The organism is Prolixibacter sp. NT017 (assembly GCF_009617875.1).
Taxonomy (GTDB): Bacteria; Bacteroidota; Bacteroidia; order Bacteroidales; family Prolixibacteraceae; genus Prolixibacter.
Genome location: NZ_BLAV01000001.1, coordinates 4,094,679 through 4,152,349, shown reverse-complemented (window position 1 = coordinate 4,152,349; position 57,671 = coordinate 4,094,679). Strand labels below are relative to the sequence as shown.

The 57,671-nt window shown below is 45.9% G+C and carries 42 protein-coding genes and 2 tRNA genes (2 of these 44 cut by a window edge); 22 read left to right on the top strand and 22 right to left on the bottom strand.

The features are described 5' to 3' along the window. The 4 genes from GJU87_RS17305 to GJU87_RS17290 form a co-directional block, all read right to left on the bottom strand. Positions 1 to 611, bottom strand: partial view of an ABC transporter permease gene (locus GJU87_RS17305; RefSeq protein ID WP_228492033.1) — the 5' portion only. It extends 469 nt beyond the left edge of the window; 611 of the gene's 1,080 nt are visible here — the first part of the coding sequence; the start codon lies at positions 609 to 611; its stop codon lies off the left edge, out of view. Next, a complete protein-coding gene (locus GJU87_RS17300; RefSeq protein ID WP_153640631.1) occupies positions 565 to 1,527 on the bottom strand; it encodes an ABC transporter ATP-binding protein in 963 nt (320 codons plus the stop codon). The genes GJU87_RS17305 and GJU87_RS17300 overlap by 47 nt, the downstream gene beginning before the upstream one ends. 3 nt (positions 1,528 to 1,530) lie before the next feature. Beyond that, positions 1,531 to 2,676, bottom strand: coding sequence for an NEW3 domain-containing protein (locus GJU87_RS17295; RefSeq protein WP_153640630.1), 1,146 nt, complete (start codon positions 2,674 to 2,676; stop codon positions 1,531 to 1,533). 256 nt (positions 2,677 to 2,932) lie between these two features. Then, entirely contained in the window at positions 2,933 to 3,655 is a 723-nt protein-coding gene (locus GJU87_RS17290) for a hypothetical protein (RefSeq protein ID WP_153640629.1), read from the bottom strand. A 406-nt stretch (positions 3,656 to 4,061) separates the two neighbouring features. Here GJU87_RS17290 and GJU87_RS21630 point away from each other — a divergent pair, with 406 nt between their 5' ends. From GJU87_RS21630 to GJU87_RS17270, 5 genes are all read left to right on the top strand, one after another. After that, positions 4,062 to 4,184, top strand: coding sequence for a hypothetical protein (locus tag GJU87_RS21630; RefSeq protein WP_255454224.1), 123 nt, complete (start codon positions 4,062 to 4,064; stop codon positions 4,182 to 4,184). 205 nt (positions 4,185 to 4,389) lie between these two features. Further along, positions 4,390 to 4,962 carry a hypothetical protein gene (locus tag GJU87_RS17285; protein ID WP_025865519.1) on the top strand — a complete coding sequence of 191 codons (573 nt, stop codon included), beginning with the start codon at positions 4,390 to 4,392 and terminating at the stop codon, positions 4,960 to 4,962. A gap of 17 nt (positions 4,963 to 4,979) precedes the next feature. Then, entirely contained in the window at positions 4,980 to 5,651 is a 672-nt protein-coding gene (locus GJU87_RS17280) for a hypothetical protein (RefSeq protein WP_153640628.1), read from the top strand. Between the two features lie 181 nt (positions 5,652 to 5,832). After that, the gene (locus tag GJU87_RS17275) at positions 5,833 to 6,615 is read left to right on the top strand and encodes a lipopolysaccharide assembly protein LapB (protein ID WP_153640627.1); all 783 of its coding nucleotides are present in this window, start codon (positions 5,833 to 5,835) and stop codon (positions 6,613 to 6,615) included. A 258-nt stretch (positions 6,616 to 6,873) separates the two neighbouring features. Further along, positions 6,874 to 8,490 (top strand): sulfatase, encoded by a 1,617-nt coding sequence (locus tag GJU87_RS17270; protein WP_153640626.1) that lies wholly within the window; start codon positions 6,874 to 6,876, stop codon positions 8,488 to 8,490. 67 nt (positions 8,491 to 8,557) lie between these two features. Here the strand turns inward: GJU87_RS17270 and GJU87_RS17265 are convergent, their stop codons facing one another. Continuing rightward, a complete protein-coding gene (locus GJU87_RS17265) occupies positions 8,558 to 9,547 on the bottom strand; it encodes an adenosine kinase (RefSeq protein ID WP_153640625.1) in 990 nt (329 codons plus the stop codon). A 192-nt stretch (positions 9,548 to 9,739) separates the two neighbouring features. Between GJU87_RS17265 and GJU87_RS17260 the strand changes: the two genes are divergently transcribed. Together GJU87_RS17260 and GJU87_RS17255 are read left to right on the top strand one after the other, a co-directional pair. Further along, positions 9,740 to 9,813, top strand: a tRNA-Asn gene (locus GJU87_RS17260). Between the two features lie 20 nt (positions 9,814 to 9,833). Then, positions 9,834 to 9,907 (top strand) — tRNA-Asn (locus GJU87_RS17255). Positions 9,908 to 9,950: 43 nt separating this feature from the next. Here the strand turns inward: GJU87_RS17255 and GJU87_RS17250 are convergent. The 3 genes from GJU87_RS17250 to GJU87_RS17240 form a co-directional block, all read right to left on the bottom strand. Further along, positions 9,951 to 11,522, bottom strand: coding sequence for a hypothetical protein (locus tag GJU87_RS17250; RefSeq protein WP_153640624.1), 1,572 nt, complete (start codon positions 11,520 to 11,522; stop codon positions 9,951 to 9,953). Positions 11,523 to 11,854: 332 nt separating this feature from the next. Then, positions 11,855 to 12,469 carry a deoxynucleoside kinase gene (locus GJU87_RS17245; RefSeq protein WP_153640623.1) on the bottom strand — a complete coding sequence of 205 codons (615 nt, stop codon included), beginning with the start codon at positions 12,467 to 12,469 and terminating at the stop codon, positions 11,855 to 11,857. A gap of 56 nt (positions 12,470 to 12,525) precedes the next feature. Next, the gene (locus tag GJU87_RS17240; RefSeq protein ID WP_153640622.1) at positions 12,526 to 14,049 is read right to left on the bottom strand and encodes a GH3 auxin-responsive promoter family protein; all 1,524 of its coding nucleotides are present in this window, start codon (positions 14,047 to 14,049) and stop codon (positions 12,526 to 12,528) included. A gap of 141 nt (positions 14,050 to 14,190) precedes the next feature. On the opposite strand from GJU87_RS17240, the gene GJU87_RS17235 reads away from it, so the two are divergent. Then, the gene (locus GJU87_RS17235) at positions 14,191 to 14,721 is read left to right on the top strand and encodes a CvpA family protein (RefSeq protein WP_153640621.1); all 531 of its coding nucleotides are present in this window, start codon (positions 14,191 to 14,193) and stop codon (positions 14,719 to 14,721) included. A gap of 8 nt (positions 14,722 to 14,729) precedes the next feature. On the opposite strand, the gene GJU87_RS17230 is transcribed toward GJU87_RS17235, so the two are convergent. Then, a complete protein-coding gene (locus GJU87_RS17230; RefSeq protein ID WP_153640620.1) occupies positions 14,730 to 15,842 on the bottom strand; it encodes a gamma-glutamyl-gamma-aminobutyrate hydrolase family protein in 1,113 nt (370 codons plus the stop codon). Positions 15,843 to 16,031: 189 nt separating this feature from the next. On the opposite strand from GJU87_RS17230, the gene tyrS reads away from it, so the two are divergent. From tyrS to GJU87_RS17215, 3 genes are all read left to right on the top strand, one after another. Next, positions 16,032 to 17,324, top strand: coding sequence for a tyrosine--tRNA ligase (gene tyrS, locus GJU87_RS17225; RefSeq protein WP_153640619.1), 1,293 nt, complete (start codon positions 16,032 to 16,034; stop codon positions 17,322 to 17,324). A gap of 103 nt (positions 17,325 to 17,427) precedes the next feature. Further along, positions 17,428 to 18,378 (top strand): hypothetical protein, encoded by a 951-nt coding sequence (locus GJU87_RS17220; protein WP_153640618.1) that lies wholly within the window; start codon positions 17,428 to 17,430, stop codon positions 18,376 to 18,378. A gap of 6 nt (positions 18,379 to 18,384) precedes the next feature. Continuing rightward, positions 18,385 to 19,860, top strand: coding sequence for an O-antigen ligase (locus tag GJU87_RS17215; protein WP_153640617.1), 1,476 nt, complete (start codon positions 18,385 to 18,387; stop codon positions 19,858 to 19,860). A 27-nt stretch (positions 19,861 to 19,887) separates the two neighbouring features. Here the strand turns inward: GJU87_RS17215 and efp are convergent, their stop codons facing one another. Further along, the gene (gene efp, locus GJU87_RS17210; RefSeq protein ID WP_153640616.1) at positions 19,888 to 20,457 is read right to left on the bottom strand and encodes an elongation factor P; all 570 of its coding nucleotides are present in this window, start codon (positions 20,455 to 20,457) and stop codon (positions 19,888 to 19,890) included. A gap of 353 nt (positions 20,458 to 20,810) precedes the next feature. Between efp and GJU87_RS17205 the strand changes: the two genes are divergently transcribed. Beyond that, positions 20,811 to 21,035, top strand: coding sequence for a hypothetical protein (locus GJU87_RS17205; RefSeq protein ID WP_153640615.1), 225 nt, complete (start codon positions 20,811 to 20,813; stop codon positions 21,033 to 21,035). A 578-nt stretch (positions 21,036 to 21,613) separates the two neighbouring features. On the opposite strand, the gene tsaB is transcribed toward GJU87_RS17205, so the two are convergent. Further along, positions 21,614 to 22,330 carry a tRNA (adenosine(37)-N6)-threonylcarbamoyltransferase complex dimerization subunit type 1 TsaB gene (tsaB, locus tag GJU87_RS17200; RefSeq protein WP_153640614.1) on the bottom strand — a complete coding sequence of 239 codons (717 nt, stop codon included), beginning with the start codon at positions 22,328 to 22,330 and terminating at the stop codon, positions 21,614 to 21,616. A gap of 723 nt (positions 22,331 to 23,053) precedes the next feature. On the opposite strand from tsaB, the gene GJU87_RS17195 reads away from it, so the two are divergent. The 7 genes from GJU87_RS17195 to GJU87_RS17165 all read left to right on the top strand — a co-directional run bounded on the left by GJU87_RS17195 (position 23,054) and on the right by GJU87_RS17165 (position 36,011). Then, positions 23,054 to 23,809: a LytTR family DNA-binding domain-containing protein gene (locus GJU87_RS17195; protein ID WP_153640613.1), complete on the top strand. Its 756-nt coding sequence runs from the start codon at positions 23,054 to 23,056 to the stop codon at positions 23,807 to 23,809. 1,226 nt (positions 23,810 to 25,035) lie between these two features. Continuing rightward, positions 25,036 to 29,418: an HYR domain-containing protein gene (locus tag GJU87_RS17190; RefSeq protein WP_153640612.1), complete on the top strand. Its 4,383-nt coding sequence runs from the start codon at positions 25,036 to 25,038 to the stop codon at positions 29,416 to 29,418. Positions 29,419 to 29,438: 20 nt separating this feature from the next. Then, a complete protein-coding gene (locus tag GJU87_RS17185; protein WP_153640611.1) occupies positions 29,439 to 30,128 on the top strand; it encodes a hypothetical protein in 690 nt (229 codons plus the stop codon). Between the two features lie 42 nt (positions 30,129 to 30,170). Then, positions 30,171 to 31,013 (top strand): hypothetical protein, encoded by an 843-nt coding sequence (locus GJU87_RS17180; RefSeq protein WP_153640610.1) that lies wholly within the window; start codon positions 30,171 to 30,173, stop codon positions 31,011 to 31,013. A gap of 15 nt (positions 31,014 to 31,028) precedes the next feature. Further along, positions 31,029 to 31,763 (top strand): hypothetical protein, encoded by a 735-nt coding sequence (locus GJU87_RS17175; protein ID WP_153640609.1) that lies wholly within the window; start codon positions 31,029 to 31,031, stop codon positions 31,761 to 31,763. Positions 31,764 to 31,767: 4 nt separating this feature from the next. Beyond that, positions 31,768 to 34,101, top strand: a complete 2,334-nt coding sequence (locus GJU87_RS17170; RefSeq protein ID WP_194831570.1) for an Ig-like domain-containing protein — start codon at positions 31,768 to 31,770, stop codon at positions 34,099 to 34,101. A 947-nt stretch (positions 34,102 to 35,048) separates the two neighbouring features. Continuing rightward, positions 35,049 to 36,011, top strand: a complete 963-nt coding sequence (locus tag GJU87_RS17165; protein ID WP_106540711.1) for a type IX secretion system membrane protein PorP/SprF — start codon at positions 35,049 to 35,051, stop codon at positions 36,009 to 36,011. A 354-nt stretch (positions 36,012 to 36,365) separates the two neighbouring features. Here the strand turns inward: GJU87_RS17165 and GJU87_RS17160 are convergent, their stop codons facing one another. The 3 genes from GJU87_RS17160 to GJU87_RS17150 form a co-directional block, all read right to left on the bottom strand. Continuing rightward, entirely contained in the window at positions 36,366 to 37,784 is a 1,419-nt protein-coding gene (locus GJU87_RS17160) for a SusD/RagB family nutrient-binding outer membrane lipoprotein (RefSeq protein ID WP_153640607.1), read from the bottom strand. A 12-nt stretch (positions 37,785 to 37,796) separates the two neighbouring features. Continuing rightward, on the bottom strand, positions 37,797 to 41,051 hold the full coding sequence (locus GJU87_RS17155; protein WP_153640606.1) for a SusC/RagA family TonB-linked outer membrane protein: 3,255 nt from the start codon (positions 41,049 to 41,051) through the stop codon (positions 37,797 to 37,799). Positions 41,052 to 41,912: 861 nt separating this feature from the next. Next, a complete protein-coding gene (locus GJU87_RS17150) occupies positions 41,913 to 43,241 on the bottom strand; it encodes an efflux RND transporter periplasmic adaptor subunit (RefSeq protein ID WP_153640605.1) in 1,329 nt (442 codons plus the stop codon). 290 nt (positions 43,242 to 43,531) lie between these two features. Between GJU87_RS17150 and GJU87_RS17145 the strand changes: the two genes are divergently transcribed. Further along, a complete protein-coding gene (locus GJU87_RS17145) occupies positions 43,532 to 45,736 on the top strand; it encodes an alpha-galactosidase (RefSeq protein WP_153640604.1) in 2,205 nt (734 codons plus the stop codon). 88 nt (positions 45,737 to 45,824) lie between these two features. Here the strand turns inward: GJU87_RS17145 and GJU87_RS17140 are convergent, their stop codons facing one another. From GJU87_RS17140 to GJU87_RS17120, 5 genes are all read right to left on the bottom strand, one after another. Next, positions 45,825 to 47,180, bottom strand: a complete 1,356-nt coding sequence (locus GJU87_RS17140) for a TolC family protein (RefSeq protein WP_153640603.1) — start codon at positions 47,178 to 47,180, stop codon at positions 45,825 to 45,827. 78 nt (positions 47,181 to 47,258) lie between these two features. Continuing rightward, positions 47,259 to 48,362 (bottom strand): efflux RND transporter periplasmic adaptor subunit, encoded by a 1,104-nt coding sequence (locus GJU87_RS17135; RefSeq protein WP_106540707.1) that lies wholly within the window; start codon positions 48,360 to 48,362, stop codon positions 47,259 to 47,261. Positions 48,363 to 48,419: 57 nt separating this feature from the next. Then, positions 48,420 to 49,688: an ABC transporter permease gene (locus tag GJU87_RS17130; RefSeq protein WP_153640602.1), complete on the bottom strand. Its 1,269-nt coding sequence runs from the start codon at positions 49,686 to 49,688 to the stop codon at positions 48,420 to 48,422. Positions 49,689 to 49,742: 54 nt separating this feature from the next. Continuing rightward, positions 49,743 to 50,999, bottom strand: a complete 1,257-nt coding sequence (locus GJU87_RS17125; protein ID WP_153640601.1) for an ABC transporter permease — start codon at positions 50,997 to 50,999, stop codon at positions 49,743 to 49,745. Further along, positions 50,992 to 51,729 carry an ABC transporter ATP-binding protein gene (locus GJU87_RS17120; RefSeq protein WP_153640600.1) on the bottom strand — a complete coding sequence of 246 codons (738 nt, stop codon included), beginning with the start codon at positions 51,727 to 51,729 and terminating at the stop codon, positions 50,992 to 50,994. The genes GJU87_RS17125 and GJU87_RS17120 overlap by 8 nt, the downstream gene beginning before the upstream one ends. Positions 51,730 to 52,234: 505 nt before the next feature. Here GJU87_RS17120 and GJU87_RS17115 point away from each other — a divergent pair. Beyond that, a complete protein-coding gene (locus tag GJU87_RS17115) occupies positions 52,235 to 52,987 on the top strand; it encodes a hypothetical protein (protein WP_153640599.1) in 753 nt (250 codons plus the stop codon). Further along, positions 52,977 to 53,756, top strand: a complete 780-nt coding sequence (locus GJU87_RS17110) for a peptidase MA family metallohydrolase (RefSeq protein ID WP_153640598.1) — start codon at positions 52,977 to 52,979, stop codon at positions 53,754 to 53,756. The genes GJU87_RS17115 and GJU87_RS17110 overlap by 11 nt, the downstream gene beginning before the upstream one ends. 3 nt (positions 53,757 to 53,759) lie before the next feature. On the opposite strand, the gene GJU87_RS17105 is transcribed toward GJU87_RS17110, so the two are convergent. The 3 genes in view from GJU87_RS17105 to purD are tightly spaced (at most 13 nt apart) and all read right to left on the bottom strand, a layout consistent with a single transcriptional unit that may run on beyond the window. Continuing rightward, positions 53,760 to 55,412, bottom strand: a complete 1,653-nt coding sequence (locus GJU87_RS17105) for a carbamoyltransferase C-terminal domain-containing protein (RefSeq protein WP_153640597.1) — start codon at positions 55,410 to 55,412, stop codon at positions 53,760 to 53,762. Positions 55,413 to 55,416: 4 nt separating this feature from the next. Next, the gene (locus GJU87_RS17100) at positions 55,417 to 56,403 is read right to left on the bottom strand and encodes a DUF6427 family protein (protein ID WP_153640596.1); all 987 of its coding nucleotides are present in this window, start codon (positions 56,401 to 56,403) and stop codon (positions 55,417 to 55,419) included. 13 nt (positions 56,404 to 56,416) lie between these two features. After that, positions 56,417 to 57,671, bottom strand: the 3' portion of a protein-coding gene (gene purD / locus GJU87_RS17095) for a phosphoribosylamine--glycine ligase (protein ID WP_153640595.1). The gene runs 14 nt beyond the window's last position; 1,255 of the gene's 1,269 nt are visible here — the last part of the coding sequence; its start codon lies off the right edge, out of view; its stop codon occupies positions 56,417 to 56,419.

The window sequence follows — 57,671 nt, the reverse complement described above, 5'->3', positions numbered from 1 at the left end:
AACACGATGCGCAGAAACTCTTCGGGCGTAGGCGGAATGCCGATGATGAGCAGTCCAAGTCCCATCACGAGGAAACCGAGTGCGAAAAACATCACGCTGATGACCGTTATCGAAGCCATGAACTTGGCGTTGATCAGGTAATCGCGATGAATGGGTTGCGCCATCACACGGCTGAGCGTTCCTCTGTTTTGCTCGGAATTGATGGCGTCGAAACCGAGGCTGATGCCCAGTAAGGGTCCCAGGAAGCTGATGAACACGAAGAACGACGGCAAGGTTCCGTCGGAAATGGTGAACAGCTTCAGAAAGAAAAACGCATTATCCGGGTCGCCGGGTTTCACCGCGTGACCGATGTTGGTCAAAGCCGTATAAAGCGAACCGAGGCACGTTAGCACGATGATGCCAATCAGAATTTTGAAACGCCAGCTACGCACCAGGTCCGATATCTCTTTGTCGACAATCACCCGGAAGGGATGCATGCCCACTTCCTTGCGGGATACGAATCCCAGCGAATGGGCGAGTTTGTCGAGCCACGACTCTTTGGGTTGTTGTATCTGTTTTGCTATATCACTCATGAACTTCACCTCCTTCGAAATAGCGGTTATAAATGTCATCGAGGCCATATTCCTTCTTGCGCAGGAACGCTAACCCGGAGCCCGATGAAACAATTTCCCGGGCAATGTCAGCCGTGGCATCGCGCGTACATCCCACGTAGAACGTATGATCTTTTTGCGAAACCGACGTAACCCCGTCGATGTTTTTCAGACTCTCAGCCAGGCCATTTCCGTTGTTTTCGTTTCCGGAAGTAGCAATACCGGCCTCCACGACGAACGATTCGGTGGAAAACAGCTTCTGCGAAAGCGATTCAATGTTTCCTTCGGCAATCAGCTTGCCGCTGACGAAGAGTCCCACGCGGTCGCAAACTTGCTGCACCTGGTGCAAATTGTGTGAAGAAAACAAGACCGTGATGCCTTCTTCCTTGCTGAGTTGAACAATCAATTCGAGGAACTCGCGGATTCCGGTCGGGTCGATACCCGAGGTCGGCTCATCGAGGATGATGACTTCGGGCGTTTTGATGAGCACTTCGGCCAAACCGAGCCGCTGGCGCATTCCGCGCGAATATTTCCCGGTTTTCTTTTCCGCCTGAGCGGCAAGTCCCACACGGGTCAGTAGCTCTTTGGCTTTCGGTTCGACATCTTTTTCCGGTATGCCGTTCAGCCGGGCGATGTATTTCAGGTTTTCCATTCCGGTAAGATCAGGATAGAAACCTACATCTTCCGGAAGGTAACCAACACGCCGTTTCACCTCAATCGGGTTTTCGGTGGAATTGATGCCGCAAACTTTCACGGAACCGGAAAAGGGTTCGGTCAGTCCCAGCATCATCAGGATAGTTGTCGACTTTCCCGCGCCGTTGGGGCCGAGCAAGCCAAACACCTCGCCTTTTTTCACCGAAAGGTTTAAGCGATTGACGGCTGTGAACGATCCGTATTTTTTGGTCAGATCGACCAGCTCGATAATGTTTTCAGCCATGCATTACCTCCTTCCATATTTGCGGAACAGATAAAACACGCTTCCGAGAGCTAAGAGGATAATGAAAACGCCAATCCAACCCCACAACATGGGTGTTTTCACGGTGACACGTAACTCGGCCTTGGTACCGATTTCCGGTGTTTTTGCCTCGATTTTGGTGACGTAATCACCGGCAATTGCCTTCTTGGAGGCCTGGATGGTAGCCATCACTTTGGTTGTTTTGCCGGCCTGAAGGTCGATAATCTTTTTCGGGTCGAATGTAACTTTCCAGTCGGTAGGCTTTGTTACATCGAAGTTGATGTCTTTCAGATCGGATGAGCCGGTATTGCGAACCAGGAATTCAACCTGTTTTTGGTCGCCGGCCGTGATATCGGTGCTGAGCAGGCCGGTGGGCGTTGTCAGGTCCATATTGAATGTTCCGGTAATCACCACCTCCAGGGCAATCTCGGCCGAAGTCGTTCCGGAAGAAGCTGTCACGGGGATGCGGTATGTACCCGCTTTCACTTCCGACGGCGGCTTGATCTGGATGGAAATATCTTTCTCTGCGTTGGGGGCGATGTTCACCGATGCCACTTCTTTGTAGCTGGCTTTGATGGTCACGTTCCAGCCACGGGGAGCGTCGGCCTTGAGTGCGTAAAGCTGATTATTGTCCGTACTGTTTTTCAGCTTGGCTTTAAAGGTAAACGATGCCTTCGAGTTCCCTTTCATGTTGGGTTGGTCGGTGGTGAACTCGGTTTGATAGGTTCCTCGTTTCGAAACCACCACATTCAGCAAGAGCGAAGTGTATCCGCCGGCTAACACTTTAAAATGATAGCTGCCTTTGTTTATTTTCAGCGGTACATCTACTTTCAGGGAAAGCTTCTCTTTTTTCCCCGGAAGGACAGAGATTTGACTGATTTTCCAGCCGCCCGACTTCAATTGGCTATCCCATCCACGGGGCATTCCTACTACCGAAATGGGCATGGTTTGAATCTGGCTGGTGTTGTTGATAACCTCGATGTTGTAATTAATCGTTTCTCCCGGTGGAACGGAAATGCGGGTGTAAGGGGTGTACAACTCGACGCCGGTGCCGGCGGCATAGGTTCCGATGAAAACCAGTTGAAACAGAAGAGTTAATGATAAACTTAACCATTTAGTGCGGGTAGACATAAAAGAATCCTCCAATGTTTTTTAGGTGATTTATTATTCGGAGGCTAAGTATAAGATTAACTTTATTAAACTTTTGTTAAAAAATTTAATTAAATCCTAATAAACGTTTATTGGCGATAGTTTTTATGGGACTGAACCCCGTGTTTTTAGCTTTTCCAAAGTTTGGGATTTTGGAAAAGCTGAAGGTAGTAGTTAAATAAAAAAACGTCCGGATAGTTTCTGTATCCGGACGTTTAGCGTAATGATGGTCTGCGAATTATTCGTTTGTGTTTTCGTTGCCGGGCGGCGTTTCGTTTTCAGCCGTTTCAGTTGAAGTTTCGTAAAGCTGATAAATGGCTAACCGGGCCGGATCGTCAGGAAAGAGAATTTTAGCGGCGGAGTTGATTTTCACCAGCTTATCCCAAATAGAATTGTAAAGCTTTATGCGCTCGTCGGTAACGATTAGTTGCTGCTTTTTCAGCATTTCCTGTTCGTTATCGGTTTCAATGAGTTGATTGGCTAAATCTTCCAGTTCGGTTAGCAGGTCTTCCGACATGCCTTTGGCTGTTAGCCCTGCGTTAAACTGCCCGGAACGGGCGGCCGTAACTGCCTGGTTCAACATTGGTATCATCTCTTTTTCCGATCGGCGCGCTTTACTGTACCGCGGACGGCCGAATGCGCTGTCAACCGCTTTGGTTTCGCCAAAAGCGGAATGCACAAAATAGAGCAACCGTTTGTACGCGTTAGCTGCCTGCAAGCGCAGTACTTTTAACTTGTTGGTCCGCAGCTCTATTTCGGACTGTTGCTTTTCTTCCGAATCATCGGCAAGAGCCTGGTCTGTTTCGTTTTTTAGTTCGGTGCCAAATTCGGGCGTGAATACCGGATCGAATGATACAAATGCCGGTTGGTCATTGGAGAATTGAGGTTGTACGGCCTGGGCCTTGGTGGTGACTTCGTCATAGGTTTTGCTAAAATGACGTCTGATTCTTTTTTTGTTCATAGTTAAATGATTTTTGGGTTGGAAATAGAAAAAACAAGTTATCTTTTTTGATGATTATTTACAATAGTTTTTCGGTTGAAATAGTTGAATGTCTGACCGAAAGGTTCTCTGATGTCACCGGGTTCGATTTTTGTCCGGTTACCGAAAACCGTCTTTTTATTATCCGTTGATAGCTTTTAAACAGATGTGGAAAACTTTTTATTCGAAACGGTTATTAGCTAACCGTTGGTTATCGCTTATTCACCCGGGCCGGTCCTTTTTTCACCGGGGTATTCCGCCTTCTCACCGACGATTTCCGTCTTCTCACCGACGATTTCCGTCGGTGGAATTCGTTGGTGAGACGATGGAAAGGGTTATCGGAATGCCGACAAGGGCTGGTGAGGCGATGACATGAACCGGTGTGAAAATGGAGGCTATTGGTGAAAAAGGGGTAGAGGCTGGTGAAATGTTGACACGTGTCGGTGAGAGGAATTTTGCCGGTACCGGAAAATGCGGGGCCGGTATGGAAATGGATGAACAGAGCGGATAAAGGGCAATTGGGATGAGATAAATAGTGAACATGGCCAATGATAGCCTGCACCAACGTTGTTAAAAAAAGACGGGGATTTGCAAGAGATCGGACGCTTGGAATTTATGTTACTTAACAATATCTTAGGGGGGAACCTTTTCCTTCCGGAAGGTATAAAAGAACAGAACCACTAACGAAATCTAATTATTTAACTAAAGTTTGGTTTATGAAAAAAACGGGAGTTGCTCTCCTTTGCCTTTTTACCCTATCCATTTTTAATTTGTTTGCTCAGGAAAATGAAACAAAGATTCCGGCGTTTCACCGGGTCGATTTCATTTCGCCGGGCTACCGCTACGAGTTTCCGCTTGCCGGCAGATTCACCGGCAGTGCTGGCTTTGAAACCATACCGTATTATACGGAAACGGGTGCTTATCTCAGCCATCTGATGCATTTTCAGGCTAAAGCATTTTACCTGCTTCCTTACGTGGAAACCGGCGTACAATGGCGGTATTCTGATGCACGGCGGATTCGGATGAACAAAGACATCAGCCACCATATCGGGTCGTATGTGAATCTTTCGGGCCGTTACTATGTGGAAGCGTTGAACATTCCGCTGTACCGTGAGAATGTGGATGGAATTTATTCCGGTGGTTTTACGTGGCGACTAACCTGGGGCATTCGTCGTCCCGCGGGCGACGCGGTTATCTGGGATTTATTTACGGGATTTGAAAGCAATATCGGCGACCGGGTCATGTCGGGCGGTTTGATACTGGGTGTTCGTTTGGGCTTGGTGCTATAAACAGGGGAGGCTGACCAATGAGAAAGGTTTTTCACATCATTGTCCTGCTGTTTTGCTCACTGGCTGCTTCAGCCCAGCGGCATGATCAGCCCAACAATCTCATCCTGGCATATGGGATCGATCAGAATGCCGTGGATGATTTAAATTCGGTTTTTGGCGGATTGGGGCATGAGTTTTTTCCGTTGTCGTTTATGGGGCTCCAGGTGGATGGCAAAATTGGTCGGATGTGGGACATTGAATCCCTTTCAGACTGGGATGGAGAATGGTTTAAGATTGGCGATTACAACATCTCTGCAACCTATACCATTCTTTCAGCTACGCCGCGGCTCTATCTGGTACTTGATGACGATGAAGATGGTTTCTGGGCATTGTTTCTGGAATACAGTGTTGGTGCGTGGCGCATGTGGGGCGATGGCCGTTTCCGGGATCCCGATGGAAATTCTTATTCAGGTTTGGGTGATACCAGATTCCAATATTTTCAGGGAATGGCATTAGGAGTTCGGGCACGCTTATCACATCGGGTTTCCAGTATGCTTTCTCTGGGAGGGAATAATATCAGCTACAACAAATACATCAACAGTATTCAGTTTAATACTCCGACGGAGATAGAGCGTCCGGGTTTAAGGGGAGCTCTTATCATCGGTGTTGGTTTGTCTATCAGCATGTGGCCGGAAAAGAAGAAGCATTGAGATCTTTCCGATGGCGGCAATGGCTCACGTCAGAACGATCCGGCCTGGCAAAAATGTCGATTCTTCACCTTTTTCAAGCGAGTTACCGCACGGTTCAGTCGTCGATTATTTTGTGTTAAATGTATTGCGATACAGGTCTTTAATTTGTAATTTATTTTACCAAATTTAAAAAACCAAGACGATGAAAAGTTTAATTGGAAAAGCGATGCTTATCCTCGTTTTGATGACGGCACAAATAGTGCAGGCACAACAAACGGATGAGATGCCGGTGACTTCAAAATCACAAGAGGCAATAAAACTTTATGAGAAGGGACTGCAGGCCTATCGCGACGTGCATATTGGACAAGCTGTTGAGCATTTCAAGGCGGCGGTGGCTATTGATTCTGCTTTTTTCATGCCGAACTATAATCTCGCACTGTTTAATCTGATGTTTTTTAAGAATCGGGATGATTTCCGTAAATATTATCAACATGTTGTCGCAACAAATTATCGCCTGACACCGGGGGAACTGCTGTTGCAAGACGCATTGGAAAAGTTGGCGGATGACACTGCCACCGATGTCACTGATTTGGGAATGCAGTTGGTTGAACTGTATCCAAACTCTTTTACGGCGCATGAAATTTTAGCTGAATATCAATACTTCGCCAGGGATTACGGGGGGATGGAAAAGACGCTCAATGCTATGCTCGAGATGGGAAGTAACCCCGCCCCGGTATATAACTGGATGGGATACAACTACATGAATATGGATCAGTTGGATAGGGCGTATGTTGCTTTTTCCAAATACCTGGAGTTGGCTCCCGAAAATCCCAACAGTTACGATTCGATGGGGGATTACCTGATGGCTGTGAGGGAGTATCAAAAGGCATATGACCATTATATGAAAGCCTATCGGATGGACACCGTGAGTTTTAAATTGTCCCGGGAAAAGGCATTGAAAGCCCAATCGCTAATGAGTGATTGATGTTTTTGTTTGGGAAAGGAGGGGCCGGGACGATGAGTAGGCGGAACCAATGGATCTGGTTTTGAAGGAAGAATTTCCCGTGGCTACTTCGACAGGCGACGGCTGTTTGGAAGGGTTGGGTGAGAAGCTGTTTAAAAAGTACCCGGATATGGAGAGCTGACGGGATAGGATTTTTATATTTGTTGTAACGAGGCAGTTCCCGGTCCATGCAAATGGCGGAAACCTGAGCCGAACGACACAAACCTTAACGATATCCAAATGAGTAATCACCTGACACACGCACTCGCCCTGCTGACAGTAGGAGCAGCTGCAACTGCCTGCACCCAGAAGGCTCCCAGGCCTCAACGGCCCAACATCATTTACATCATGAGCGACGACCATGCGTACCAGGCCATAAGTGCGTATGATTCCACCCTGATTAAAACGCCTAACATCGACAGGATTGGACATGAAGGCGCTATTTTTTCCCATGCCTTCGTCACGAACTCGCTTTGTGCACCCAGCCGGGCCGTAATGCTGACCGGCAAACACAGTTTCATCAACGGGAAGGTAGATAATGTACAGCGGTTCAACTGGGACCAGGAAAGTTTTCCGAAGCTGCTGCAACAATCGGGTTACCAAACGGCCCTTGTCGGTAAAATCCACCTTGACGGAACTCCGCAGGGCTTTGACTACTCAGCTGTTCTTCCCGGCCAGGGACATTACTATAATCCCGATTTCATAATAAATGGGAAGGAGGAACGAATTCCGGGCTACGTAACAAAGATTACGACCCGGTTGGCACTCGACTGGTTAAAACATCGGGATACCAGCAAGCCTTTCTGTTTGCTTTTTCACGAAAAAGCGCCGCACCGCGAGTGGATGCCGGAAGAAAAGTACTACAAGGAATACACGAAGAAGGAATTTCCCGAGCCCGCTACTTATCACGATGATTACAGTGGAAGGGGAACGGCGGCCCACGCTGCTGAAATGCGGGTGTATCGCGATCAGAACTGGTCGGGCGATGATAAGCTCTATCCGGACGTGATGGATAAACTGGGGTTGAAGGATCCGACTACGTGGGGCCGCAACGCCTTTAAACACAATGTCGGACGGATGGATTCGGTGCAAAAGGCAGCCTGGGATTCGGTATACCGCCCCATGAATGAAGCCTTCGAAAAAGCGTATCCGAACATGAACGAGCAGCAGCTGGCTCACTGGCGCTATGAGCGTTACCTGCAGGATTACCTGGCGTGTGTTGCTTCGGTGGATGATGCGGTGGGAGAGTTACTCGATTATCTCGATAAGAACGGTCTGGCCGAAAATACCATCGTGGTGTACACGTCCGACCAGGGAATGTATTTAGGCGAGCACGGCTGGTTCGACAAGCGTTTTATGTACGAGGAATCATTCCGGACACCACTGTTGATGCGTTATCCGAAAGAGATTAAGCCCGGAACAACGGTCGACCAGTTGGTACAGAATCTCGACTTTGCTCCGACATTTCTGGATTATGGAGGTGTGAAAATCCCGAAGGATATGCAGGGAATGTCGTTCCGTAAGTTGGTGGATGGACAAAGCTCCGAATGGCGCGATGCGATCTATTACACTTACTACGAATATCCGTCTATTCACATGGTGAAACGGCATTATGGTGTCCGGACCAACCGATATAAACTCATGCATTTCTATTATGATATCGACGAATGGGAATTGTATGATTTAGAAAAGGACCCGCATGAAATGCATAATGTGTATGGCGATCCGGCTTACGCCGATGTGCAGAAAATGATGCACGAACGATTGACCGAATTGCGGCAAAAGTATGGGGATTCGAATCAATTGGACAAACAGTACCTCGATGCGTACCTGGAGGCCATCAATAAGCACGAATAAAGCAACCGTATGATTACAAAAAAAGGGTGCCATGTGGCGCCCTTTCTTTTTGGTTGAAGAAAATGTTTTATAAATCAGCTTCTGCCGCTTTAATCTCGTTCCAGGCTTCAGCATCCAGTTGCGCTCCAACAACGCCGATAATCCGACCGGCCAAAAGTGCGCCCAGGTGACCGGCTTTTTCCATCTCGTAGCCTTTGGAAATTCCGGCCAGCATTCCGGCTGCGAAGAAATCACCGGCTCCGGTTGTATCAACTACTTTGTTTCCTTTAGCAGGAATGTGCCATTTGCTGGTTCCTTGTTTGATGAAAGCACCTTTGCTACCCACCTTTACAACGGCAATATCACAGCGTGATGCAATTGCATCCAACGCATCTTCCGGCTCTTTATCGGTAAATGCTTTTGCTTCCTCTTCGTTGGCAAACAAAATGTCAACGTAATTATCTACCAGGTCATTCAGTACCTCAAGATTTGCTTCCACGATATTGTAGCTGGCCAAATCGAGTGCCACTTTCAAACCTGCTGCTTTCGCTTTTCTGGCTGCTTCCAGAATCAACGCATAATTCTGTACCAAATAGCCTTCAATCAGGAAGTAGTCAAATCCTTCAAATACTTTCGGATCAATGTCGTCAGCTCCCATATCAACTGCAGCTCCCAGGTAGGTTCCAAAGGTGCGCTCTCCGTCCGGGGTAATCAGGGCCACAGCCCGTCCGGTGCGGGTATCCATTTTCTTCAAAAACGGCTCAATCCGATTTTCTTCAAGTTTTGACTCAAAAAACCGTCCCATGTCATCTTCTGCAACTGATCCGACAAAGCCACAGGGAACGCCCAAATTAGCCACACCATTCATGGCATTGGCTACTGAACCTCCCGTCGTTATCTTTTTCTCAAAACCATTTGTCTTTTCCTGCATCTCCTCTGAGAGTTCGCGATCTACCAGGGTCATGCTTCCTTTCGGAAGTCCAAATTCCTGCAGAATGGATTCGTCACGGAGAAGGGTCATAATATCTACCAGGGCATTCCCTATACCCAGGATTTTCGGATAATCAACGTTATGCATTTTGTGCTGTTTTTTGACTTTAAAATTTTCACAAATATATTTTAGTTTTTAGGAAAACCTGTTATTTTTGCAACGCCTTTGACGAAAACGTTGAAGGAATGTTCTTAAAAAATCCGGTGAAAACAATAGTTTGCGAGCCGAAAACAACTATCTTCGCACTGCAAACATTGGTTAGAAACCGATAAAAAAAATTCCCTAGTAGCTCAGTTGGTTAGAGCGGCGGACTGTTAATCCGTAGGTCGTAGGTTCAAGTCCTACCTGGGGAGCACTTTTAAGGAAAATATTTTCCCTAGTAGCTCAGTTGGTTAGAGCGGCGGACTGTTAATCCGTAGGTCGTAGGTTCAAGTCCTACCTGGGGAGCTGAAAAAAGCCGGTCAGAAATGACCGGCTTTCTTGTGTCTTTTTACTTCCTACGTCCTGATTTTCTTTCGGAGGATGATCGCGAACGGCTGCTCTTGCTGGTCGCTTTTGAACTTCTGTTATTTGAGCTACGGCTACTTTTAACGCTTGAACCCCGACTGTTTGAACTGCGACTGTTTCTACTTGTGACGCTCGAACTTCTATTATTAGAGCTATGACTTCGGGACGATACCCTGGGCTGTCTGGAAGAGCTTCTTGAAACTGAAGATCTCGATGACACTCTGGGCTGCCGGTATGAACTTCCTGAACTGGAAGGTCGGGAGGACACCCTTGGTTTGGAAGATGACCGGCTTGAATAAGTCGTGCGCGATTGCGATGGCTGCCTGTAAGTCCGACCAACGGCAGATGACCTCGACGATCTGCTATTTCTTACGGTTGTTTTTTGAGGTGCGTGTCTTTGTGTGCTTACAGAAGAACGCGTACCGGTTCTGTTAGACGAATAGCTTCTGTTTTGAGATACTCCGGTTCTGCTTTCCCGGTAGGGATTGGCAGAGGAGCCTCCTGAACGTATCGTCGATGACCTTCGTGTGTCTACCGGTCTCCTGTTGACGGATGAATTGCTCCGTGTCCGCGATGTGCTACTTGAAATCGTTCGCCTTCCTGAATTTGAATGGGTATTGTAAGTTCTTCGATTGTTCACAGATTGCCGGCTGTTCGTTCTTCGGGAATTTGAGTTGTCTGTCCGATATCCCGTGCTTCTTGTGGCTGTTCTTCTGTAAAGATCGTCACCTCTTCTTCTCAGGTCCGGGCGGGAGTAGGTCGTTCTATAGTTTCCTCTCCTGATTCTGACGCTCACTTCTGGAGAATGTGCCCGCACATGATTGTAATAGAAATTGTGGTAGCGATGGTACCGATAATGATTCCAATGGCGGTAATGGGCATAATAGTAGTGGTCAAAGTGGCTGTGATAACCGTAGTAAGTATGCCAGTAATAAGGGCGCCACGAATTCCAATAGGAAGGATAATGTCCCCATCCCCAGGTGGAATGCCAGCGAACATACCCGGGAAGGTAAATAAACCGGATGATTGGCCAGGCTGCCACTTCGTAGGTTGTGACTACAACAGGTGTTGGAGTAGTCACTACTAAAGAACTTCCCATGTAACCCGGGTTGGGTGTTTCCTGACTGTCGGCATAAATAGGTTCAACAATGTAGTTTTTGCCGTAAAGCGCTTCATCACCAATAAGTTGTATCCGGGCTGTCCCGTCGTCGAAGCGTTGAACGGTGAAAACGGCTATGTCCTGTGTTTCATCCCTGTTGAGTTGAGTTCTTAAAACGATGTTATGAACGCCTCCGTCAACATAATCAACCACCGAAATGTAATCAACCAGGTTGTCTCCATTCAGGTCGAGATTATTGATATGTGAATTGGGGTCGTTCAGGCTTCTTTCAAAACCTTCCAACGTTTCCGACTCCTGGAATAATTTCATGGTAGCATAGAGGTTCAGGTTGTCACCCGGCAAACCCAGGTACTCATCCGGATAATCTCTTGCTGTTGCAACGCCTGCCATTATGGTGAGGATTGCAAGGACGGATATGATAATTGCTTTTTTCATAGCTGTAGGTATTAAATGAGCTGATTCTGACATAAGGAATGCAAAACCCGTACCATTAATTTGGCATACTGTTAACTTATTGACAGATATGAAGAAACGTGGTTTTGTTTTCATCCTGAATATTCCGTTTTGGGATTTGGAATAACAACCAAACTAAGTTAATCTTCGTCCTTGCTTTCCTCATCTAAAAACATTTCGTAACCAGTGTAGTAATATCATGGGTTACCTGTGTTGGCTAGTTGTAACAGCAGTTGGAAGGTTTCTGATTAAAGAGCGTAAAAAAAGCCACTGAATTCCTCCAGTGGCTTCAGAATATTTTCTGTCCGAATTGTCTAAAACAATCCGTTTATCTGGGCGTCGATACGGTCGATAACTTTGCTGAGGTCTTCGGCATTATCGGCAAAGTTAATTTCATCGACGTTAATGATGAGCATTTTTCCTTTGTGGTATTTCGAAATCCAGGCCTCGTAGCGCTGATTCAGCTGTTTCAGGTAATCGAGGCGGATGGAATTTTCGTAATCGCGGCCACGCTTTTGAATCTGGTTGACGAGTGTCGGGATGGAAGCACGCAGGTAGATAAGCAAATCCGGCGGTTCGATCAGGCGGGTCATCAGATCGAAGAGCGAGCGGTAGTTGTTAAAATCGCGGGTGCTCATCAGGCTCATGTCATGCAGGTTCGGAGCAAAAATTTCGGCATCCTCGTAAATGGTCCGGTCCTGGATAATTGTTTTTCCCGATTTCCGGATATCGAGTACCTGGTTGAACCGGTTATTCAGGAAGTACACCTGAAGATTGAACGACCAACGCTGCATGTCGTGGTAAAAGTCGTCGAGGTAAGGATTATCATCGGTGCTTTCGTAATGGGCTTCCCAGCCGTAATGTTTAGAAAGCAGGCTCGTAAGTGTGGTCTTTCCGGCACCAATGTTTCCAGCTATGGCAATGTGCATTGTCTAGGGTTTTTCAAAAACATACGAATGTAATAAAACCATCGATAATTTCCGCTCTACCGCGAAAGTTCATGATGAAACGGAAGCAATTGTTCCAGGTAATCACGGTTATTCGAAAGGCGTGGAACTTTATTTTGCCCACCGATTTTGCCTTTTTCTTTCATCCAGTGATAAAAAGTGCCCTGGGCAGCAGCAGTTACTTTCGGGGAGTTGAGGGTGGTATTTTTATGTCGCTTGGCTTCGTAATCCGAGTTGACACTTTGAAGTGTCTTATCCAGTATTTCCGTAAAACGGGAAAGATCGGCCGGAGGCGTTTCAAACTCAATAAGCCATTCATGAGCTCCTTTCGCGTTGTCGCCCATAAAAACCGGTCCGGCAGTATAGTCGCGAATGGTAGCCCCGGTTTCATCGCAAGCCTGCTTAAGCGCTTTTTCAGCATTATCGATGATGACCTCTTCACCAAATGCATTGATGAAGTGCTTTGTCCGGCCGGTGATTTTGATTTTATACGGATTCTTCGAAGTGAAAACGACGGTGTCTCCAATCAGGTAGCGCCACAGTCCGCCGTTGGTGGAAATAACCATCGCATAATTGACCCCGGTTTCAACGTCCCATAATGGAATGGTTTTCGGATTTTCTTTTCCGTATTCCGACATGGGGATGAACTCGTAGAAAATACCATAATCGAGCATCAGCAGCAGATCATCCCGTGAAGGATCGTCCTGGATGGCAAAGAAACCTTCGGAAGCATTGTAGGTTTCGAGGTAACGCATCTCGTCCGACGGAATCAGCTTGCGGTACTGTTCGCGGTAAGGCTCGAAGTTGATGCCGCCGTGGATAAATACTTCTAGGTTCGGCCATACTTCCAGCATGTTATTTTTCCCGGTGTAATCGAGTACATGACGAAGCAGCACGAGGTACCACGACGGTACGCCGGCAAACGAAGTCACATTTTCGTGGATAGAAGTTTTAGTGATTTCGTCCACTTTCCGCTCAAATTCCTCAATCAATGCGATTTCTGTGGGAGGTGTCCGGTTCAGATCCGTCCAGAACGGCAGGTTCTCTATCATGATGGCCGAGAGATCGCCATAATACGATTTGTTGCTGAGGTTGCTAACGCGATGACTTCCGCCCAATGTCAGGCTTTTTCCCGTTAGGGCTTTGGCTTCGGGATAGTTTCGGTGGTAAATGGCCAACACATCTTTTCCTCCGCGAAAGTGGCAATCTTCCAAAGAATCGGTGGAAACCGGAATAAACTTGCTCTTCGCGTTGGTGGTTCCCGACGACTTGGCGAACCATTTTATTTCGCCGGGCCATAGCACATTTCGCTCTCCATCAATCATTCGCGAAATGTGCGGTTCCATCTGTTCGTAGGTACTGATCGGAATTCGTTCGGCAAATTGCTCCACCGATTTAATGGAGCGGTAGTCGTATTTCCTGCCCCATTCGGTGTTCTTGGCCTCGTTCAATAAATTAAATAACATCTCCTCCTGAATCTCCTCCGCATGGTTCCGGTAGAGTTCAATCTGGTAAATGCGTTTGTAATTAACCCATTTGATGATGGAATTCAGCAGTGCCATTCGTTTTTTTCGAATTAAGTTGGTTCAAGGTCAGGATGTTAAGTTTTTTACACCCGGAAGGCAAAATACATAATTTTTTCGGGGTACCTCTTTTCTGCTCCATTTTTTGATATTTTTACCTTATCGAATCAATCCGAAACCATGAATTTGCTTGATATTATTTTTGCCGCTCTTCTGGTATTTGCCGCTGTCCGCGGATTTCAAAAGGGATTTTTTATCGAACTGGCTTCCATTGCCGCCTTGTTGCTGGGGATTTGGGGAGCTGTTGAATTTTCCGGCTTTACAGCTTATTATCTGCATTCGGCATTCGACTGGAATCCGGAACATCTGGGTTTGATTGCCTTTATTCTCACTTTTATATTGGTTGTGGTAGCGGTTCATTTGGTGGCCCGGTTGGCTGACACGCTATTTAAGGCTGTAGCACTCGGTATGTTGACCCGGTTGGCCGGCGTGGTTGTAGGCGTGTTGAAAGCCGCCTTTATCATCAGCATTTTGTTGATTTTGATTGAAACGGTGGGTAAATATACATTCAACCTGATACCACCTGAAAAGGCCAACCAATCGATACTGTATAAACCGTTGCGGAATTTCGCGCCCAGCATTTTGCCCTTCTTCCACTTCGACGAAGCCAAAAAAGAGCTGAAAGAAGGCGTCCAGGAAGTTTCGTTGTAAACCGAGGTTTATTTTTTACTCTCGGTCACCTTCCGGGAAAAATCCTTCCAGAATGCTTTGTAAAAAGCCATGCTGTTGGTCCTTTGTAACAGCTTTTCCGGACTGAAAGATTCGTCATTTGTCCGCTTGAATTCCTTATTGGGATGATACAGGTAATCCTGTTCGGGATGAAACTGAACGCCAATTACGTTGGGAAATCGGGTACTTCGGAGGCCTTCCACAATCTTTCCATCCATCGATGTGGCAATGACTTTCAGGTTTTGTCCGATTTTGCCCGCACACTGGTGATGGGCACTTAACACATAAGGTATAGCCGTTTCCGGGAAACCGGCATCAGTAACAAAATAGCCGTCCTTCACCAACCGAATGGGGTGAAAATGACCGTAGAAAATATCTTGGTTATCCGAAAAGCCATTGTTATAATTCCGGTGCATCATTGCCGGTGACATCTTCAGCACATCTTCCACATCATTTATTCCATAAACATCTTGCGGAATATCCTGAATGAGTGTTCCACCGGCAGCCACGTTCATGGTTTGCATGCCGAGGCAGAATGCGCGGATAACAAAGTCAGGCTGTTCTTCCAGGAATGGTTTGAAGTCCGGATTTTGGGAACCGCCAATCAGGTGGAAGAAGAATGAAGCCTCAAAAAAGTGCCGCATAGGGTCGGTCACCGAAGTAAGCAACTCCTGCTTGGCACCGTAAATGGATGGTGGAATATCCGGTCCACCGAAAAACAAAATCGCATCTGCACTTTCGAAAAGTTGATGGAACTGCGCAGTACAGGCATTCTTCCTGAAAAGGTCATTGAGTGTAAGTTTACCCTCGACTTTCTCCAGATGGTAATTTTCGATATGATGCTCGGCCAAATACTTTTCCGAAGCTGAATAGTCATAGTTTTCATCGGCGTAATAAACGCCAAGCATTTCCAGATTGGAAATGTCAATCAAGCCGTCTTTGACCAGTGCCAGCGCATTTTCGATGTTGCTCACCGTAGGGTGCAGTAAGATAATGCGGTGCTTGTTTCCATTAGAGGCAAACGCGTTGGTCGAAAGCAGAACAATTAACAGAAATGTGAATGCGCGATTCAGGCGAAAGGAAAAGAAGTGGTTTCGTTTCATGATGGTTGGGCTAATGGTGTGGTTTTTAAAGATAGCATCTTTTCCCGTTAGGACGAACGAAAGGTCTTCGGCGGAGAGCGTTAAAATTTTGTATCTTAGCGCGAAATTTCAGCCGGACAGTTGTTTTTCCGGTTTCCCGGAAGGTTGAAATGCACAAATGGAACATTTAACGGACTAAAAAATATACCAGTGAATTTTGTAAATGAGCTTACCTGGCGGGGCATGATTCACGACATGATGCCCGGTACGGAAGAACAATTGGAGAAAGAGATGACCACGGCCTATGTGGGAATCGATCCGACGGCCGATTCGTTGCACATTGGTCACCTGGTTGGAGTAATGATGCTGAAACATTTCCAGGTGGCCGGCCACAAACCGATTGTGTTGGTGGGAGGCGCTACCGGGATGATTGGCGATCCATCAGGTAAATCGCAGGAACGGAACCTGTTGGATGAAGAGACATTGCGTCACAATCAGAATTGCCTGAAAGAGCAGCTGGCCAAATTTCTTGATTTCAGTGCGGAAGTAGAAAACGGTGCCGAAATGGTGAATAACTATGACTGGATGAAGGAATTCAGCTTCCTGGGTTTCATCCGCGATATCGGGAAACACATCACCGTGAACTACATGATGTCGAAGGATTCGGTGAAGAAGCGCCTTGACGGAAGCAGTAAAACCGGATTATCCTTTACCGAATTTACCTATCAGCTGGTTCAGGGAACCGATTTCCTCCATCTATACGAGACCAAAAACTGCAAACTGCAGATGGGCGGTTCCGATCAGTGGGGAAATATAACGACAGGCACCGAACTCATCCGGCGAAAGCTGGGAGGAGAGGCCTTCGCACTTACTTGTCCGCTGATTACCAAAGCCGACGGGAAGAAGTTCGGAAAAACCGAATCAGGCAATGTTTGGCTCGATCCGAAGCGTACGTCACCTTACAAATTTTACCAGTTTTGGCTGAATACCTCGGATGAAGATGCAGAGCGGTACATTAAAATCTTCACGCTGTTGCCTAAAGAAGAAATTGAGAAGCTGGTAGCGGAACATCAGGAAGCGCCACACACACGCATTTTGCAGAAAACACTGGCTAAAGAGGTTACCTGCATGGTTCACTCCGAAGCGGATTATGATGCGGCGGTTGAGGCATCGCAGATTCTGTTTGGAAAAGGAACGGAAGAGCAATTACGCAAGTTGGATGAAGATACCTTCCTTTCGGTTTTCGAAGGCGTACCACAATTTCCGGTCGACCGGAAGTTGTTGGATGAAGGTGTTGGCGTCATCGATCTGCTGGCTGAGCATACGCAAGTGTTTCCGTCGAAAGGAGAGTTGCGCCGGACCATCAAAGGAGGCGGTTTGAGCATTAACAAATCGAAAGTGACGGCTGACGATGCAACCGTGAACGCAGTGTCGCTGATTGGAGAAAAGTATTTGCTGGTGCAGAAAGGAAAGAAGAATTACTTCCTGATTATAGCAGGATAATTGCTATTTTCTGCTGAACAGCATGATATTAGATAATTTTTGACGGGTCTTGTTCGTTTCCTTTGTGAATGACAAGGCCCGTTTTACTTTCAGTTAACTAACCATGGAAAATTATTTTGACAATCGCCGGCTGTTACAATTACTACTGAAGTGGAAGCTCCATTTGGGGATTATTGCTGTTGTAGCAGGGGGTCTGGCTGCCGTGTTTACCGGTCCAACATTTATCCATCCCAAATTCCGTTCAGTAGCCAAAGTTTATCCCATGCTGGATGTCCGGACTTTTAGCGATGAATCGGAAACCGAGCAGATGCTGGAGTTTTTTAATTCGACCGATTTGAAGCGTCGTATGGTAAAGACTTTCGATCTGGGTGAAGCTTACCGGGTATCGAAAAACTACCCGTATTTCTGGTCTACCGTGCTCGATCGGTATGACAAAAATGTGGACGTCCGGAAGACCGAATATCAGGCTGTCGAAATCAGCATCCTCGACGAAGAGCCACAGCGAGCCTCGGATATGGCGGATTCGCTGATATCGTTCTGTAACAGTAAAATGTTGCATGTATACCGGCAGAGGTACAGAGAATATGCGAAAACCAGTGGTATTGAGCTTAAAAATCTGGTGCACCAGCGTGACTCATTGGTAAAAGATTTGACACAATACAGCGAACAGACCGGTTTACTTGACTATCCGGAGCAGGTAAAGGAGGTAACCCGGGGCTATATGGCCGCGATTGTCAAAGGAGGTTTGTCATCTTCTTCATCCCGAGAGGTTAAGAAAGACTTAGAGAATTTAGGCCAAAATGGAATTCATTTTTGGCAAATGAGCGAAGAGCTGCAAGGTCGCAATACAGAGATCGATTCGCTACGAACGTATCATCATTGGGCACTTTCCCAGTCGAACAAACAGGCCCGGTTTGCGCGGGTTGTCCAAAAACCTTTCCCGGCCGATCGGAAATACTGGCCAAAGAGAACCCTGATTGTTTTGTTAAGTGTTTTGTTTGCCTTGCTGATTGGAACCGTCGTTATTGCGCTAGTCGACCGTAAGAAATCGTAGCATCGGGTGGAACGCGTCAGCCACATAAAACTTGCTCTGTTTTACATTGTGTCGCTTCTTTTTATTGCGGCCAATATCTATCTGTTGATTGTGAAGGAGAGCCGGGTACTAATCCTGTTGCCTTTGGCTTTGGGTGTGGTGCTGTTGGCTTTGTACCGTCTGGATGTTTTATTTCGGCTGGTCATATTTTTGACACCACTTTCCATCCCGTTAACAACATTTTATCCGGACTCAACCATCAATATGAGCCTGCCATCGGAGCCCATTCTTTTTGGACTGCTGGGCATTTTTGTGCTGCGGCTCTTAATGGAGAATGATTTTGACCGGAAGGTGTGGCGTCACCCTGTTACGTTGATGATTGGAATCTACCTCGGATGGATGTTGCTGACCAGTTTGACCTCTACGATGCCACTGGTTTCCTTGAAAGCTTTTCTGGCGGCTGCCTGGTTCATCAGTGCTGCCTATTTCATGGCAACACAGTATCTGAAGAGAGGATTTTCATCGGTCAGGGAGTTGTGGTTACTTTTCCTGGCGGGAATGGTCATCGTGATCATTCTGACCATTAGGAAGCACATTGGTTATGGTTTGTGGAATAAACAGATTGCTTATAAAGTTCCCCAGCCTTTTTTTAACGATCATACCGTTTACGGTGCCGTCATAGCGATGATGATTCCGTATTTGCTGGCTTTTGCCGCTGATCGCAAAAGCAGGATGAAAACACGGGCGTTGTTTGTTCTGCTCCTGCCTCTCTTTGTTGCCGGCCTGTTGTTCTCCTACTCACGTGCCAGTTGGTTAAGTGTGGCTGTTGCTGCCGTTGTTTGGCTCATCATGAAGTTGCGCATTCGGTTCACACATCTTCTCCTTACAGCTGTAACCGTCGTGGTCATCCTGTTTACATTTTGGACACAGATTCTGTTGAAGCTGGAAACAAACAAGACCGATTCTTCGAGCAACATGGTGAAACATGTGGAGTCGATGACCAACATTACTTCCGATGCATCGAACGTGGAACGGTTGAATCGCTGGTACTGCGCTTTGGAAATGTTTAAGGAAAAGCCGGTTTTTGGATGGGGACCGAATACGTATCAGTTCGAATATGCTCCGTTTCAGATTCGGGAGTTCAGAACCATCATTAGTACTAATTCGGGCGACTGGGGAAATGCTCACAGCGAATACCTGGGCGCATTGGTCTCTTCCGGTTTATTGGGATTACTCGCTTTCCTGGCACTGATTGTCTCTATTTTATACACTGGTATCCGACTGTATTCCCGAACGGAAGATTCCCGGACGCGACTCCTGTCGTTAGCCGCTGTGTTATCCCTTACCACCTACTTCGTCCACAGCTTTCTCAACAACTTCCTCGACATGGACAATGCTGCCATTCCATTCTGGATGAGTTTTGCACTGATTGTGGTGCTGGATATAGAGGACCGAAAAGTTTGGGGCAAAAAAATCCCGGCCAACAAAATGACCGGGAGATAGATATTGGCATTCGCCATATGTATTTTCTTATTTCTTCACGCGTTCTGAGTAAGAACGGTCGCGGGTATCCACTTTAAGAATATCACCCTGGTTGATGAAAATCGGAACCATGATGGTAGCGCCGGTTTCCATTTCGGCAGGTTTCAATGCGGTAGAAGAAGCCGTATTGCCTTTCTCACCCGGTTCGGTGTAAATCACTTCCAGTTCAACAAACGGAGGAAGTTCAACGCTCAATGCGGTTTCGGTTTCGGCATGGAACACGATCTCCAGCATCATACCATCTTTCAACAGGTCGGCGTTTTCCACCAGGTCCGGCTGGATAATCACCTGTTCAAATGTTTCGGTATGCATGAAGTTGAATCCCATATCATCTTTGTACAGGAATTGATAAGGGCGGCGCTCGATGCGGGCGACGGTTACTTTTACTCCGGAGTTGAAGGTGTTCTCGATGACACGGCCGGTTTTCAGGTTTTTCAGTTTGGTACGAACAAAAGCTGATCCCTTTCCTGGTTTTACGTGCTGAAACTGCACAATCTGGAACAACTGGTCGTTGTACTCAATGCACAATCCGTTTCGGAAATCTGCAGTAGTTGCCATTATAATATGTTTAAATAAATGATTATTACTTACTTCCCCAGATTTCCGGGGATCTGTCAGGCCGCAAATTTAGTGAAACTTTCCTAAAGGGCATGAGAAAGATAGGGAAGTGTTTCATATTGCGTATGTTGTGGTTCCCGGCGCTTCCTGCGAAGTCATAGGATTCCAGGCTGAGGAGATTTGCGGCAAGCTGTAGGGTCACGATACTTCGTGACTGTACGGTCGTTGACAAACTTTTTTTGTATTGTTCGTCTGTATGAAGGTGTTAGAGAGTAACTAATTGAAGACTCCACGCAAAGGCCCAAAAGATTGAATACGCTGAGAACGCGAAGAATTGAAAATCAAGATGAGAAATGATTTTAAGCTATCTGGCAGGAATGGTGCGTTTTACGGTGATTGAAAAGAAGTCCTCTGCTGGCTTTGGGGCGTTTAGTGCTCTTTGCGGGGGAAAAAAGGTGGTCGCCACAAAACCTGCGGTGGTTTTAGTTCAAACCACGTGTGGTTTTGATCGAGATCACACATGGTTTTGTCGAAAACCACGTGTGGTTTCAGCCAGGATCACGTGTGGTTTTGAGTAAAAGCAGGCGTGGTTTTGGAAAATGGGCATGATACGGTAGGTAAATGACTGTTTAAGGGCTTCAAAGTTATGAAGTTGAAATTAGATAAATCTCTGCGGGCTTTGTGGTGCTTGGCGCTCTTTGTGAGGAATATATAAAAGGTACCACGCAGAGGCCGCAAAGATTGAATACGCTGAGAAAAAAGAGAATGTCTGTGAATTTGAATAGATATTTATGCTGAAATGTATGGGTTCAGAGAGTTGCTGACCTGGAGAATCTCTGCGGGCTTTGTGGTTCTTAGCGCTCTTTGCGAGGAATACATAAAAGGCTCCACGCAGAGACCGCAAAGCGGAACCATTCCCCGAAGCCGAACGATAGCAACCAAAGTAACGACAGAAACAACAGGAACAATTAAAACAGTGAATGATACAGAGGTAGAAAGTCTATGTTTCCCTGTCTGATAATCTCTTACTCTTAAGAAACAATGGGTGCGTTGATTCGGAAAATTCCTGTATGAAACCCAATTAATTGTTTCCTTTTGATGTCGGAAGATGGCAATCTTCTGGGCACTTAAAACTTAAAACTCTTCCAATAGTCTTTTATTCCTGGTTTCCGAAGATGTTTTTCCGGGGAACCGTGGCAATAAAATCTTTTAAATAAAGAGGTTCATAATAAGCCACATCGACAAAGTTTTTCTCCCGGAAGGCCTTCTCGGCTAAAGCAGCCATGTGTTTCGACGAAGCGGAAATTTCTTTGGGGAAAAGTGCATTGGGATGCTGGATTGCCCGCTTGCATTTCTCCGCCCCGTTTCCGAAAAATGCAACCGGGCCCTTTTGCAGATATTCGTGAAAAGAATGGTGGTCGATAACGTCGGCAGAAATATCCCGGACTTGTTTTCCATCGGTGGAATAGAGGGCGGAGTATACCTCCATGCGCCGGGCATCAATCATGGGACAGAGAAGCAAATCGTCAGCAGGAAGGTCGTAATCCGAAAGATGAGCCGCCACATGATTGGCCATCGATTCCAGCGATGACAGAGCAATCAGTGGTATTCCGGCGCCATAGCAAATGCCTTTTGCGGCCGACACCCCGATTCGAAGCCCCGTGTAGGAACCCGGCCCTCCCGATACAGCTACAGCATCCAGTTGCTCTGCTGTTAATTTCAACTCGTTGAAAATTTCTTCAATAAACACGGTCAACAATTTGGCATGATTCATACCGTCACCATTTTCACGAAAAGTGAGAATATGACCGTTCTCCGCGACGGAAACAGAACAAACTTCGGTTGAGGACTCCAGGTTCAGAATTAAAGACATGCTTTCAATTTTGTGCAAAGATGGTAAATTTTTCAAGTCGGTATTTCATCCGGCTAGTGAGTAACGTTTCGACCGGATGGATGGTTTAAGTAAAAGGTCCCTCGGTGTAGGGTTACGAAACATCGTGACCGTGGATTCCAAAGAAACCTGATTTTTTCTGTTTGATCGTCCCGCGGTTTACAGGGAAAGTAAATTTTCCACGCAGAGGCCGCAAAGCCTGGATACGGGTAGCACGAAAAAAAACAGGTGTGGTGGAGTTTCAATAGCCATTGATGAAGGAACGCATGAATTTAAGGAGTAGCTGAATGAAGAGAATCTCACCTTTTTTGCTTCTTAGCGCTCTTTGCGCGGAATAAATAGGAGGCACCACGCAGAGGCCGCAAAGCCTAAACACGCGAAGGGATAGAGAACTTCATCTCATGCCGAACAGGAATAAAAGGTTAAAGTTGCCAGGTTTATAGGTTAAAGGAAAAAGACAATTATAGTATTCGGTGTAGGAGATTAGGTCTTAAATCTAAAGTCTTGTGTCTGATGTCTTTTTTCTAACAACAGAAACGTAGCGTAACCTGAAACCTGAAATGGGATGGTTAAGGAGGGTAGTGCCTTATTTCATGCCGAACATAATTCCGTAAAACTTTCGTCCCTGTTTCCGTGTTGATATGTTGTGTTTTTATACTTTTACGAGGTTTATTCTGAATTTCATACAATTGGTATAGAGAAATCATGTTACGCACGGTTATCATAGACGACGATCATCTTTCGAGAACGATTTTGAAAAAGACATTCGAGAAATGTTTTGAAAATGTGATTCTCGAGGGGGAAGCTGATTCTGTAGCTTCAGGTCTTGAGTTGATTAACCGGGTGAATCCCAATTTGGTTTTCCTCGACATTAAACTTCCCGACGGTACCGGGTTCGATTTAATCGAAAAACTCGGGAACACCGACTTCAAACTAATTTTCACAACGGCGTATAGCGAGTATGCCATCAAAGCCTTTAAGTATTCAGCATTCGACTACATTGTGAAGCCGATCGTCCCCGACGACATTAAGGCATCGCTGAACCGGATTAACCAGGTGTCATCGGCATCGACTTTGCCAAGAGTAAGGGCCATGCGCGACAATCTGTTTGGGTCGTCTGAAGAGGCCAATGCTACCATTGCCTTGCCTGAGTTGAATGGATTTTCGATTGTGCGGATTGACGACATCGAGCGTTGTGAAGGCGAGCGTAATTACTCGCGCATTTTCTTTAAGGATGGAACCGAAACATTGGTGAGCCGGACGCTGATGGAATTTGAAAATCTCCTGGCTCATCATGGCTTTTGCCGCATCCACCGCAGCCATTTGATTAATCTGAAGAATGTGGTGCGTTACCTGAAATCGGGGGGCGGCATGGTCGAAATGAGGAGTGGGGAAATGTTGAAGGTTTCCTCGAAATACAAAGATGAACTGTTAAATCGTCTGCTTCACAATCGCTTATGAGGCATTGTTCCTTCTAATAAACTTACCTTTTTTCTTTTCAGTCGAAATTTATTTCCAGTCTATAGGGGCGTGAAAGTTCCCTTTTTATCGTTGTTTACTCTTTTTAGTGCAAACACTTCTTGAATATTTTATTACCTGATTTTTCATTTTCCTGTTTTTTGTAAGCTGTTTGAGTAATAATCAGTCCATTACTTTTAACATAACGGATTGATAACCTGTTGGCAGCTAGTTTAAAGGTTTTGTAAAAAAAATTAACAGGCGTGTTGTTTGGTGTGCTCTTAATGTGTTATTAATGAGTCGTTCAGTGTTTATTTCGCTTCTTGTCCAACCGTTCTGAAAGCCACGTGCAGGTTGGAACAAGGTTTTTTGAATTCTAAATAAGTGGTTTCACAAAATATTCAATCGTTAACCCCGTTATCTTATTACTGCTTGAAAAGGCTATAAACGAGACAGAAAGGTCTTTTGGTATCAGTGAACGTTTTTGAGTAACAGTAGTTATTCACGGAGGTCTCTCAGATTTTTGGAGGAGAATTGACCTGGTTACTAAATTCCTTCATATGATGTAGAAGCAAGCTTTGGGATTGGTTAGAAGAGCATATATAATTATATGATAAACTATATTACACAAAAACAGAATCGACAGGAGTTAGATTGTAAAAAAAATTAACAATGGTAGAATATATTAAATTGGCAGATTTACAGATTGTTGAGGTATTCGTCGCGTGCGATAACGAAGGTGGTGGGCGATTATTATGTCGCAGTCTGCAATTTGTTTAACAATTTTTAATAATTTTACCTCTGGAGTAAAAAGGGCATCAGCATTATATAGCACGTTTTTAGGTGTTTATTGCTGTTTTTAGGTTTGTTGAAAAAATGTCTGATTTTAGGACATTGAACAAATTAAATATTTGCGTAAGCCATATTGGTGATTGAGGAGTTTTGGTTGACGCAATGGATGAAGAATAAAAAGGCAAAAATTAGGAGCACTTGTTACATCAACTGATTAACATATCGGTAAAGAAATTCGTATGCTGTCGTACACACAGCCCGACTCATGACGCGGCCGTAAAGCTTCCTGCGGAAGTTGTTTTCCCTTTTTATTCCTCTTCTCTTCTTTCAAATCATCCTTTGATATCCTTTCCCGAGATAATTCAGAGAAAAAGTAATACGTCATTTAGTGTTTGGTCACTTTTCTTCATGCTGGCTATTTGGAAAGGGGGTGGGGTATGTTGAGAAGGTTTACTACTGTCGATGTTAGGTGGGGAATAGTGATAATGTTGCTTTGCCTACTATTTTCTTCCCGTATTGTTTTTGCGCAAAATACAATTGCTGATGGTGACTGGACCAATACATCTATATGGGATACTGGGATTTTGCCTGGATCAACAGACAATGTTACCGTAAATAACACTGTTGTAATTCCAGTTGGTGATACAGTCCGGATAGGTAATTTGACAATCAGTCCAACCGGAAGTTTGTCTGTTTATGGAACTCTGATTGTTAATGGTGATATGACTATGGAGTTTACAGGCACGCAGGAGTCTGAATTCTTCATGGGACGATATTCTACAGTCATTGTAAATGGGAATGTGACTTTGTCAAACAAAGTTGTGCTTACTCTCTCGAGTTATTTTATCGTTACAGGGGATTTTACAAAATCGGGGTCTAGTAATCAGGGGGATTTGACAATTGATGGAGCTCACATTTACTTGTTAGGCAATGTGTCAGTACCAAGCGGTGGTGCCACATCTACAGATCCATGGGCTAACTTTACTACTTGTGATGGTACTTATTCTGGTTCTACATCTACTGTAGGCGATAATTGTGATTATGGGACCGCGCAAGATTTTGCAAACAACATCAATAGCATACCATCTGGAGTATTGAACTTAATCGATTGTTCTGTTACGACGGCACCGACATGGAACGGAGTTTATGGTATTCCACATTCCCAAGGCATGATACAAGTTGGTGGGAGTATAACTTTAACAGCAGAAGCACAGTCCGATCCGTCCTGGACTTACCAGCCTGTATATTATCATTGGAGGGGTCCTGCTGGGTTTTCGCAAACAACTGATCAGGCAACTTTAACAATCAGTTCTGCGACATTAGGTATGACTGGTTACTATACATGTACTGCCGTCAATTCAATTGGGTGTTCAATTACAGACTCCACGTATGTTTTAGTTACTGATTGTGGGTTACCCAATAGTGGATACTTCAGCAAAGATAATTATACCGGTAACTGGGAAGATCCAAATAGTTGGGGAACAAGTGATGCGGGTTTCGTCGTTCCACCACCAAGTGATCCGGTAAGTAGTCAAACAATCACAATCCATGGGAATATAACTATTAATGGTAATTTGACGATTGGTACTTCGCAGCAATATTTATGCGATACCTTGGTCGTTACAGGAGACTTTTTGGCCACCAATCCAACATTGACGATTGGACCTGAAGGGGTGTTAATAGTTTTAGGAAATTATGATGGATCTACTTCGAATGGAATTATTTCGAACGAGGGAACCATAATTTTTTCGGGGAATTTTGACAATTCGGGGCATAAAATAAGCAACACTGGTGATATTTATGTATTTGATGATACACCAATATTGAATGGCTTGACACCGTCTGGCACATCTTCAGGGGATTTACCTTCTTCGCTTCAAGCTTTTTATTGTTCTTTGTCTGGTGGGAACTGCGGTATTGGTTCCACCTCAGCTATTCTTTCCGGTGATGCAACAATTAATTCAGGAGAATCAGCTAATCTCTCAGTAAGGATAACAGGAGGAACTGAGCCATATACGATAGTTTATACCGATGGCACGAGTAATTACACTGTTAGTAACTACATTAGTGGAGATCCGATTACTGTTAGTCCAGGTGCTACAACAACATATTCATTGGTTGATGTTGTTGATGCTAATTCGAATACAGGTACAGGAAATGCAGGAAGTGCAACCATTACGGTTCAGGTTGATCCGCCTGTTTTCACTACATGTTCAAGTGATATCACGGTAACCGCAGATGCCACAAATTCATCAGGGGAGTGTGGTGCCTATGTTTGGTATGATGTACCAGTGGTGACCGACAATAGTGGAGCATTTACGGGTGACTTAAGTGGATCGGGATTGACTTATATCGGTATGTATAATGGGCATAGTTATTATTATACAAACGTGAAGATGACTCCGGCTGAAGCGCAAACAAAGGCTTTTGAGGTTGGTGGACATTTAGCGACTATTACTTCATCGGGGGAGAATGATTATTTAACACTTAATACACCGTGGGGAAAAAATTTAAGCACTACTAGCGGAACAGATTATAAATATTGGATAGGACTTACGGATGCAGAAACAGAGGGGACATGGAAATGGGTTACAGGGGAGCCGTTTGTCTACGATAAGTGGTATCAAGGTACATTAATCGGTAATCAGCCTAATAATCTGGTCAATAGTAATGGAGTAGATCAGGATTGGGCAGAACTATGGAACTTTACTTATTGGCAATGGCCATCTTATCATGATTTTTATGGTGAGTGGAACGACAATTATAGCGATGATTCCCGTAGAGCGATCATTGAATTTGAAGGACCACAGTTTACAATGGATAGTGGTCAACCTTCCGGCTCCTTCTTTACGGTTGGTACCCATACGCTTTCTTTTTCGTCTACTGACATTGATGGGAATGTAACGACTTGCAGTTTTCAGATTACAGTAACGGAAACAGAGCCTCCCACGATTACAGCACCTTCAGATATTACACAATCAGTAGACCTTGGAGTTTGTACGGCAGCAGTTTCCGTACCCGATCCAACCTATAGTGATAACTGCTCCGTTGCGTCGTTAACCTGGGAAATGACCGGAGCAACGGTGGACAATTCTGCTGGCTCGGGCATTAATTCAGTGGGTACCTATACCTTCAATAAAGGAACAACAACGATTACCTGGACCGTGACAGATGCTTCGGGTAATTCTGCCCAGGCGAGTATGGATGTAACAGTGACCGATGATCAAAATCCGACCATTACGGCACCAGCTGATGTGTCGGTATATTTCGATCCGAGTTCTTGTGTGGCAACGGGTGTAAGTTTGGGCACACCGACCACAGACGATAATTGCGGGGTGGCCAGCGTCACAAACAATGCTCCCGTATCTTTCCCGGAAGGAACGACAACAGTTACCTGGACGGTGACCGACAACTCAGGAAATACAGCTACGGCAACGCAAAAAGTAACTGTGACAGGCTTTATTTCCAGTGATGATCCGTCGACTGAAGGTACAGACTCGTGGATTGGGCATATTTACGACGGAACCAACTTCCAGGATTACTATGGTTATACGAGCGAGCCACAGGAATTTGATGAGGATTTTGGCGGTTCTACAAACTGTTATGATTTTGATAACAGCCTGGGAGCAGGAAAAGCTTCCATTAATACTACCACTTTTTCAGTTCATTACCAGATGCACTCAACTCTGAATGGTATTTACCTGGTAGATATTGGCAGTGATGATGGTGCCCGCTTGTATGTCGACGGAAATGCTGTATATGATCATTGGAGCAACCGGGCTTATGCTACGGATGCAGGAATTCTTTTCAGTGTAAACGGAGATAATCATCTGCTATTGGATTTTTATGAAAATACCGGAGCGAACCGGATTTCATTTAATAATCTTCGAAAGGTTAACAATACGCTGACTTCTGGAAATACCCAGAATGTCTGTATCAATAGTACGCCCGCTGCGATTGTTGGAAGTGATGCGTTTGCTGATAGTCCAATCTCAGGCAACACCAGTTACACGGTCGCATACCAATGGCAGGAGAGTACGGATGGAACGAACTTTACAGGGATCTCCGGGGCAACAGGCAAAGATTATACGCCGCCGGCTACTACTGCGGGTAAGACCTATTACCAAAGAGTCCTTACGGTTTCACGTACCAATCCAGGCATGTCAACGGCTACAGTCGCAAGCAGTGTTTCAGATGTCGCTGAAATCATAGTGAATAAGGTCAGTTTAAGTGCCGCCATCACTGATGAGAGTTGTCCCGGCAGTGGTAATGGTGTTATTAACCTGACAGCTACTGGAGGAACTCCTGGCTACACATATTCATGGAGTACAACGGACGGTAGCGGTTTGAATACTTCGTCGGAAGATCAAACTGGACTTTCACCCGGAACATATAATGTGATGGTTACCGATGGTAAAGGGTGTGCAGCGAGCGGTTCTTATACGGTCTCCACAACACCTGATATTACGGCACCGGTTATTGAAACATTGAATGACGTCTTAATAGGATGTGTCGACGATCCTGGGACAGGAACCTATGTAGTTAATAACATTGGATTACCAGGAACCTCGTATTACGATAACTGCACTTCCAATGCCAATCTAATTGTGGAATATCGAATAGTACACAATAGTGTTACACTGGTTGATTTTGGAGACGATAGCGATGGTGATCCAAGCGGATATGCATTCCCAGAGGGAATTTCGACAGTAACTTTCAAAGTTATTGATGAAAGTCTAAATGAAACTACCCAAAGTTTTAATGTGGAGATTCATTTTAATCCAAAAACACAAGATATAGAACATCAAAAAATCAATTAATAACTAAGAAAGAATCAGTTATGAAAAAAGTTGCTTTATTAGCTTTTTTAATCGCGGCTTTTGCCGGCCAAGTGTCAGCTCAATGGACTACTGGTGCTCAGACCGTGAATGTGAATACCAGTTATTCATATCGTTCGGGTGCAAGTGCAACAAGCGGTAATACTTATACCTGGACTGTAACACCAGGAACTGGAGCCGCAGACGGATATACTTTAACGAATGCGGATCAGTATAATGCCCAAATCTTATGGAAGAAACCTGGCACCTATACAATACGGATAACTGAACAGGTAACTCTAACTACATGTAGTAACTATAAAGAAATTGTGGTTACTGTAGATAATAACTTAAACATTGCATTTGCAGGTGCAGTAACTACTTGTGCGGATGCTGAAACAGGAAATACCAGTGTTAGTGGAGATGTAAATGTTTCTGGTGGAACATTCCCATGGACGGTTGTTGTAACGGATGGTACTACTCCTCAAACTTTGACGATACCGGAATCTGCAAGCGCTCCAGGAACGGGAACTTTATCCTATTCTTATGATTTAGCAAATAACGCTGGTGGTGCTGATGCCACAAAAACAATTTCCATTACATCAGCAGTAGATGCTAACGGTGTTGCACCGACAGATGTTACCAGTACTCAGGTTTTGACTATCACACAAATACCTGCAACTTCCAATATTGAATATCAAGCAATACCATAAAATATCAATCAGAAATAAAATTGGGCAATTAATCTTAAAATCATGAAAAAATTAGTAATTCTCTCCCTTATCGCATTTTTTGCACTAGGTAGTGCAAAAGTGTTTGCACAGTCAACGGGAAAAAATCCTTATCCGGGTGCAACACATAACTATTCCGTAACTGAGCACTTTGAGGCTGACGGTACTACTCCTTTTAGTTATACATGGAAAGTCTACGAAGGCGACCATGCAACAGACGTAACAGGTACTGTTGCGACGATCTCTGGTAGTGGAAATAGTGTCAATATCACTTGGTCTTCCAGTGTTAAAACAGATGGAACCTACTATTTAGTTGAAGTAACTGAGACAGACGGGGCTTCATGCAGTAACACTCGTTCATTGCCAGTTCAGCCTAAGCCATCTGCGTTTGATCTTGCAGTTACTGGTGGTAATTTCTGCTATGATAATGCAGTTGCAGTTACTTGGGATGGTACAACAGGTGTGACATATGATCACGGAACGGCTACAGTAACTTATATTATTAGTTCGAATGGTATTGGTGCATCAGAGACTTGGAGTTTCAACTATGCATATAGCGCTATCGCAGGTATTTCTGGTGGTTCGGTTAAAGTACTGGATGCTTCTGATAATGATATCACAGGCACAGCGCTTAGTGGAACAACTGTTACCGCACCTGCCGGAGCAGGTTCAGTTAAGTTGGAAGTTACATATACTAACGGTAACACCTATGATAATACTTCAGCAGTAGATGCACAGGATTTCACAGAAACATTGACAATAAGCAATACTCAGTGTTCAAGCGGTTCAATTGAAAGTGATGGTACCAATAATACTGGTGACGCTGTAGTCGCTAGACCACACACATCTACAATTACAGCTAATTAATTCAAATAACATTTAGTGTTCTCAACCCTAACCTATAAACGCCTGCTACTCATCGTTGGATGGGTAATCCTGGCCGTGGCTTCTGCCACGGCACAGGTGGCGTTTGTGGTGTCAGAAGGGCAAACACGCAATCTTTTTGTTGAAAATCATCCCGGGAGTAGCTACTCCTGGGTGATTTACAACGAACAAACATTTACCACCGAAGCAACACAACCTTCGGAAATCAGTTTCCCGTCAGGGAACAACCAGGCTTCCATTGATGTGACCTGGGCCAAAGCCGGAACCTACTATGTAACGGCAACGGAAACCAATGCCGATGGCTGTACCAACACCAAAGCCATCGTCGTCAATGTCCAGCCCAACACATCCAGTATCGCCTTTAACCCAAAAGAGGCCGGCGATTGTGCCGACCCGAATATACCGACCAGCAACACAACGGCGACCGTTGAACTGTTTGCGGCCGATGGCGTTCCGTTACCGAATTCAAATTACCCGGTGACCGTGGATTATAAGGTTACTAAACCAGACGGAACCACTGAAAATCTCCAAAAGAAATTGTTGGATGCCACCGATTACAGCTTAGCGCTGAACGGCCTCGTAAACAATGTGTTGCAAGACCAGGTTTACGACGTCGTACTGGTGAAAGCCACCGACAAGTACGGAATGGAGATTCATGTTTCGACAACTGCCGGAGCATTCCAATACACAATATTTAAAACACCGGTAACCCCGGCTATACAAATGAATTAAGTACGTGAAGGTCTACGTGAAACATATCATCCTGTTGGTTAGCCTGCTGGCACTCCTCTTCCCGGTAGGGAAAGGGTATGCCCAGACCACGGCCGATCAGCAAGTGCCGCAGGGTGAACAACGGACCTACAGCGTAACGGCCGAGCCAAACTACCAGTACCACTGGAGTGTCTCTTCCGGCGGTTCCTCCACCGATTTGAGTGCATCTACCGGAAACTCAGTAACCATAACCTGGGATGGAACTCCCGGCATCTACACACTGGAGCTCTCGGTTACGCAGATACACGTGAATACCGATGGGCAGCAGATTGCCGTTTGTAACGGCGATCCAAGGCAGATCTCTGTTGAGATTGTCGAGCCATACACCTTCGAGCTGGTCGATGACCACAACATCATGAGCGTAAGCGACGGCGAAACCGCCTTCAACGGAAGTGTGTTTACCAACGACTTCATGTTGTCGACGGCTGCAACAAATACCAAAGCATTGCCGCTGGACAATCTGGCGGGTCAATCGGATTTGATAGCCAGTGTGACCCAACAGGCGAAAAACGGCTTTGTTGTTATCGGTATTCATGATGGTAACTATTCGTATATGCCGGATAATGGTTATGCGGGACACGATTCATTCTCTTACAAGGTAGAACGCAATGGCATCATCATGGAGTCGAGGGTGCAGTTCGAAATCCTGAGAACGAATCCGTCGAAGCAATATCCGCCGGTCGCCTTTAATGATGAGGCAAGGGCACCTGCCGGTACCACCATCCATTCGACCGTACTGAACAACGATATCGACCTGAACGGCGATCCGCTCACCGTGAATACCACGCCTGCGAAAGGCCCGTTGCACGGTACCGTAGTATTGCACGCCGACGGAACATATATCTATACGCCATCGACACCGAACCCGGTAGACGATGAATTTACCTACGAAGTAACCGACGGTCATAGCACCGTAGAGGCGAAGGTGAAGCTTCGGTTGTACGATAACACGAATCAGAATAATCCGCCTTTCGGTGGCGACGACCTGTTCATGTCGTTCATGAAGGAAAAGTCGGGTTCGGTCGCCCCCAACGATCTGTCGGTGGACGGAAAACAGGCGCTTACCTACAAACTGGCTAATAAAGATGCTAACGGTCCCGATCATGGGATGGTCAACCTGAAAACAGATGGTAGTTTTAGCTATACGCCGAATCCGGGATACATCGGAGCCGATCATTTTGTGTATGAAGTGAGTGATGGAACACGCCAGACGTATGCAACAGCCTATGTATATGTAATGGCCGACCTGATTGCGAATGCCGGCAATGATACTACTGTTAGTGGCTGTGGGACCGTTGTGGCGGATGCTTCCGGTTCTCAGGGATTGGATTTGCGGTACGACTGGACATCAACTACCGGCACGTTTGATAACCCAACGGCCCAGGTAACCAACTATGTGCCCGATGGACCGGGACAGCATGAATTGATTTTGACGGTTACGAATAGTGCCGGATTGAGTAAAAAAGACACAATGGTTGCTACGGTGCTGCCATTGCCGGAAATTGTAATGGATGCACCAGAAACGCTTGAATCGGGTATGAGTGCTGTTCTGGATGCTTCCGGAACGACTGGCAATGCTCCACTTACTTTTCACTGGAGTACGACCGATGGAACCATCGAGGGTGTTTCCGATGAGCCGATCCTGGAAATTAGTTCACCGGGTACGTATACCCTTGATGTTAAAGACTCATCAGGTTGTCCTGCTACTGATATTGTTGTTGTGCAAGGAGTGAATCATGCACCGGTGGCATACGATGATTTTGCAGCTACGTCAGCTCAGGAACCCATCAACATAGGAGTATTAGCCAACGATGTTGATGTCGACAATAATCTGGATACCAGCTCGGTGACAATATTGCTAAAACCGAGTTATGGAGATGTGAAGGTATTGCCCGATGGAACCATTAACTATATTCCAACGGAACCGTACCAGGGGAACGATCAGTTTACCTACCAGGTGTGTGACTTGACCAATCTGTGTGATTCGGCCGTGGTGGTCATTGATGTCAGCAGAGGTCCGTTTGTGATTCCGGAGGCTTTTTCTCCGAACCAGGATGGCTTTAACGACACCTTCGAGATTCTGGGTATTGAGCAATATCCGGGTACGGTACTTACGGTTTATAATCGTTGGCAGAGCAAGGTATACACGAGCAAGGATTACAAAAACGACTGGGATGGTAAGTGCAATACCGGCCTGATGTCGGGTGACCGCTTGTTGCCGGTTGGAACATACTATTATGTGTTAACCCTCGGTGGTACGCACAAGACCTATAAAGGATTCGTCTACATAGCCTACTAGAAGAGAGACGTTAGAGGAGAGATGTTAGACGGAAGAAGTTTTAAGTGTTAGGTTTTAAGAAGAGCGAATTTAACCTGACACAATACGAAATAAGAAAGAAAAGCGTTCATTAGAACAGAGTTTTAGGTGTTAAGTTTTAAGAATAAAGACTGCAGACATCAGACTTTACACCTTTGACATTTCAGGTTGGAGAAAAGCGTTCTTACAACCCCGGTAGGGGTTAAAAAATTAATAGCCCTGTCCCGAGGCGTCGGGAGCATCCGGGGGCATGTCGGGTGCAACCCGTGAATTTGAAAAGCCAACGCTGTTTCGAGCGCAATTGCAGCGACGTAGATGTTTTGAAAATTAGCATCTGTTTGCTCGTAGGGCATACAGTATTGTAAAAATGAAATAGAAGGAAGTGCCCATACTCCGTAGGAGTTTTACAATCCTCCTCCGGCCTGCGGCCACCTCCTCCAGCGGAGGATAGCCCGCGAACAGCAGAGGCCTGGGAAACGGTAACTGGTGGCTTTAGACGGAGAAAGTTTTAAGTGTTAGGTTTTAAGTTTTATGAAACAGATCTGGCACGATATAAAGAAGAAAAGCGTTCATAAGAATAAAGCTTAGAGTGTTAAGATTTAAGAAGGCAGAGAAGTGACTGAGTGCTGTTTATCTGTTTGCCCGTAGGGCACAGTATTGTAGTATTTTTCGGCCTGAAAGGCCAGTTTAATTTAGCCCAATGGCACCGCCTTGGGAATGTTAAGCCAGACCCCGTAATAAGGCGGTCGCGAGAGGCAGTGGTTTGAAACGCCAACGCTGTTTCGACAGCAACAGAGCCAACGCTGATAAATGATATTTGAAAAATGAAAAAAATAGAACGGAATCCGGGAGAAAAGCATAGGAACCCCTTACACCCTATACCCTAATCCGTATACCGTTTGAAACGAAAAGATTGAAATTGAATTAATTTGACAAAACGAACCAACATATTAAAGTGGACTAACCTGCTGGGAGTATTTGCTGTGCTGATGTTACTTCCCTTTGTGGGAAAAGCGCAACAGGATCCGGTTTTTACGCAGTACCTGAACAACGTACTAACGGTGCAGCCGGCCTATGCAGGAAGTCAGGGTACCCTGAATGTGACGGCTCTTTCGCGGCAGCAATGGGTCGGTTTCGACGGCGCTCCTTCAACCAATACAGTTACGGTTCAGGCTCCGCTTAACTCGTATAATGTCGGGTTGGGTGTGTCGATTTTCAACGATAGTTGGGGACCGGTCAAACAGAACGGTATTTACTTCGACTATGCCTACCGTGTGCGCGCCAGTCGTTACAGTCGCCGGCAGTATATCTCTTTTGGTTTGGAAGCTGGTTTCAACCTGTATGAGGCCCGTCTGTCCGATCTTCAGATCAACGACCCCAATGACCCGCTTTTTGCCCAGGATATCAACTACAAATTTCTTCCCAACTTCGGGGTAGGTGTGATGTGGCATGGCGATCGCTTTTTCCTGGGAATATCGGTGCCGAAAATTCTCAAAAACAGTATCCAAAAGGAGACGACCAATTTAAGTCAGACCGAAGTGCTCCACTTTTACTTGATGGGAGCTCAGGTATTCAATGTGTCGCGTTACGGTACGCTGAAATTCAAACCTTCGTTTTTAGTTCGCTATGCAGAGAATTCGCCGATATCGGCCGATGTTTCAGCACAATTCCTGATTAGCGAGAAGGTGTGGGTAGGAGCGACTTATCGGTATCAGAATTCATTCGGTGGACTGTTGCAGTTTTATATAACTCCGCAGGTGAAAATTGGCTATGCCTACGATATGACCACCATGTCTGAAGCGCACTACAATGCCGGGACACACGAATTCATGGTCAGCTACGATTTCAACATTGGTCGCCGCCGCCGCCGGATGGGGCCACGGTATTTCTAAAACGCAATGGCGTAGACACGCCGGTTTTGTCCTTACTATACAGCACCGCTAAGCAGTATTCGCCCTTCACAGCTTTTGTACGGGATGTTCTGTTTGTCAGGCTGAATGCCTAACAGCCCTCAGCCCGGGGGAAGGAATGCGCGACGTCTGTCGCGGTTACGCCACCCCGGGTAATGGAACACACATGTGGAAAGCGGTCGTGCAGCCCCGCGATATGAAACACCAACGTTGTTCCGACCGCTATGGCAGAGACATGCCAGGAATTGACCTACCCTAAGACTAATAACAAACGTAACCCTGTTTCTATCATCACTAGAAACAGGGTTAAGTTACAACTGAGTAGCACAGTATGAATCATTGAACTGATTGACGGGTATCCCACCAGATTTGGTATCCCCAGAAATAATCTGTTTCGGTAACAGAGGAGGGGATATTGGATGCATTCAGCTTTTGTTCCGAATCGGGATAGGGAAAGCGGAACGGCGCACGATTGTGTCCTGTAGCTGTTGAATGCGTTGCCGGGGCCAGTTTGGGAACATCGGTTCGGCGCATTTCAGCCCAGGCCTCCCAGCTTTGCCGGAACAGGGCAATCCATTTTTGCACATAGATTTGTGTGAGGCTTGATTGCCAGGAAACGTCAGAATTAGCCAGGTAATCGCTGATTTCCTGGCTACCGATTCCATATTCCTGGCACGAAGCAGTAATACCTGAGTCATACAGGTCTTTGGCATTGCCGGAAATAAATCCGCGAAGCACTGCTTCGGCCTTAATGAATTCCACTTCGGCATAAACCATCAGGTAGACATTTCCGGTAGGATTATTCACAAACGAATCGTTTATTTTCGAATACACGGTATCGGCATCATTACCTACGGCCAGCCCCTTGTACGAACCGTCGTCGAGTGGTTCGGCATAGTAGGCAATGCGGGGGTCACTGTAGTTAACCATCGTGTCGATGATGGGTTTGGCCATGTAGTTATCGCCAATCGAGCTGTATTCAGAAGTCCAGGGCTCGACCCAGTCGCCTCCCGGATAAGAAATATAGGCATTGTCGTCGTTGCCGGAAAATACCGGATAAGTGTCCGGAGCGTTGAGGACTGCCGCAATTTCGCTTTTTGCCTTGGTTTCATCAACGTTGGAAATGCGCATAGCCAGCCGCAGACGGAGGGAATTGCAGAACCGCTGCCACTGACCGACATCGCCGCTGTAAAGCAAGTCGCCGTCGCCGAGCGAACCGCCGTTGGTTGCATCAAATAAGCTGTTGGCCCTTTCCAATGTATCCAGCAGTGCATAATAGACGGTTTTTTCATCGTCGTATTTCGGATGAATGGTTCCGGCATCTCCCAGGTTGGCATCAGAAAAAGGGACTTTCCCGTAAATATCAACAGCCATTTGCATGGCGTATACTTTTAGTACCATCGCAGCAGCCTCCAGGTTGGTATTTCCCTCATCTTTGGCTCCCGATATCACGTATTCTGCATTAGTTAATGCCGTTTCGTATATGGTTTCCCAGGTTCCGTCACCGGGTTTGCTGTAGTAGTTAATTACATCGGTATAGGTTCCTTTGGTGATATGGCCGACAAAGGCCGCAGGATAATCCATTTCCGTTTTTCCGAATTCCGAAGTAAGGCTTTCGATGACGTAGGCAAACACGTTGGTCAAAGGGGCGGTTTCCGGATTGTTCGGGTTCTCGTTAATCGTTTTAAAATCGCTTGTACAGGCAACGAATGCGATAAGTAAAGCGATAACAGATAATATTGCTCGGTTTTTCATGTGGTATCAGTTTTAAAATTTCACGTTCAGTTTGCATCCAAGGGTACGTACCGGCGGCATTTGGTACGATTCGAAGCCGGTACCGGCAACGGTCCCGCCTGACGAAACTTCGGGATCGATATGAACGTCATTGCTTTTGTCAGTGTATAACAAGGCAAGATTGTGTCCGTACAGGGAAAAGGAAGCATTTTCAATGCTTATCTTGTTCAGGAATGAATGGGGAAATGTATAAGTGAGGGTCACTTCACGAAGTTTTACAAAGCTTCCGTCAATAATTGACAGTTCGGCCCAGTTCCGCGAACTTCGCCAGTACGAACGGGCCGAAATACGCGTTGTATTGGTTTGTCCGCTCACATCGGTGCCGTTAATGGAAGTTCCATCCCGGTAAACACCATCGACAATCATTCCGTTCTCACGGATTCCGTCTTTTACCGTAGCTTCCAGTATACCGGTATCTTGTCCAACCGCTTTGGTCATGCTAAATATATCTCCGCCTTTTCGGAAATCGAGAAGGGCCGACAGAGTAAATGCCTGATAACTGAAGGTGTTTCGGAAACCTCCGGTCCAGTCCGGGTTGACATATCCCAGTACCTGGTCTTCTGTTGAGGTGACGGGCATACCGTTTTCGTCGATCAGAATCTTTCCTTCGCTGTTGCGGGCGAAAGTGGTGCCGTATAACGCACCCCATTCCTTTCCCGGGAATGCCATCAGGGAAGTTCCCCGGTACAGGGAGTTGATTTGTAATTCTTCCAAACCGTCGTCAAGGGCAATAATCTTATTCTTGTTGGTCGACCAGTTGAGGGTCATGTCCCATTTAAAATTGCTTGTCGACACAGGAGTCGCGTAGAACTGCAATTCAACACCACTGTTTTGGATACTTCCGGCATTTTTCATCCAGGAACTGTATCCCGAGCTGTAGGGAATGTCAACACTCAGCAGTTGGTTGAAGGTTTTGGCGATGTAGTATGTCGCATCCAGTCCCAGCCGGTTGTTCAGAAATTTAAATTCGCCGCCAATTTCATAGCTCCGGGTCTCTTCCGGCTTTAGGTTGAAAGTTGGGATGACGGACGACTGACTGAACAGGTTCACACCGTTAAATGAGGTTCCAATAGACGAGAAAGTCGAAGTCAGCTGGTAAGGGTCTGTATCGTTTCCCACCTGAGCATAACCTAACCGGAGCTTTCCGTATGATAAGGCTTTCGATTTTATTTTCAGTGCATCGGTGAAGATGAAGCCGAGATTGGCGGACGGATACCAGAAGTTCCAGTTCTTTTCGGGAAGCGTAGAGCTCCAGTCGCCCCTCAGGGTTAAATCCAGGAACAGAACAGATTTGTATCCAAGGTTGGCCGAGCCAAAAACTGAGTACGTTTTCTTGGAATATTTGGTGAAGTCTACATTGGGCTCCCCTTCAATGTTGGAGGTAGAAAAAAAGTCGGGAACAACCAGATTGGTACCCGAAGTGGTGGCGTAGTGGTCATCCACAAACCGGTAGTTGGCTCCAACGGTCGAGAATAAGCTCAAATCTTTCGTCAATTGCTTGTTGATTTTCAACAGCAGGTCAGCATTGGTTTCGCTCTCGAAGCGGTATTGTTCCCAGAAAGTACCATTGGTGGCGTTGGTGTACAAATCGGTCCAGTCGCGCGAGTACTGATGGTATTTATATTTTCGGTGTTCGTTGAAGAAGTCAGTACCCAGACGGCCGGTCAAATCAACGCCGGGAAGAATGGAATAGGTCACAGCTACGTTACCGTAAGCTCTTTTCCGGTTCCTCGACATGGTATTTTTGTAGGCGAGCCAGTATGGATTGTTGTGCTGCCCGTCGTAAGCCATCATCCAGTTGAAGGCTTTTAACTCGCCGTTATAATTCACAATGTCCTGGTAATGTTCCTTCAGGTATTTCATGTTTACCTGGCGGCCAAACCAGCTGTTAAGTTCAACCAGCGGGTTACGCATGCTGTTGCCTTGCTGAGGAATGTTTCCGTTATTAAGCTCGGTATAATTGACATTCGTTTCGAACGACAGTTTATCCGATAGCTTTACCTTGCTGTTAAACCCGACACTGGTTTTTTCCTGGTCGGTGTTCGGAACGGTTCCGGTTTGTTTTACATGCGAGAGAGTGAGGCGTCCTGAAGCAATGTCATTGCCGGAATAGAGGGCAACCGAATTGTCCCAGGTGACACCCGTGTTAAAAAAGTTTTTTACGTTATCGGGATGTGACACCCAGGGGGTCGGAATCGGGTTACCGTTGGAGTCAAGCGGCGAGTCCATCTGCGCGACCATCAGGCCGGCATCGAGCCGCGATCCCCAGCTTTCGTCCCAGTCCATTCGGTACCCGTTGCCCGTAAGGCTCCAGCGAAACTCACGTAAATCGTGAAATGCCTGGTAACTCAGGTCCGGATAATTGGTTTTCCATTCGTATTCACTCCCGTTTCGTCCTTGTCCGTATTCATTCTGGTAGTTGGGGAGAATGTATACATTGGAAATGGACGACGATGAATTCAGTTCTACACCAATCCCCTTGTGTTTCATCCCTTTTTTGGTTGTAATAAGAATTACGCCATTGGCTGCACGGCTTCCGTACAGGGCAGCAGCGCTGGCTCCTTTCAGCACCGAAATACTGGCGATATTCGACGGGTCGATATCCATGGCGGCATTCCCAAAGTCGGTGTAGGTTGTCGATGACATGGATGAACTGATGGAATTCATGATGGGGGTGCCATCGACCACAAAAAGTGGCTCGGCAGAACCCGTAAACGATTTGTTGCCCCTGATTTTGATGGTGGAAGAAGCGCCCAGCTGACCGGACGATGTGACTACCTCTGCGCCGGCAATTTTCCCCGATAATGCAGAGACAACATTGACCGGGTTGGTTTCGGCGATTTCGTCACCCTTTACATCCTGCACCGAATAGCCCAGCGCTTTCTTTTCACGTTTAATCCCCAACGCGGTGACTACCACATCATCAATCTTTTCAGTCGATGGTTCCATGAAAATCTTAAATGAATCGGAACCGTCAGTGCTGATTTCCTGTGGTTTCATTCCAACAAAGGAGATGACGAGTGTGGTTCCCGGAGCTATCGAAAGTGTAAATTTTCCGTCGTTGTTGGTAACTGTTCCGTGAGCAGTTCCCTTTTCTAAAATGGTTACGCCGGGTAATGGCTCGTTTGTTCCTTTCTCCAGTACAACCCCCGAAATCATCTTATTTTGGGCAATGGCCGAATGAACGAGAAGGAACAAAACAGAAATAAGCAAGAATCTTTTTTTCATCTTTCTTTAGTACTTAAGTGTGAAAAATTTGAAAAGCCTGAACTAGTTGGTTTAAACGGGTTATTATCTGATAGGTTGTCAACGGCGACATAGGTCCTTCCCCGGTAGCATGTTTCTGAATCGGGTAAAGGGTATTTACTCAATTCTGAACTCGACTTTTTGTATGTGACAAAAGGATGTGAATTTGTCCGGGAAAAATTCAAATAGTTGTTACTTGAATTTAGATTATATCTAAAAGTAAATTATGTGTAAGGTATTAACGTTATTTTGATACATTTTATTACGATTCGTAAGAATTATTTTACATTGGATGATTGTCTCTGGAAAATATCGGTTATTGACATTGGCTGTTTTCCTGAAAAGTATTTACACCTATATCAGGGACCCGGGATATGCCATTATTACGGGATGGAACACGGGCTACAGATGATAACTGATGATTCTGTTATTTACTGGCACAATTGACTAAACAGATTCTATTCTTGTGATAGCCCCTCGAACTTAGCTTCGGTTTTGTTTTTAGTCAAAAGTGTCTGGTATCACCGTTACAGCGAAACAGAAGAGTGCGACGACCACGGCAATCTGCCAATGAAGACTCCGGAGCACTGTCCCAAATATGCTGAGCATACATATTTTTCCTCGGAGCGGTGGTCAAAACATGTTGTGGCTACATACTTTCCCAAATGGGACACCCTAAAACATGTTGTGGATACATACTTTTTGAAGGGGGACAAGTCAAAATATGTTGTGGATACATACTTTTTTTTGCGGCACACCCTAAAACATGTTCTGGGGACATACTTTTTCAAACGGGGCACCCTGAAAAGTTCCCGGCAGGTTCAAACATGTCAATTCTGGGGGCTATTTCTTCGTCTTATACAACTCGTCAATTGGAACGACTTCGACGGCCATGGAGTCTTTCAGGGTACGCGAAATCAGTCCGTAGGGAGCGGTAACAACCTCTTCACCACCTTTCAGCCCATCCTCTATTTCGATGTTGACGTTGTCCTGGATGCCGGTTTTGACCTGCTTTTCACGAACCACGCCATCATTGTACACGAAAACAATCTCATGTTGCTTCGCTTCCGGTTTGGGTTGTTCATTCCCGTTGTCGCTTGTTTCCTCATCATTGACCTGCTGAAGACCTGCGGTTTCGGCTTTGGCTTCTCCGGTTTCGCTACGTGTGGTAACGGCCTGGATAGGGACGGTAATCACGCCGTTCCGGGTATTAGTCCGGATATCGACGGTTGCAGACATTCCCGGTAGGAAAGGATAGCGCTCCGATTGTTTCTTCAGCAAATCATCATACGAACTTTGCAGCAATAAAATCTTCACATCGAAATTGGTGACCTGGTCGGTTGAGGTACCGGATATATTAGCCGAACTGGCAATTTCCGTCACAATTCCCTTGAACTTCCGGTTCACATAGGCGTCAATTTCTACCAATGCGGTATCACCTAACTGCACTTTCACAATGTCGTTCTCATTGACTTCAACCTTTACCTCCATGCTGTTAAGGTTGGCAACCGTCATCAGCTCGGTACCGGCAAACTGGTTGGTTCCTACAACGCGCTCCCCTTTTTCGACGTTGAGTTTGGAAATCGTTCCCGAAATGGGAGCATAGATTTTGGTTTTCGTCAGGTTTTCTTCCGATTCCTGCACACTCGATTCGGCACTTTTTACCAGGAAACGAGCGGCTTCAACTTCCGAAACAGCGACTTTATAGGCAGCTTCCGCCGATTGGTAATCGGCCTGCGAAATGGTTTGCCGTTTGAAAAGTTGTTTCGAGCGGTCGAAGGCCAGTTTCTTTTCGGTGAGTTGGGCTTCAGCCTGTGCTAAACGGGCTTTTTGCGTGTTTAAGCTGGCACGCGACCGGTTGAGGTTGGAAATGTAAATATCGGGCTTGATAACGGCCAACAGGTCGCCTTCTTTTACTTCGTCGCCTTCCTTTACGGGAAGTTCGATAATTTCACCGGGAACTTCCGGACTGATTTTTACCTCGGTTTGCGGCTCAATCTTTCCGTTTGCCGTAATGAGCTCGGTGATATCTTTCTTCTCTGCTTTTTCGACGGCTACCCGCGTAGCAAAATCTTTTCCAAACCAGCCGGCTTTTTTACCGATGATAAGCAGAATAATAAGTGCAAAAGCCAGGATAATTAGCAGACGAAAATTCCTTTTTTTCTTCTTCATACGGGTTACGGTGTTAATTGACTACATGGTTTGCCTGAGAACGAAAGTAAGTTCTTTAAAGTTACAATTATTTGGCTTCAACCGAAAAGCTAACGCGGATGACGTAAACTAATTTTTATGTTTCTTTGAAATAGAATAATAAAGAGAAGTAGGGCTGTTATAGCATCTTTAAAAGAAAAATGTGCTTTCGCTGAAGAAGTTTCTTTTCCCAACCTACCGATTATGTTTAAATTTGGACATATTGTATATCATACGTTTTGATTCAACCTAAGAATAAAAATAACTGATACATGAAGCGACGAACAAGAATTCTTCGAAGGGCCGGATTATTTGCGGCTTTTCTGTTTTTGCCATTCCTGATTTTTCAGGTCGAAGCGCAAACAATTCCCGTGGTAACGGCACATAATGCCCTGGTATTTCAGGTGACCCCGGGGAAAAATGTAAATATGATTTACTACGGAAAGAAACTTTCCTCACCTGGCGAATATGCTCAAATTCCCGGGGAGTACCGACAAGCACAGGACTACACCGGCATGTACGACGCCGCTTATACGCCTTCGGGAACGCGCAATTTGCTGGAACCAGCCATCACGGTTACGCATTCCGACGGGAACAATTCCCTGGCGCTGAAATATGTTGGTCATCAGGTAAAGCAATTGAATGATGATGTTTCGTTGCTGAGTGTGGAACTCAAAGATCCGGTGTACGATTTTGAAGTGACTCTTTATTACAAATCCTACTATAAAGAAGATGTTATCGAGCAATGGAGCGTAATAAAACACCACGAGAAAGGAAATGTGCAGTTGCGGAAGTTTGCATCTGCCAATCTTTGTTTGAAGGGGAAAAGCTACTGGCTAAGGCAGTTTCATGGCGATTGGGCCAAAGAGATGCAGCCCGAAGTATCAAAACTGACGCACGGTATCAAAACGCTGGACACCAAGTTGGGCACTCGCGCGGCTCTGTTTCAGCCACCAGTTTTCATGATTTCGCTTAACCAACCTTCCACCGAGGATGAAGGAGAGGTACTATATGGTGCACTGGAGTGGAGCGGAAATTTCCGCTTCGATCTGGAAGTTGACCCACAGAACAACCTGCGCATCATTGCAGGAATGAACAACTACGCATCGACCTATTCGCTCAAACCCGGAGAAGAATTTAAAACGCCGCCTTTTATCACGGTGCTTTCCAGTAAAGGAAAAGGAGAGGCCAGTCGGCAATTGCAGGACTGGGCCCGCAAATACCAGATTATGGATGGCGAAGGTTCCCGATTGACGTTGCTCAATAACTGGGAATCGACGTTTTTCGATTTCAATGAAAGTAAACTGAAGGCGTTAATTAAGGATACCCGGAAGTTGGGCGTCGACTTGTTTTTGCTTGATGATGGCTGGTTTGGAAATAAATATCCGAGGAACAGCGATCATGCTGGCCTGGGCGACTGGCAGGCCAACAAAAAGAAACTGCCCGATGGTGTTTTCTCGTTGGTAAAAGAGGCGACCAAAGACAGTGTGAAGTTCGGTATTTGGATTGAGCCTGAAATGGTGAATCCGAAAAGTGAATTGTACCACCAGCATCCCGACTGGATCATCAAACAGCCCGATCGGCCCGAATATTACTTCCGGAACCAGCTGGTACTGGATATGAGCAATCCGAAAGTGCAGGATTTCGTGTATCATATTGTGGACAACTTATTGACCAAAAACCCGGGACTGGCCTATTTTAAGTGGGATTGCAATTCGGTTATTTATAACGCGCACTCATCCTACCTGGGAAATCAGTCGCATTTGTACATCGACTATGTGCGGGGACTGTATAAAGTATTGGACCGTATCCGGAAGAAATATCCGCACATCCCGATGATGTTATGCTCGGGAGGTGGTGGCCGTGTCGATTATGGTGCACTGAAATACTTCACCGAATTCTGGCCCAGCGATAATACCGATCCGCTCGAACGTATCTTTATTCAGTGGGAATATTCCTATTTCTATCCGGCCATTGCTACCAGCAATCATGTAACGGCCTGGGGGAAACAGCCGTTGAAGTTCCGTACCGATGTAGCCATGATGGGCAAACTGGGATTTGATATTGATATCAGCCACTTGAGTGATAAGGACCTGCAGTTTTGCCGCGAAGCTGTGAAAACGTATGACTCATTTAAGAACATTGTCTGGCACGGCGAACAATACCGGTTGTCCGATCCGTTTACCAACGATGTAGCATCGGTGATGTATGTCGATAAGACAAAATCTTCGGGGGTAGTTTTCAGTTACCTGGTGAATAACCGGTTTGGAAAAGGGAGCAAGTTGCCCATTCGCTTCAAAGGGTTGGATGCATCGAAGAAATACCGGATCGAGGAAATCAATCTTTATCCGGGTACGAAATCGACGTTGAAAGCCAATCAGGTTTTTAGCGGCGATTTCCTGATGCAAATCGGATTTAATCCAGATGTGAACGCACAGCGAACGAGTGTCGTTCTGAAACTAGAGGAAGTGAAATAACGATTTTTCCTGGTAAGATAAAAAGAAAGCCGCCCGATTGCTCAGGCGGCTTTTTATATGGAATAAAGTTTTCACAAAATCTTTCGGATTACAATTCAATGGGAAGTCCGCGGTAAAAGTCGAGGATTTTGGTGCGGAAAATGAACTCGTACTTGGCTTGCAGCAAATCCGATTGTGCTTTGGCCAAATTGTTCTTTGCCTGGTTGTACTCCAATGCGTTCACCAAACCAACATTGTATTTCTCTTCCGAATAACGGAAAGCTTCCTGCATGGCAGCAACAGCTTTCTGGTTCGATGTGTAACGGTTCAGTGCTGCAATGGCATTGGTTTCAGCCGTTTCGATGTCCTTTCGGAGGACTTTCTTGGAGTTTTCTACATCGAGTTGTTTGCTGAGGACATCAATTTTCGCATTATCGATATTGGTCTTGTTTTGCAGACGGTTGAAAATCGGTATGTTCATCTGGAGACCAAAACCTTTTCGCTGGTTGTTGCTCAGCTGATCACTGAATGGAATCTTATCGCCGTTCAAATCGGTGTATTTATTGTTGTACGAGTTATAATAAAAGCCATACGCCGTGATGGTCGGATAATTAGCTCCTTTGGCAGCCTTCAGTTGATATTGCGAGCTCTGCAGTTTGTATTCTGACGATTTAACGTCCGGCCACAATGCCAGGGCTCTCTTGTAAATCTCAGTTGCTGAGATTAGGGAAGCTTCGGCTTTAATTTCGGGCAGTTCAGGTTTCTGGATCTTAAAGTTTTTGTAAGAGTCCAGCTCCAGCAGCTGTGCCAGTTGCAGATAGTTCAGTTTTAGCTGATTCTGGTTGTCTACCAGTGTCAGTTCCTCTTTGGCTGCTTGCGCCTGAATGTCGAGGAGACTTCCTTTGGCCAGACTACCGGCATCAACCTTTTCCTGGGTTTGCCGAATCTGCTGTTTGGTAACATCCAGCTGGTCCTGCGAAATTTTAACCAATTCCTGCGAGAAGAGAATTTCAAGATAGGCAGAGGCGATATTCATGGTAATGTCATCCTTCGCCTTTTGTAAATCTTCCATCGAAGCCTTCAGATCAAACTGACTCTTTTTGATGTTGTTGTTGATCTGAAACCCCTGAAAAACCGGAACATTTGTATTCAGATTCAAATCACTTTCCGAGGAGTTGATATTCTCGTACGTGTTGTTATAGGTCAACGAACGACCGTAGTTCTCGTTTTGCGAAGCCTGGGCACTCAGGTTCGGAAAACGGTCGGTTTTGGCTTTGCGCAATAAATTTTCCTGGTATTGTGTGCTCAACTCGCTTTGTTTAACCTGGATATTGTTTTGAATGGCATAATCAATGCACTCTTTCAGCGACCAGGCATCAGGTGTGTCCTGTGTATCCTGTGCTTTCAAGATGTTGCTAATGCTTACCAGTATTAAAAATGCGATGGCATAGATTAGTCGACTCATGGATTATATTTTTTTATTTCGACGTTATGCTAATTTACTCAATCGTTTTGGGTGTTGCCCCTTTCGGGGAAATTATTTTTAACTATTCTGCGATCCCGGCTCTACTTTGGCACCTTTCAGGTGGTCATCCTTGGTAATTCCGTCCTTGATTTCGATGTTGATACCATCGGACAGACCGGTTTTCACATAGCGTTTTTCGTATTGTTGCGGCTGAGTCTCTACTTCTACGTAAGCCGAGTCGTTATCAAATTGCAGCAAACCTTCCGGAACAGCCAGTACGCTGTCGCGACGGGCGAGTACAATATCGGCATTGGCACTGTATCCGGCACGGATGAACTGGTCCTTCTTCAGGTTGACCTTCGCCTTAATTTCAAACTGAATGGCTCCGTTTTCTTCTTCCCCTTTCGGTGAAATATATTCCAACGTCGCATCAAATTTCTCATTCTCGATAGCACCGATGGTCATTTCGATGGGCATGCCTTCCCTAATTTTTCCAACTTCGGTCTCATCAACTTTCCCGTCGAAAATCATGTCATTCATATCGGCCAGCGTGGCAATGGTGGTTCCGTCGTTGAACGTGTTCGACTGGATAACCGAATTTCCCACTTTCACAGGCACGTCGAGCACCATACCCGTGATGGTGGCGCGAATCAATGTGTTGGTGGTTTTTTCCGAGCTCTTGGTTACCCCTTTGCGAATCAAGTCGAGGTTATTTTCGGCAGCTTCCACTTCAGCTTTAGCTCCTTCGTAAGCAATTTTCGACTTCTGGTAATCTTCACGGGAAACCACTTGCTTCTTAAATAGTTTCGAAACGCGATCGTAGTCAAGTTGCGCATCTTCCATGCTGATTTTAGACTTGGCAACGCGGGCTTCAGCGGCATTCAGGTTCACCATATCGGGAATGATTTTCACCTTCGCCAGAATATCGCCTTCTTTCACTTTATCACCGGCTTGTACATAGAGTTTCTGGATAATTCCTGATACCTGTGGTTTTACTTCCACCTCTTTTCGCGGAACTACCGAACCGGTAGCCACCGTCTTCTGAATGATGTTGGTAATCAGTGGGGTTTCATCTTTAAATACTTCCGGTTTTGCCTGCGATTTTTGGTACAGGAAACCCAGTGTTCCGAGGAATATAGCCCCCAGTAAAACGAATCCGAAGATTTTGAAAAACTTTTTCATTTTAGGCAGATTTTGTGGTTTATTCTACTTGATATTATTTATCTCTTCATGCGTTGATTACTCGTCGCGTAAAGCGTCGATGGGTTTGATCTGCAGAGCCCGCTTGGCCGGAATAGAGCCGGCAAACAATCCTGCCAGAATCAAAACGGCTAATGCAGCAAGTGCTACCGGAAGATCGACAGTTGGATCTTTATAGAACATGCCGTCGCCACTGCTATTCATTTTCGCCAAAACGTTGCTGATAAGCTCCAGGAGCCCGACGCCCAATGACAGTCCGATGTATCCGGCCAGGGTGGTCAGAACCACACTTTCGAGTACAATTTGGGAAATGATGGTTTTGGGTGTTGCGCCCAAGGCACGCTGTATTCCAATTTCACGGGTACGTTCTTTCACGATTACCAACATGATGTTACTTACACCAATTACGCCGGCCATTAAGGTCCCGATACCCACAATCCAGGTCAGAATGCTGATGCCGAGGAAAAGGCCGTTCATCTGTTTGAATTGCTTCTCGATGTTCACGCTTCTGAGCGCCTGGTCATCATTCGGGGCGATGTAGTGCCGCTTCTTGATGATGCTTGTAATTTGATCTTCCAGGCTACTAACGGAAACACCCTTTTTCGATGTGACAGCAATCAGGTGAACTTCGTTGCCGTAATTGTATGCTTGTTGCATGGTGGTGAATGGAAGGAAGATGGTCTCTTCCTTCCGTCCGTTAAAGTTGACGCGGGTTTCGGGTTTCAGTACCCCGATGACCTGGAAATATACGCCCGACACTTTGAGATACTTCCCGATAGGGTTCTCGTTTTTATCGAACATACTTTCCTCTACTTTTTCACCAATCACACACACTTTTCGCTTGTCAAGTATATCAATCTCGTTTATCCATCGTCCTTTTACCATGGTAACCGGGTCAATTTTCGTATAAACCGGGTAATCGCCCACGATACTGAAGGCACCGGTACGATTGTCGCGAACCGTGTTATCGCCACTGCGTTCCCGCCATCCAAAGAGTTTTGGTGCCAGGTATTTAATGCCTTGAACGTGATCTTCGATATAGGTGACATCGGTTGAGTTCATATTCCAGAAACGGCCGCGTTTGAAGCCTTTGTAAGGCTCGCCGGTTCGCTGTGTCCACATGAAAGCGGAGTTAACAGCAAACTTGGATACACCGTCGTAAATGCCGTGTTTCAATCCGTTTCCGGCCCCGGTCATGACAATCAGCATGAAGATTCCCCAGAAAACCCCAAAGGCGGTGAGAAAGCTCCTGAGTTTGTTCTTCGTCAGGGCGTTCCATATTTCGTTCCAGCGTTCAATGTCAAACATGATCAGGATTTTATGCAGGTTATTGATTTCTTGATTCTGAATAGTCCTTCTAGCTTATTCATCACGAAGGGCTTCAATGGGTTTTACACTGGCCGCCTTTTTAGCTGGAATGTATCCGGCAATGGCTCCTGAAAGAATCAGGATCAAAGTGGCTGTAATGGCAGTACCAAAGTCTACTGTTGGATTGCGGAAAAAGATTCCGTCACCTCCGCCCGAGGCAAAAGCCTGTTCGAGTCCGTAATTCACCACCTCCATAATGCCGACTCCCATGGTTAATCCAATATATCCGGCTACGGTGGTAATCAGGATGGACTCCATCAGGATAAGACCGATGACAGAGCGGGGAGATGCCCCCAGCGCTTTACGGACACCAATTTCGCGGGTTCGTTCTTTCACGAGGATGAGCATGATGTTGCTGACACCCACAATTCCGGCAATCAAGGTCCCGATACCGATTACCCAAACGAATATTTTGATTCCCTGGAAAATCTTCATGGTACGCAGGTATTCTGTCAACATGTTGAAGGCACCCATCGCACGTTTATCGTCGGGATTGAATTTGTGACGCTGTGCCAGTGCTTCGCGAACTTCCGAGGTAATCGCTTCAGCTTGTTTTTCCGAGGTGACCATTTTCGTGGTAACGGCAAAACTGTGTACCCGGTTACCTCCGTTGAAAATGCGCTGAGCAGTAGAAACCGGCATGTAGGCTGTACGGTCATTGCGGTTATCCGGATCGTGACAAACACCAACCACTTTGAATGGAACATCGTTGACCTTGATGTATTTTCCGATGGGATCTTCTTCTTTGAATAGCGCCTTGGCTATATCTTTTCCGATGACAATCGATTTCCGGAAGTCGGTAATATCCTTGTGGTTGATGAAGCGACCTTTATTCAGTTTAATATTTTCTACGTCCTGGAGTGCAGGATGGCAGGTAACGGTGGTGAATGAGCCGTATTCGTTCCCGTAGGCATAATTCGTATCACCTGGCAGATAGAAGCGGGACGAAACTTCGTCGAGTCCATTTACTTTGTTCTTCAGGAAGGTATAGTCCCGGTTGTTAAAGCGGATAGGACGCCCGGTTTTCATCCCTTTATACGGCATACTGGTTTCACCTGTCCAGATCCACATCGCGTTGACGGCGTTGCTGGCAAACTCCTGTTTAACGCCATTCTGCAACCCGTTTCCCGATCCGAGCAATATCATTAACATGAAAATACCCCACGCTACCGAGAAACCGGTGAGAAAAGTACGGAGCTTATTCTTGCGAATGGTGCTGAATATTTCTTGCCAAACATCGATATCAAACATGATGCTCTGATTTATTAATGTTCCGGTTATATTGTGCCTGGAAGGACTTCAAATCGCCGTTTTTAATGATCTCTTCAATCACGCCGTCTTTCAGTCGGATGATTTTCTGGGTCATGGCGGCAATATCATACTCGTGGGTAACGATAATGACGGTAATTCCCTCCTCATTGATCTGCTTCAAATGTTCCATCACTTCGTAGGAAGTTTGGGTGTCGAGCGCACCAGTGGGCTCATCTGCCAGAATGATCCGTGGTTTGGAAATCAGTGCACGGGCGATGGCAACACGCTGACGCTGTCCTCCCGAAAGCTCATTGGGCATGTGATGGGCCCATGGTTTCAACCCCAGTTTATCCAGGTACTCCATGGCCATCTGGTTCCGTTTGCGCCGTGAAACACCTTTATAGTATAGCGGTAAGGCTACATTCTCCATTGCATTCTTGAAGGAGATAAGGTTAAACGACTGAAAGATGAATCCAATCATTTTGTTACGCGTCCGGGCGGCCTGGGTCTCGTTCAGGTCCTGCATCAGATGACCATCGAGAGAATAAGCCCCTTCATCATAATTGTCGAGGATGCCGAGGATATTCAACAAAGTCGACTTGCCGGAACCCGATGAGCCCATGATGGAAACAAATTCTCCCTCCTCTATTTCCAGGTTCAGGCCTTTCAGAACGTGCAGGCTGTTATTCCCCGTTACGTACGACTTGTGTAAGTTGTTGATCTGTATCATTTTTCCAGGTTTTGTTTTTGGTTGGGAACAGTTGTGCGGAAGATTATTCGTATAAAGATTAACTCCGGAAGGTTAGACTGACACCAGAGCGAAATAGTTACAACAAATGATGGATAATTTTCCACGTTATACGTTACATCCCGAAATGGCTTTTACCAATAGACGTGCCAAAGGATATAAATAACACAAAATGAGGGGCGAAGCATATTTTGTTCAATTGAGGCTGTGTGAATATATTGTACGGAATCGAACTGGGGGTGTACGATTTCGTACGGCTGTTCGTCTTTTGAGTTGAGAACTATTACCCGATAGCTGTTTGGATAACGAAACTGTCAATAAGAAGGCTTGATTTGCTTAAAAACTTATTATATTTAAAGCTTTCAGCGGATTTCCAAATTCGTACAGTATCCTCTGCACTCCATGCAAAAATAAGTACGCCCGGATGGAATGTGCAGCTTATTGCGCATTCTGACAAGGTATTCATTGTGTAATTAATCACGGACGATTGAAAAGAAAACTGTTTTTATTATCAGTCTTTGTGTTAGCGTTACCTGGCATCAACAGGGCTGAAGGCTGGGGATGGAGTGTTGGCGGAGGCTACTCGCGATTGGATTATTCACATGAAAGACAATCGAGTCCTGCAGGATTTTACGGAAGTTCCCTTTTTCCGGAATTAAGTCTGTTTAGATCGGGAGAAAGACACGATGATTTGTTGCGGTTTAGCATGTGGAATTTCAACAATTGGAGATACAGTAACAGCCACGAATCAGCGCCGGAGCAGAAGATGCTGAAACTGTTGGTTGACTGGGAACACCATCGTTATTTAACCAAAAGTGAAAATTCGTTGATTCGGTTTTACGTTGGCCCAACGGCGGGTTTGAACTACCGGAATTGGAACCTGAATTATTCGGGCGGTACGGATTTGACTTACCACCTGGCAGGTGTAAGAGGCGGCGCTGTAGCGGGAACTGTCGTACACATTTTGCCGGGAATAACTGCTAACGTGCAGACCAATGGAAGAGGAATGGTCGGCTGGTACTCAAGTAGTCCGAAATACTACGCCAACAGCACTGGTGTTGAGAGTGGGTTTTCATTGGGCTTAAAAGCCGAAGCCGGTATTCAACTGACCAACCGCATCGAACTTTGTCCCGGTTGGTCGTATATTTATAGTCGCGATTACAATAAACGGTACAGTTTAATGTTATCAGAACAAAGGTGGTCCGTTTCATTAAAGTTTAGGCCTTTCCATGCGAAGTAAGTATTTACTTATAGCTGTAGTGCTGATTCTCCAGGCATGCTCGCTGATTCCTGATACCGGCGAGATGGAATCGCATGGAACGTGGTTACAGGCCAAGTCGGAACACTATGTGTACTATTACCGGCCGAATTCTGCCGCAGCAACCGATATCGATAAAATTGAGGCGGAACAGGAACGTGTTTTCATACAGTTGAATAAACTGCTGGGGACGAACTACAATCAAAAAATCCATGCCTATATTTTTAATGATCTGGCGGATGCCGGATTTACGGACAAAACCGGCCAGGCTTTTCCTATCCTCAACACAATAGAAGTAATTTATGGTCTGGATGGCTATACCATTGGTAAGCGGGGAATCTCGGCTCACGAAGTCGCACATATCATCACCTTTAATGGCTGGGGACCGACCGATTTACGTATCCTGAGTGAGGGAATTGCTGTTTATATGGAGCATGCAACCTACGATAGCGAAGCAGACTATGGCAGTTCACAAATGATTGTAGCGGCGTTGAGTGCTCATGGTAACTTGCCCGATATAGAAAGTCTGGCCAGTGATTTTGAAAAGTTCGATACCAATATCTCCTATCCGGTTTCGGGTTCATTTGCAGGCTATATCATTCGTCGTTTTGGGATGGAAAAGTTCCGCAAGTTGTTTACCGAAGGGCGAAGCGATCATTTTGCTGAAGATTTCCAATCGGTTTACGATGTTTCACTTGCAGATGTGGAGAATACCTGGAGTCATCAGTCGGACAAATCGCTGGCTCAGTAAAAGTTATAGCCTCGAATACTTTCCGTTAAGAACCACACCATCGAGTTGCATCGCTTTAGCCGATGATAAGGCGTCTTCTGCCGTATGAACGATTGGCTCACCGCGTTGGTTAAATGAGGTGTTGATTAAGGCTTTCAATCCATATTTTTCATCAAGCAGTTCCAGTAAATCGAACAGGAAAGGATTATCCTCGCGTTGGAAAATTGTTTGAATCCGTGATGTGCCATCCACATGAACGACTCCTTCTATCTCTTTCTTCCTTTCGGGAAGAATATTGAAATCCAGCAGCATGTATCGCGAAAGCGGATGAATTTCGTCAAGGCCTGTTACTTCTTTGGCATTTCGTTCCAGCATGATGGGAGCCACCGGCCGGTACCATTCCCGGCCCTTGTGTTCCATGCTCGCTTTTCGGGCCAGCTGAGCTGAGTCAGCTCGGGCAATGATGCTCCGGTTACCTAACGCACGCGGTCCCGATTCTCCCGCGCCATTCGCGATTCCAATGACACGGTTGTCCATCAGGTCGGCGGCTATCTGCTCCAACGTTTCTTTAGTGTAGCTTACCATTTCGGGAAGAAGTCCCCAGTTGTTCAGGTATGGCGAATGTTTCTCAACTTTGCCGTGTTTCAACAACTCAACATAGGCCGCAGCTCCCAGTGCCAGTCCCGAATCTTCACAGCAAGGCGGAATGAAGACGAAGTCGAACAGATTTTCATTCACGACGAGCGAATTGGTCACAATATTCAAGGCACATCCGCCTGAGTAATACAGGTTTTCGCAACCGGTTTGCTCACGCAATTCTCTTAACTTTTTCAGGAAATCGCGTTGAAAAATATGCTGCATGGTGGCGATGATATCCTGAAGAAAAGGGTCTTTCTGATCGAATGAATTTCCTTGCCAGTTCCAGTCTTTTTTTGCCTGTTGGAAAAAGACGGAACGTTTTCCCCAAATATCTTCGAAGAACTGATGCTTATTTAGCCACTGTTCCAGTTCAGTCGAATGTTTTCCGTATGAGGCATAACCCATCATTTTCCCGGGAACGGAATTCTGGTCTTCCATTTTGGCTCCAATGATACCAAAGGCCAGCGAATTGGCATTAAACAGGGTGGTCAGGTATTTCAAGTCCCAGTGATATTCCAGCGGTGTCAATTGGTTGTTCCGGTAGGTCCATGCCGAAAAATTGGACAAGCTGGCGCCGCCGTCGAAGTGGATCAACAGGCTGTTGTCCTTGATATCTCCGGTGAACGGAAGCGAAGAGAAAAGATGAGCCAGTTCGTGATTAACGACCCAGGCATCGTGTTCTTTACCATACCACCAGCAGCGGCCTTTTTCCGCGGAAGCGAAAAGTTTTTCGTTTAACGGTGCTTCGAACCGGGCTTGTCCATCAGTCGAGATGAAAGACCGTCCGACCACATTATTCACAAAAACTAAATCGTAATCGGCCGGGGAGAGTAGCTTCTCCTTTCGCAGGATTTCAGTGATTCGCTGGTACAGATGATTGTCCCTTTTTCGGCGACTGATGCGCTCCAGCTGCAAAAGCTTTATCACTTTCCCACCCGACATGAGCGCCATATTGTGGTCGTGGACATAGCCCGGATGGTCCAGATCCATCCGGTCCTGAATGCCATATATGGCCAGTGTCGGCTTTGATGAATCCATCGGATTAGCCAATTATCATAACCGTTGCAATGGTTCCGAGGAACAGATAAAACAGCAGTTCGGGCCAGAAACGGTTTTTTGCAAAAATGAAAAAGTGGGCGATGAAGTACGAAAACGGAATGGCCAGCAAGATAATTGCCTCAATGCCGACTGAACGGCTGAACAGAATGGAGACTACCAGAAAGGCGACCATCCAGTAAAAAATGATGAAGTACTTTCGTGAGCTGATTTTCTTGACATCGTACCGACTGAGAATGGAACTACTGCCAAGCACGGCCAGGAAGATGAATAATCCGGATAAGATTTGGAAAGAAAGGGTGTTGATAATGTTGATGTTGGCAGTGTGAATATTTTCCTGAACAACGCTGAAAAGCTGAGGCAACATATCATTCAGATAGTAGACAGAACCGGCGATGAACCATGGCACTGCAAATCCGACCAGCGGAATGAAAAGCAACCGCCAGTTATCGCCCTTCTGCAGTACCGCGATGCTTATCCAGGTAATGGGAAAAAGAAAGATGGTCGGGAAATAAAACAGCGAACCCACCGAGAGGAAAAAAGCAGCATTAAAGGTATCGGGTATGGTGTTGGAATGGTGATACGTGTCGAAAATGCTGATGAGTGCCAGGAAAACAAAAAGAGACGCCAGGTGTACCGGGTGCAGCGTATGCATTGACGGGAACGCTGAAACCGTTAGCAAGTATATGATTCCGGGCAAACCGGAACGAGATCGCAGAAACTGAAACCGGGTACTGATTTGGTTGATGAGAAAGGCGCTGAGAACCACGACGATTAATCCGGCGAAAGCCGACAGAAACGGAAATTTTATCAGGTACGCACCTGTAATCCGATAAAGAGGCATGGCCGCTTCGCCTGCAAAAAAATTAAAAGTTTTCGGGTGGATTAAACCGGGTAGCCAAAGTAAAATTCCGGCTAACGGAATAAGCACCAAATGGACAATCTGATTGGTCTTTAGAAATCGTAATACCATACAGACAACTATTTTATAGGTCGAATCCTAAGTCGTGGCGATAATATTTTTTTTCAAAATCGATGATCCCTGCATTTTTATAGGATTGCTCGAGCGCTTCGTGACGATCTTTTCCGTACGAGCTCACCGATATAACTCGTCCGCCGCTGGTCACCACCTGGTCGCCATCGAATTTCGTTCCGGCGTGAAAGACAATGCTATCCTGCACTTTCTCTAATTTCGAAATGACTTTGCCCTTCTCGTAAGCTTCGGGATAGCCGCCTGAAACCAACATCACCGTTACAGCTGCCCGTTCATCAATTTCCAGATTTTTTTCAACCAGGTTACCTTCGGCCATACCTTCCAGCAAGTCGACAAAATCGGATTTGACACGCAGCATCACCGCTTCGGTTTCCGGGTCGCCCATGCGAACGTTGTATTCAATCACAAAAGGCTCGCCATCGACATTCATCAGTCCCAGGAAGATAAATCCACGGTAGTTGATTTGATCTTTTTGCAGTCCTTCAACGGTCGGGCGGATGATGCGATCTTCCACCTTTTTCATGAATGATTCATCGGCAAACGGGACGGGAGAAATTGCTCCCATTCCTCCGGTGTTGAGGCCAGTGTCGCCTTCTCCAATTCGCTTGTAATCTTTTGCTTCGGGCAGAATTTTATAGCCTTTGCCATCGGTGAGCACAAATACCGAACATTCCACACCTTTCAGAAACTCCTCAATCACCACGCGTGCACTGGCTTCGCCGAATTTACCTCCCAGCATTTCCCGCAATGAGGCTTCTGCTTCTTCCAGCGAATCGATAATCAGCACACCTTTTCCGGCCGCAAGGCCATCGGCTTTTAACACGAAAGGAGCTTTCATCGTCTTCAGGAACCCGATGCCTTCTTCCATGTTTTCGGTGGTAACCGAAAGATATTTGGCTGTAGGAATAGCATGACGGACCATAAAGTCTTTGGCAAAATCCTTACTGCCTTCCAGTCGGGCGCCTTCCTTATCGGGACCAATCACCGGAATATTCTTTACCTGTTCGTCGGCAGCGAAAAAGTCAACAATGCCTTCCACCAGCGGAACTTCCGGACCGACCACCACCATGTCGATGTTGTGTTCGGTAACGGCATCGCGCAGACTGTCGAAATCGCTTACGTCAATATTCAGATTGGTTCCGGTTTCAGCAGTTCCGGCATTTCCCGGGGCAATAAACAGCTGGTCAACTTTTGGGCTTTGTTTGATTTTCCAGGCAAGGGCGTGCTCCCGGCCTCCGGAGCCAACG

Excerpts from the sequence above, each read along its gene's own strand:
- GJU87_RS17300 (WP_153640631.1), bottom strand. The coding sequence starts at position 1,527 with ATGGCTGAAAACATTATCGAGCTGGTCGATCTGACCAAAAAATACGGA.
- GJU87_RS17295 (WP_153640630.1), bottom strand. The coding sequence starts at position 2,676 with ATGTCTACCCGCACTAAATGGTTAAGTTTATCATTAACTCTTCTGTTT.
- GJU87_RS17290 (WP_153640629.1), bottom strand. The coding sequence starts at position 3,655 with ATGAACAAAAAAAGAATCAGACGTCATTTTAGCAAAACCTATGACGAA.
- GJU87_RS21630 (WP_255454224.1), top strand. The coding sequence starts at position 4,062 with ATGGAGGCTATTGGTGAAAAAGGGGTAGAGGCTGGTGAAATGTTGACA.
- GJU87_RS17285 (WP_025865519.1), top strand. The coding sequence starts at position 4,390 with ATGAAAAAAACGGGAGTTGCTCTCCTTTGCCTTTTTACCCTATCCATT.
- GJU87_RS17280 (WP_153640628.1), top strand. The coding sequence starts at position 4,980 with ATGAGAAAGGTTTTTCACATCATTGTCCTGCTGTTTTGCTCACTGGCT.
- GJU87_RS17275 (WP_153640627.1), top strand. The coding sequence starts at position 5,833 with ATGAAAAGTTTAATTGGAAAAGCGATGCTTATCCTCGTTTTGATGACG.
- GJU87_RS17270 (WP_153640626.1), top strand. The coding sequence starts at position 6,874 with ATGAGTAATCACCTGACACACGCACTCGCCCTGCTGACAGTAGGAGCA.
- GJU87_RS17265 (WP_153640625.1), bottom strand. The coding sequence starts at position 9,547 with ATGCATAACGTTGATTATCCGAAAATCCTGGGTATAGGGAATGCCCTG.
- GJU87_RS17250 (WP_153640624.1), bottom strand. The coding sequence starts at position 11,522 with ATGAAAAAAGCAATTATCATATCCGTCCTTGCAATCCTCACCATAATG.
- GJU87_RS17245 (WP_153640623.1), bottom strand. The coding sequence starts at position 12,469 with ATGCACATTGCCATAGCTGGAAACATTGGTGCCGGAAAGACCACACTT.
- GJU87_RS17240 (WP_153640622.1), bottom strand. The coding sequence starts at position 14,049 with ATGGCACTGCTGAATTCCATCATCAAATGGGTTAATTACAAACGCATT.
- GJU87_RS17235 (WP_153640621.1), top strand. The coding sequence starts at position 14,191 with ATGAATTTGCTTGATATTATTTTTGCCGCTCTTCTGGTATTTGCCGCT.
- GJU87_RS17230 (WP_153640620.1), bottom strand. The coding sequence starts at position 15,842 with ATGAAACGAAACCACTTCTTTTCCTTTCGCCTGAATCGCGCATTCACA.
- GJU87_RS17220 (WP_153640618.1), top strand. The coding sequence starts at position 17,428 with ATGGAAAATTATTTTGACAATCGCCGGCTGTTACAATTACTACTGAAG.
- efp (WP_153640616.1), bottom strand. The coding sequence starts at position 20,457 with ATGGCAACTACTGCAGATTTCCGAAACGGATTGTGCATTGAGTACAAC.
- GJU87_RS17205 (WP_153640615.1), top strand. The coding sequence starts at position 20,811 with ATGATTTTAAGCTATCTGGCAGGAATGGTGCGTTTTACGGTGATTGAA.
- tsaB (WP_153640614.1), bottom strand. The coding sequence starts at position 22,330 with ATGTCTTTAATTCTGAACCTGGAGTCCTCAACCGAAGTTTGTTCTGTT.
- GJU87_RS17195 (WP_153640613.1), top strand. The coding sequence starts at position 23,054 with ATGTTACGCACGGTTATCATAGACGACGATCATCTTTCGAGAACGATT.
- GJU87_RS17190 (WP_153640612.1), top strand. The coding sequence starts at position 25,036 with ATGTTGAGAAGGTTTACTACTGTCGATGTTAGGTGGGGAATAGTGATA.
- GJU87_RS17185 (WP_153640611.1), top strand. The coding sequence starts at position 29,439 with ATGAAAAAAGTTGCTTTATTAGCTTTTTTAATCGCGGCTTTTGCCGGC.
- GJU87_RS17180 (WP_153640610.1), top strand. The coding sequence starts at position 30,171 with ATGAAAAAATTAGTAATTCTCTCCCTTATCGCATTTTTTGCACTAGGT.
- GJU87_RS17160 (WP_153640607.1), bottom strand. The coding sequence starts at position 37,784 with ATGAAAAACCGAGCAATATTATCTGTTATCGCTTTACTTATCGCATTC.
- GJU87_RS17155 (WP_153640606.1), bottom strand. The coding sequence starts at position 41,051 with ATGAAAAAAAGATTCTTGCTTATTTCTGTTTTGTTCCTTCTCGTTCAT.
- GJU87_RS17150 (WP_153640605.1), bottom strand. The coding sequence starts at position 43,241 with ATGAAGAAGAAAAAAAGGAATTTTCGTCTGCTAATTATCCTGGCTTTT.
- GJU87_RS17145 (WP_153640604.1), top strand. The coding sequence starts at position 43,532 with ATGAAGCGACGAACAAGAATTCTTCGAAGGGCCGGATTATTTGCGGCT.
- GJU87_RS17140 (WP_153640603.1), bottom strand. The coding sequence starts at position 47,180 with ATGAGTCGACTAATCTATGCCATCGCATTTTTAATACTGGTAAGCATT.
- GJU87_RS17135 (WP_106540707.1), bottom strand. The coding sequence starts at position 48,362 with ATGAAAAAGTTTTTCAAAATCTTCGGATTCGTTTTACTGGGGGCTATA.
- GJU87_RS17130 (WP_153640602.1), bottom strand. The coding sequence starts at position 49,688 with ATGTTTGACATTGAACGCTGGAACGAAATATGGAACGCCCTGACGAAG.
- GJU87_RS17125 (WP_153640601.1), bottom strand. The coding sequence starts at position 50,999 with ATGTTTGATATCGATGTTTGGCAAGAAATATTCAGCACCATTCGCAAG.
- GJU87_RS17120 (WP_153640600.1), bottom strand. The coding sequence starts at position 51,729 with ATGATACAGATCAACAACTTACACAAGTCGTACGTAACGGGGAATAAC.
- GJU87_RS17110 (WP_153640598.1), top strand. The coding sequence starts at position 52,977 with ATGCGAAGTAAGTATTTACTTATAGCTGTAGTGCTGATTCTCCAGGCA.
- GJU87_RS17105 (WP_153640597.1), bottom strand. The coding sequence starts at position 55,412 with ATGGATTCATCAAAGCCGACACTGGCCATATATGGCATTCAGGACCGG.
- GJU87_RS17100 (WP_153640596.1), bottom strand. The coding sequence starts at position 56,403 with ATGGTATTACGATTTCTAAAGACCAATCAGATTGTCCATTTGGTGCTT.